A 57460-nucleotide genomic window follows, 5' to 3' on the forward strand; every position below is an offset into this window, starting at 1 on the left:
TGGTGTTCCCCAAAGAAGGTCTGGGCTGGGAAATTGAGGCCGCGGCTATCATGAAAGGCACCAAGAACCTGGAAGCCGCGCAGAAACTGGCTGACTTTTCTGCCAGCGAAGCCGCCAACCATCTGTACAAGACCAACTTCGCGGTTCTGGCCATTCCTTCCATCGCGACCGCCAACCCCCATCTGCCTGCAGACCTGAACCAGCGTCTGATCGACAACAACTTCGTATGGGCTGCTGAAAACCGCGAGCGCATCATCGACGAATGGACCAAGCGTTACGACGGTAAATCGGAAGCCAAGAAGTAATGAGCACACAACACTACGACGTGATCGTGGTGGGGGGCGGCATCCTGGGCATGGCACATGCCTGGGCGGCTGCCCGCCGCAAGCTACGGGTGGCTGTGCTTGAGCGCAGTCATCAGGCCCAAGGCGCCACCATACGTAATTTCGGTCAGGTCCTGGTCACCGGCCAGGCTCCGGGCATCATGATGGAACTGGCTCGCCAAAGCCGCGGACTGTGGCTGGAACTGGCCGCGCAAGCGGGCTTTCATGTGCGCAGCAATGGTTCGCTGGTACTGGCGCGCAATCATCTGGAACTGGAACTGCTGGAAGACTTCGCTCAAGGCCGTGCCAAGGATGCGGGTGTGGCATGCCAGATGTTGAGCGGCAAGGAACTGGCCGCCTTGTTTGAAGGCCGCTTGGGGCATCACCACGGTGCGCTGCAAGGTCTGGACGATTTGCAGATTTACTCGCGCGACGCCCTGCCCGCCATTACCAGCAGCCTGCAGGCCATGGGCGTCGATGTGTATACCCAGGCACATGTGCATTATGCCCAAGCGGGTCAGGTACACAGCAGCGTGGGCGACTTCACGGCCAACAGCATTTTTGTGTGCCCAGGCCATGACTACAGCAGCCTGCATCGCGAACTGCTGGAGACCGTCAAACCCTCGGTGACCCGTCTGCAAATGCTGAAAGTGCGTGCACAAGACGCGGGCTGGGCCTTGGACCGACCCTTGCTGACAGGTTTGTCCTGCCTGCACTATGGTGCCTTCAGCGACCTGCCTCTGGCAGCCACACTGCGCGAGCAGGTACAGCAACGCCACGGCGTGCTCTTGGAGCAAGGCATTCATTTGCTGATGAGCCCAACCCCTCAGGGCGACCTGATCATTGGGGATTCGCACGACTACGGCCAGCAAGCCAGTCCCTTCAACCAGGAAGAAACAGACCAGTACCTGCTGGCTCTGGCTGAAACGGTGCTGGGATGCCCGGTTCAGGTGCTTCAACGCTGGCAGGGGGTGTACGGTGCAAAAGGACCGGCTCCGTTTTCCGTCTTGCAGGCCGATGGCAGCACACTAGTGACGGTCATGCACACCGGCTTGGGCATGACCACAGGTCTGGCAATCGGCGAACGCAATATCGCCGCTCGCTACGATTGATGGCTGGGCGTGGAGGGTTCGACCAGCGGATCAGCCTTTACCCACGCCACAAGAGTGCCAAAACGCGCAGCCCACGCTGCGCGTTTTTCTTTTCTTCAGGCATGCATCTGGAGATCAACATCAACGACCTCAAAATAAAGCAAACTGCGATACGTTCTTAGCAGGAATTTCCCACTGGCAACCCAACATAGTGGAATAAAATACGCCACACGATAGGCCAGAGCTACCGCTCATGAGCTTTAGCACTCCACACAGCCAGGCTGGCGCCCCACCCCCCGTCACCATCGGTGATGACGGCTTGGCTTGCTCAGGACAGGAAGAGATCCATGAAAGACAGTGACAGCGGGCTGCGTTTTATAGACTGCGATGAAGAGCAGCATGCAGCCGCTATTTTGGCGATCCTGAACGACGCTATCGTGAACTCCACCGCGCTTTACGACTATGTGCCGCGCCCACCCGACGCCATGGTGAGCTGGTTTGCCACCAAACGCGCCAACGGCTTTCCCGTGGTGGGCGTCATGGACGATGCGGGCACGCTGATGGGCTTTGCTACCTGGGGCAGCTTCCGCGCCTTTCCCGCCTACAAATACACCATGGAACACAGCGTGTATGTACACCCGGCGCATCGCGGCAAAGGCCTGGGCAAAATTCTGATGCAAGAGCTGATCCGCCGTGCCCGTCTGGCCAATGTGCATACGCTGGTGGGCTGTATTGATGCCAGCAATGCGGGCAGTATCCACCTGCATAAGCGTCTGGGCTTTACCCATTCGGGCACGTTCAAGGAAGTGGGCTTCAAATTTGGGCGCTGGCTCGATGCCGCCTTTTACCTGCTGACGCTGGATACGCCGACCGAGCCGGTGGATGGCTGACGCGCAAAAAAACCATCGCGGCCTACTGCCTGCGATGGTTTCTTTCAGGCCATTGCCCCGGACTCAGGCGCTGGCTTTCTGCTTTTCGTAACACACGGCAAAGGCAATCAAACCCAGCACAATACTGAAAATGCCAACGCCCACTGCCACGGCAGCCAGCAGCCCCAGGCCTACTGCCACAAACACGCCAGGAAAGGCGTAGCTTCGCAACCAGGAAGGTTGCTTGGGAACAAGAAACAGCCCTAGAAACAAGAACCAGGGCATCACAATCGTCCAGAACAGACTGTCCATTAGCACGTCACGCATCATTATTCCATTGAAGTAGAAGGGGCTTGGGCAAGTGGTCAAGCTACTCGCCATTCCGGGTGGATTGTAAACGTCCCTAGGCTGGCGTCCCAGCATGGGCGACTGTTATAAGAGAGAATTATTGTTTTATAGCTAAAGGACCCGCCATGAGCATGCTTAGCTTGACTAGCGCAGACCAGCACCGTTTCGAGGCCTATGCCGCCGGCGATGAACAGGCCGAACGCGGCTTGATCGTGCTGCAGGAGATTTTTGGTGTGAATCAACATATCCGTGACACCTGCGAGCGCTTTGCCGAGCAAGGCTACCGCGTACTGTCACCCGCCCTGTTCGACCGACAAGAGAAGAATGTACAACTGGGCTACACCGCCGAGGACGTGCAAGCGGGTCTGGCGCTGCGCAATCGCATTGCGCTCGACAAAACCCTGCTGGATATTCAGGCCTGCATCGATGCCTTGGGCTCCCGCAAGGTGGGTATTGTGGGCTATTGCTGGGGAGGGTCCTTGAGCTGGCTGGCCGCCTGCCGCTTGCAGGGTCTGCAAGCCGCCAGTTGCTGGTATGGTTCACAGATTGCCCAGAACGCCCAGGAACAGCCCAAGATTCCGGTGCAAATGCACTTTGGCGCTCTGGATCATTCCATCCCTGCCAGCGCCATTCAGACCATTAAAGACGCGCAAAAGGACGTGGCCATTTACGTGTACGAGCCTGCCGGACATGGTTTTGGCTGCGATCATCGCCCCGATTTTCACCCAGCGTCCTACCAACTGGCTCAAGAGCGTACACTCGCTTTCTTTGCCGACCATCTCCGTTAAGCCCCCATGCTTGAATCCAGCGACGACCTGCTTGCTCTGTTGAACACCACCATGCCTTACGGGAAATACAAAGGTCGCTTGCTGGCCGACCTGCCGGGGCATTACCTGAACTGGTTTGCCCGGGAAGGCTTTCCTTCCGGGCGGCTGGGGCAGCTACTGGCCCTGATGCACGAGCTGGACCACAACGGCCTGAAATCCTTGCTGGACCCCTTGCGCCCGCGCAGCCGCTAAGCGGCACAAATCCCTTACTGGGTGGCGGGCTGCGACGGTATGTCGCCGTACCGCTTGCTACTATCAAGGCTTCCTCTACACCCCATTGTGAAGGACCTCATGACTATCGATCTCTCCGCCTTCCCCATCACCCGCAAATGGCCGGCACAGCACCCCGAGCGCTTGCAACTGTATTCCTTGCCCACCCCCAATGGCGTCAAGGTTTCCATCATGCTGGAAGAAATTGGCCTGCCTTACGAGCCACATCTGGTCAGCTTTGAGCGCAACGATCAGCTCAGCCCGGAATTCATTTCACTTAGCAGCAATAACAAGATTCCGGCGATTCTGGACCCCAATGGCCCTGGCAATAAACCGCTGGCCTTGTTCGAGTCCGGTGCCATCCTGATCTATCTGGCAGAAAAAACCGGCCAGTTGCTCTCTGCGGACCCGGCCCAACGCTATGAAACCCTGCAATGGTTGATGTTCCAGATGGGCGGCGTCGGCCCCATGTTTGGTCAGCTCGGCTTCTTTCACAAATTTGCCGGCAAGGACTATGAAGACAAGCGCCCCCGTGACCGCTATGTCAACGAGTCCAAGCGGCTGCTGGGCGTGATCGACACGCATCTGGACGGTAAGGACTGGATGGTGGGCAACCGCTACTCCATCGCCGATATTGCCCTGTTCCCCTGGATTGCCAACCTGATCGGTTTTTACGGCGCAGGCGAGTTGGTGGAGTACGAGCAATTCAAGAACGTGGCCCGTGTCCTGCAGCAATTCCAGGCCCGCCCGGCAGTGCAACGAGGCCTGAACATTCCTGCCCGTGATTGATGGATCAGCAGGCATGATCGCTGGCTATCAGTGGCGCCGCACACCACCTTGCAATAGCCCTGCTATCGAACTGGTCTTTTTTGTTTCATTTATTGGCAATCCGTACAATTGCCTTCCTAAACATTCTGCGCAAGCGGTACTATTCCGTTTGCCAGGCTTGTTCGTCAATCAAAAAACCAGTCTGCTCATGGAGCAGATACAGGCAAATCCACCAGCCTGATGAGCAAGCCTTCAAAGCCCTGGATTCTTTCCAGGGCTTTTTTTTGTGTGTACGATTTGGCGCCCCCACAGCGACTGTTTTAGCTGCACGCCATTTTCCAGGTGCAAGGCCTGCACCGTCACAGTCAACCTGAGCCTACACCGCAGGCAAAGGGATGAACTGCTCATCGTCCAGTGGCGGCAGGCGGATGCGGCCATTGAGCCAGTCGTCCTTGGCCTGCTCGATGCGGTCTTTGCGCGAGGACACGAAGTTCCACCAGATATGGCGTGGTCCCAAAGGCTCGCCGCCCAGCAGCATCAAGTGGCTGCTCTGCTCGGCAAGGATACGGGGGCTGTCACCTTTGGCAAAGACCAGCATCTGGCCAGCTGGATAACGCTGACTACCTATTTCCAACCCACCCGCACAGATATAAATGGCGCGCTCGTCGTGGCCGGTTGGCAAAGGGACAGACTGGCCGGCCTGCACGCGCAACTCCATGTAGAACAAAGGCGAGGCCACACTGGCGGGACTGCACAAACCCAACGCCGAGCCGGCAATCAGGCGACCTTCCAGGCCCGTATCCTTAATCAGAGGTAGCTGCTCGGCCTCATAATGCACAAAGTCCGGATTCTGTTCTTCCTTGTGTTCCGGCAAGGCCACCCAGGCCTGGATACCATCCATGCGACCCCCTTGCGCGCGCATGGGTTCAAAGCGCTCGGAATGGCTGATGCCTGAACCCGCGGTCATCCAATTGAGCGCACCCGGTGTAATGTCCTGCTCCACGCCCAGACTGTCGCGGTGCGTCATGGCCCCTTCAAACAAATAGGTCACGGTAGACAGGCCGATATGCGGGTGTGGGAGCACATCATTCTCCGTCCCTACCGGTGCCGTCAACGCCTGCGGTCCCATGCGATCAAAGAAGATAAAGGGCCCCACCATACGCCGTTGGCGAAAGGGCAAAACGCGCCCCACTTCAAATGCACCAATACTGTGCTGGCGTTGTGGAATCAGCAGCTCGACCATAGACACCTCTATTGGGAAGTCGCAAAAATGCAATCCCGATTACTATACTCTGGTCCCTGATTGGTTCGCTTACTCCCGCATGCCCACGCTCTCACTCTTTGATCCCGATCCCGGCAACGTCCTGACTCTGGATACCGGCCTGATCGCCCTGCCGGGCCTGGCCCTGCCCTATGCCGCCGCTTTGGCGCGGGCGGTTCAAGAACTGCTGCACAGTGCCCCCTGGCGACATATGCAGGTTCCATCAGGACATCGCATGTCAGCCGCACAAAGTAGCTGTGGAAACTTGGGATGGATATCGGACGAGCACGGCTATCGCTACAGTCCCACCGACCCGCAAAGCGGTTTGGGCTGGCCCGCCATGCCTCCGGTCTTCAAGGACTTGCTGACGCACATTGCCCAGGAGTCAGGCCAGGGCCCTTTGCAGCCAGATACCTGCCTGATCAACTACTACGACGAGCACGCGCATATGTCCTTGCATCAGGACAGAAACGAGCGCGACTTGCAGCACCCGATTGTCTCGGTGTCCTTGGGGCGTGAGGCCTTGTTCTTATGGGGTGGCGCAACACGCAGCGCCCCGGTGCGTACCCTGCGGCTGCGTGACGGTGATGTGCTGATCTGGTGGGGGCCTTCCAGATTGAATTTTCATGGCATACGCAGGCTGGAAGGCCCGGCCCATCCCCTGTGGGGCTCAGGCCGGGTCAATCTGACTTTTCGCAAGGCGGGCTAAGGCCCCGCTCGTCAAGCCAGTTCAGGCGGTGCAAAGCGACGGTTTTCCAGAACAGGCAAAATACGGCGGGCGTAAGCCAGACGCTCCCGATCAAGATCCACCAGCAACAAGGTTGGCGTCTCCGCCGCCTGCGCCACGATCACACCCAATGGGTCTACCACCAGACTTTGACCAATATTGCGTTCACCACATTCACCGACAGCCACCATATAGGCTGTATTTTCCAAAGCACGAGCTGTCGTCAGCACTCGCCAGTGATGCTCTTTCAAGGGCCCTTTGAGCCACGCCGCAGGTGCCAGCAACACCTGCGCCCCCTCGATGCACAAGCGTCGGGCCAGCTCGGGAAAGCGCAGATCATAACAAGTCATCAAACCCACCTTGAAACCGGCCACCTCGATCAAAGCGGGGATCTCGGTACCCGGCTGCACATAGCGCGACTCTTGCACCGAAAACGCATCATACAAATGCAGCTTGTTGTAATGCGCCACGACCAGGCCATCACGCAAGACCACCAGCGTATTCCAGACCTTGCCCTCACTGGCAGGGGTATGAATACAAAACACCACCGTAAGGTCAGTATCACGGGTCGCGGTCCGCAGTCGGCTGACAAACTCACCGTCCAGTGTTTGGGCCGATTTCAGCACCAGCTCCGGGTCGGCCACATTTCTCGCCAGAACCCCTTCCGGCAACACCAGCAACTGCGCCTCAGAGCGCAATGCCTGTTCGATCAGCCCCAGACAGGTAGTCAGGTTCTCCTGGGAATCTTTGGATACGGCCATCTGGCCCAATGCAACTTTCATGATCACCTCCTTGGCTGTGCGGCCTGATCGATTCTAACGCAGCCGTCGCCTCTGAGCAGGCCGGACCGGGGCCCGAACGCCCATCACCCTATCCGCTACCCCGCTCCAGCCGCGCTTTTTACCGATGGCTGGCCCCAGGTCCACAAGGAGAGCGCCATGCTGCGCGAACCTCCACAGCAGACAAGCCTCCCCATGAGCGCCTTGACGTGCTCATAGGCCTCCCAGCGCAGGGGGGCCATGCCCACCTTTCAAACAAAAGCGAGCATGCGTGCCAGCGAATTAATTGCTCTCTCATGCAGCATGGTTAAAAAAACACATCTCAATGAGATATAAAATTTATTCATGCCTTAAATAAGATAAAAGAAATAACAAAGAAAAAATTCGACCTTATACCGAAAAACAGGCTGACCAGCTTAAACAGAGAATCAACTCAGCCAGCGACACGCTTTAATTCGTTAAATCCTTTACTCCTTTTACCAGCTTTTAATATGACCGGACATATTGTTTTTTATTTTCTACTGAGCAACATAAAAAGAACGAAAAAAAAAGAGTCTGGCGTAAGCATCCGCAGACTCTGTCATCTATACTGGGGCAGCGCCCCTTTCTAGGGCCAAAACGTGAGAACGCTGTTGCAGGCCGCTTTGCGCTTGAATAATCAATGAACTAATAATTGAAATTGAAAATAAATAGCATAAAAAAAACCCCCGATTTCTTGCAAAATCAGGGGAAAGCTACCACAGGAAAATGATTGGATACAAAAAACCCAATACCGTGATTCTATATAAAAAAAATAAAAAAATCAGCCTACGTTGTTTAAGGCAGACGCTATAGATCCTTAAATTAATTTGTGCTAGGACGTAGAGATAATTAAAAATTAGAAAAACGTATCTACTTCCGACCTTGGTAGACAGCTATTGAGCCGCGGAAAATCTTGAGTCCGTACCCGGGAGTACGCGACAATACCCGGTCAGGGACCTACCCTCCCTCCCTCTTGTTTTTCAGGCCTTATCTTGTCCTCCTCACATCCTTCCTTATCTGCACAACACGTTTTACGGGCCATCCTGGCTTTAGCCGTCGGTGGCTTTTCCATCGGGACTGGCGAATTCGTCATCATGGGGCTGTTGCCTGATGTGGCCCGGGATCTGGGCATCAACATCCCGACCGCCGGCCATTTAATCAGTGCTTATGCCCTGGGCGTGGTGATCGGCGCTCCGGTACTGGCCGTACTGGGCGCGCGCTGGCCTTGGCGCCGCCTGTTGATTGCCTTGATGGCCGCTTACGCAGTGGGCAACTTCCTGACGGCAATTGCCCCCTCTTATGGCACGGTATGGGTCACCCGCTTCCTGGCCGGCTTCCCCCATGGCACCTACTTTGGTGTCGCCGCCCTGGTCGCTGCCCGCCTGGTCGCCCCCCACCGCCGGGCTCAGGCTGTCGCCTACGTAATGTTGGGCCTGACGGTGGCCACCTTGCTGGGCGTACCCATCGCTACGGCGCTGGGTCAATGGCTGAGCTGGCAGGCAGCATTCATTTTCGTCAGCGTGATTGCCGTGCTGACCATGGCGCTGATCCTGCGTTTTGTCCCGTTTGTCCCTGCCAATACCCTGGCCAGTCCTTTACGGGAACTGGGCGCCTTAAAACGCAAGCAGGTCTGGTTGACACTGGGCATAGGGGCCGTTGGTTTTGGCGGTATGTTCTCGGTGTTCAGTTACGTCAAATCCACATTAATGGACTTGGCCGGCTTGTCTCTGAGTGCCATCCCCATGGTGCTGGCCCTGTTCGGTCTGGGCATGGTGCTGGGGAATCTGCTGGGTGCCCGCTATGCCGATCGCCATCTGGATCGTAGTATCCAACTGGTGCTGATCTGGGCCAGCGGCGTCCTGCTTTTATTTATGTTGACCGCCCATCACCCTGTTCTGGGCTCACTGAACATCCTGCTGATCGGCACGATGGTCGCCTTGGGGCCTGCCTTGCAAATTCGCCTGATGGATGTAGCCGGGGACGCCCAGACCTTGGCAGCGGCCCTGAACCACTCTGCTTTCAATCTCGCCAACGCACTGGGAGCCTGGTTGGGCGGTCTGACCATTGCAGCTGGCTGGGGCTGGACCTCCACCGCCTGGGTAGGCGCACTGCTGGCGCTAGGTGGTTTGGCCTTGCATACCCTTTCGCTGCGCATCAAGGACTGAGTAGATGGCCCCCTGGACCGCACGCATCTGCCAAGGGGCTGTTTTTTCATCTCTCCCTAACACTGAGCTGCGTGACGCCCCTGACAGCATCAGAACGTGCGGGGCACTGCTGGACGAGCAGCCAGCCAACCCGCATAGGCCATACCGAAGCTGACCAGAATGCACAAACCCAAAGCCCAACCCCAGCCGTTAAACATGTCATGCAAGCCCCCCATGGCAGGAGGTCCAAAGGCGGCCAGCAAATAGCCCATGCACTGCGCCATGCCCGACAAGGAGGCGGCCTGCGAGGTAGAGGTGGAACGCACCCCGATCAAGGACAAGGCAATCAAGAAGACACTACCGCTACCAAAGCCAAACAAGACTGCCCACAGCGATGACCAGGACGGCAGGACAAGAAATCCCACAAAGGTCAGCGTCTGAAGCACGGCCCCTGCCAAAGCCACCACACGTTGATCATGCAAACGACTGAGTAGCGGCATCAAGAGCAAAGCCGGCACGGCGGAGGCCAGTTGCATCAAACCATGGATCTGGCCGGCATGATCGGGTTCAAAACCATAACTCACCAACATCACGGGCAACCAGCTGGCCACCATGTAGTAGGCCAAGGAATTCAAGCCCATATACAGCGTGATATACCAGGCTAGCGGCAAACGCCATACCGGAGCGCCGGACGCCGACAGCGCGGGGGCATCTTGTGCGGCACGTCGGTCTGCACCCAGTTGCGTTGCCCACACTGCCACGCAGGCCAAGGCCATGATTCCCACCACAATCAGGGACGACCAACGCCAGCTTTGGCCCGTCCACTCGGCCATGGGCACCGCCAGAGCGGAATTGAACGCCGCTACCAAGCCCATGAACAAGACATACAAAGACGTGACAAGGCTGATGCGCATGGGGAAATGGCGTTTGACCAGCGACGGCAACAGCACATTGCCCAACGCAATGCCGACCGCCAGCAGACCAATACCCGCAAACAGCTCGCCTACCCCACCCAGAATGCGCAACACCACACCGGCGGCGATCAGCACCGAAGCGATAAACAAAGAACGAGACAGGCCCACCACCCGAGCCATGCCCGCTGCCAGCAATGAAATCACGGCAAAGATGAACAAAGGCATGGCAGTGAGCAGGCCGGCCTGCGTGGACGACAAAGACAAATCTGTCTGAATCAGGTCCAGCAAGGGCGCTATACCCGTAATCGGAGCCCGCAGATTGCCCGCAATCAGCAACACCCCCACTAATACCAGCATGGGGTGGGCAAACCAGGAAAAGCGAGAATGGGACATGAAAAACGACCAGTAGGTAAAAACCCTAGTCTATCGTTTTACCGCTTCGACGCAAACAGGATATTATGACAATTTATACCTCTAAACAGACAAACCATGAGTTTTAGCGCTGACCCGCAGGGAGGGCCTGTTTTCAGCATCAAGATGGCGATGGGCAGCACGACCGAAAATCCCCTGCATACCCATCCCAATGGCCAACTGATCATGACGCAATATGGCTCGGTGACCCTGCAGACCGACCAGGGCTACTGGATGGTGCCGCCCCTGTGCGCGGTCTGGGTGCCGGTGGGCATCCGGCACCGCGCCCGTGTTGACGATCAGGCCCTGATCCATTTTCTGTATATTGAGCCCGGCCTGGATCAACTGCCCGAGCACTGCTGCACCCTGCAGTTAAGTCCCCTGGTGCGGGAACTGATTATTCACCTGAGCGAGCTCAAGGCTGACTACGAGCTGGGCAGCCAGACCCATAGACTGGCTCTGGTGCTGCTGGAGACCTTGAACCAGATGCCCACCCGCCAGCTGCACGTTCCCGTGCCGGAAGACAGGGTGTTGCAAACAATTGCCCAGCACATGCTCAAGCAGCCTGATTCACGCCCCACCATGGCCGACTGGGCTCAAGAACTGGCTATGAGCGAGCGCACCCTGGCCCGACATATGCTAAAACACACAGGGATGAGCTTTGGGCGCTGGCGTCAACAATTCATGATCATGCTGGCCTTGCAAAAACTGGGTTCAGGCATGTCTGTCAAAAGCACTGCCAGGGAGTTGGGTTACACCTCGATCAGTGCCTTTATCAGTGTTTTCAAATCCATTGTGGGCGAGACCCCCAGCCGTTACGTAGGCCAGAGCCCATCCTCTTAAGCCCCCTTACCCTCAACACACATCCATGACCTCCACACCTCTGTCCCGCAACGGATATCTGCATCGCTTATTAAGTTGGTTTCAGATCTCTCACCTGTCGGCGGGACTGATCGCCGTGCTGGTGGGCTACACCAGTTCCGCGGCCATTGTTTTTCAGGCGGCACAGGCGGCCGGGGCCAGTACAGCCGAACTGGGCTCCTGGATGTGGTCCTTGGGTATTGGTTTGGGCCTGCTGTCGGCAGGCCTGTCTTTGCGCTACAAAATTCCCATTCTGACGGCCTGGTCCACGCCCGGCGCGGCCTTATTGGCCACCGGACTGGTGGGGCTGCCCATGTCCCAGGCCGTGGGAATTTTTCTGTTTTCCTCCTTGCTAACCGCCATTTGCGGCCTTAGCGGCAGCTTTCAAAAGCTGATGCACTACATGCCACGCAGCATTGCCGGCGCCATGCTGGGCGGAATCCTGCTGCGCTTTGGTCTGGATTTGTTTGGCGCCATGCAGACCCAATGGCTACTGTGTCTGGGCATGTTCATTGTGTTTTTGACGGTGCGCCAGTGGTCAGCCCGCTATGCGGTCCCTCTGGCTCTGGTGGCCGGTGTCACCATCGCCGCGCTGCAGGGCCTGTTGAAAATGGAGATTTTGAGCTGGACGCCCGCTACGCCCGTACTGGTCTGGCCGGAGTTTTCCTGGACGGCCCTGATCGGGGTGGGCATACCGTTTTTCATCGTAACCATGAGCTCGCAAAACATTCCGGGCGTGGCCGTCTTGAAGGCCCATAACTATGACGCCCCCAACTCCACCGTCATCAGCTGGACGGGGATTGTGGGGCTGATCTTCGGCCCCTTTGGCGGCTACGCCTACAATCTGGCCGCCATCAGTGCGGCCCTGTGCATGACGCCGGAAGTCGATGCCGACCCAGGCCAGCGCTACCGCGCCAGTGTCTGGGCCGGTATTTTTTATATTGCCGCCGGTATTTTCGGCGCCACCGTGGTCAGCCTGTTTGCCGCTTTCCCCACGGAACTGATCGCGGCCATTGCCGGGCTGGCTTTGCTGGGCACCATAGGCAATAGCATTCACATGGCGCTGGAAGCCCCGGATACCCGTGATGCGGCCCTGGTCACCTTTTTGACCACCGCCTCGGGCATGAGCCTGCTCAATATCGGCAGCGCCTTTTGGGGTCTGATTTTCGGCATGGCTATCTATTTGATTCAGAAACGAAAAGTGTCCTGAGTGGGCTTTTCCCTCAGCCTCTGTTCAAGACGGCAAACAAGCCTCACATTTGCTTGCCTTACCGTCTTTGCCATTTGGCACACTACAGACGTGACTCTTTTTTATGGAGGTGCGTTATGCCTGCTTTATCTCAAGCTCAACAGAAAGCCGCCGGAGCAGCCTTGTCGGCTAAGCGCGGGGAAACGCCTGTGTCCAGCTTGAAAGGAGCGTCTTTGGAGATGTACAACACCATGAGCGAAAAAGAGCTGGAAGAGCTGGCCAGTACCGACACAGCTCGTCGCAACCTGCCCGAACACAAAGCGTAATCAGACTGCCTGTACGCGGATGCCGCTTTGCGCAAAGGCTTGATGCAAACGCTGCGCAAACTCGGCAGCTCCTGCCTGATCGCCATGCAAACACAAGGTATCCGCTGACAATGACACGGTCTTGCCGGACAGGCTGGTCACTGTCCCTTGCTCGATCATCTGCATCACTTGACGTACCGACTGCTCCGCATCGGTAATCATGGCGCCAGGCTGTTGCCGCGGAGTCAGGCTGCCATCATCCTGATAGCTGCGATCGGCGAACACTTCCTGTGCCACCTGCAGGCCGGCATCGCGCCCGGCCTGCACCTGGACACTGCCCGCCAGGGCGTACAGGATCAGGCTACGATCAATATCGGCCACCGCCTGAGCGATGGCGCGGGCCAGTTGAACGTCCTTGGCGGCCATATTGTAAAGCGCGCCATGCGCCTTGACATGATGTAAGTGGGCTCCCTGGGTGCGGGCCACCGCGGCCAGCGCTCCCACCTGCACCACGACCAGGTCATAGACCTGCTCAGCCGTCACTGCCATCACCCGGCGGCCAAAACCCGCCAGATCCGGCAAACCAGGATGGGCGCCCAGCTTGACACCGTGCTTCAGGGCCAGGGCGACCGTCTTGCGCATGGTGCCCGGGTCCCCAGCATGAAAGCCGCAGGCGATATTGATGGAACTGACCCAGGGAATGACCTGCTCATCCTGGCCCATGACCCACGCCCCAAAGCTCTCGCCCATGTCGCAATTCAAATCTATGTTCAAGCTCATGCTGTTCCCTCGGATAAGCCGTCCAGCCGACCGGCAGCCTGGGCAATGCAACGCCGAAACCACAGCAGCTCGGCCGCATTGTGGGTGCGCGGATGCCACAGCTGATAGAAACGCATCAGCGGAAAATGGATCGGACAGGGCAAGACCGTAATCGGCAAAATGCGAGCATAGTACTCGGCAAATTGACGATTGGTGGTAAACACCATATCGGTACGACTCAAAATACCGGGCACCAAGCCGAAATACGGTACCACCATCTGTACCTGCCGACTGATCCCCTGCTCGGCCAGACAGCCGTCAATAAAGCCACGCTTGTCCGTGACATGGGCCGAGGGAGCCAGGTGCGGCATTTCCAGATAATGCTGCAAGGAAAGGCCACGCTGGGCCAGTGGATGATGGCGGCCCAGCATGCAGACCACCTCATCATCAAACAGACGCGCCAGATGCAGCTTTTCCGGGGGCTCCAGCCAATTGCCGATCACCACATCCAGCTCGCCCTCCTCCAGGGCCTGCACGTAATCCAGATCCGGGTTGATGGTATGGACCACCAGACGGGCCTGCGGAGCCTGGCGACGTACCCGCTCCGCGATATCCGGGATAAAAGCCCCGTCCAGATAGTCTGGCGCCCCCAGATTGAAAACCCGGGTAGACTGGCTGGGATCCATAGGCTCTGCGGCGGCAGAAATTCGCTCGATTGCTTGGAGGGCTTCCGTGGCATGTGCCAGCAAAAAGGGGCCGCGCTCGGTAGGCACCATCCCCTTTTTACCGCGCAATAAAATCGGGTCGCCCGTGATTTCACGCAAGCGCCGCAAGGCATTGCTGACGGCCGGCTGGGACATGCCCAAGCGGATGGCCGTACGCGAGACGCTGTGCTCTTTGAGCAGCGACTGCAATACCCGCAGCAAATGCAGGTCTAGTTGTTCTCGTAATTTTGGCATGATCAAAATAATACAAGCGCTGGCCCGCGCCGTTGATCCGTATAGACACTCATACGCCTATATAGTGAACATCATTCCAGGCAAATGTTCGCGTCCTAAGCAAATGCTATCTTCGATCCGTAAAAAACCAGTCGAGTGAGATCATGGAGACAAGACCAATTCGTTTTATTTATCGCGGCCAGGTACAGGAAGTGGCTCACGCCCCCACCACGCGAACCGTTTTACAGTACATCCGTGAGGATCAGCACTGCACCGGCACCAAAGAAGGCTGTGCCGAGGGTGACTGCGGCGCTTGCACGGTCATGATTGGCGAACTGGACCAGAACAATCAATTGCAATTGCGTGCTGTCAACGCCTGTATCCAGTTGCTGCCGACCCTGGACGGCAAAGTACTCTATACCGTTGAGGATCTGCGCCAGCAAGACGGCACGCTGCACCCCGTGCAACAGGCCATGGTGGACTGGCATGGCGCCCAATGCGGCTTTTGCACGCCCGGTTTCATCATGTCGCTGTGGGGCCTGTACATGGGCCACTCGCCTGAGGATGGTCCCGTCTCCCGGGCGCAAATCGACGATGTGCTTTCGGGCAATCTGTGCCGCTGCACGGGCTACCGTCCCATTATTGATGCCGCCAAGGCCATGCACAGTTACCCCGCTGTCAGTCTGGACCGCGCAGCCCTTGAAGACACCCTGCGTACCATCCGCCACAAGGACATGCTGGCCTACGAGTACCAAGGCCAGACCTTCCACGCCCCCCGCACACTGGATCAACTGGCCCAGTTGCGCGAACAGTATCCTCACGCCCGTATTCTGGCCGGCAGTACTGATATTGGACTGTGGGTGACCAAGCAATTCCGCGACTTGCCACATCTGATCTACATCGGCCAGGTGGCCGAGCTGCGTGAACTGAAACCCATCGAGGACGATCTTTACATTGGTGCGGGCGTGCTGCTGAACGACGCGTTTGACGCCCTGATCGAGGACCACCCTGAGTTGACAGAGCTGCGCCAACGCTTTGCCTCCTTTCCGATTCGCAACGCCGGCACGCTGGGAGGCAATGTGGCCAACGGTTCGCCCATTGGCGACTCCATGCCAGCCTTGATTGCGCTGCGTGCTCGCGTCGTGCTGCGCAAAGGCGCCGTCGAACGCGTCATGCCTTTGGAGGACCTGTATCTGGCCTACCAGAAGACCGCCATGGAACCGGGCGAATTCGTGCAAGGCCTGCTGGTCCCCCGTCACAAGGCCCAGTGGCAATTTCGCACCTACAAGCTGTCCAAGCGTTTTGACCAGGACATTTCCGCTGTCTGCGCTGCCTTTGCGATAGAGCTGGACGGCAAGACCGTCAAACAGGTCCGTATTGCCTTTGGCGGCATGGCCGCGACACCCAAGCGGGCCAGTCAGGCCGAGCAAGTATTGCAAGGCCAGGCGTGGAGCGAGCAAAACGTACAAGCGGCCATGCAGGCGCTGCAACAAGACTATCAGGCCCTGAGCGACATGCGTGCCAGCAGCGAGTATCGCCAGCAGAGTGCCGCCAATTTGCTGTACCGCTTCTTTCTGGAAACCCACCCTGAACACGCTTTGAGTCCCGCCCAGCTAAACGTCTTTCACCGAGCTCAAGCCAGCCTGGAGACTTTGTGATGAAAATTGACTCTATCGACCACCTGAATACTGCAAGCGCCCAGCGGGTGGGCGTGTCCTTCCTGCACGAATCGGCCGAGCTGCATGTCAGCGGCACCGCGGACTACACGGACGATCTGCCCGAGCTGCAAGGTACCGCGCATATTGCTCTGGGGCTGTCCGAACGGGCCCATGCCCGTTTGCTGAACGTGGACCTGGACGCCGTGCGCCGCGCGCCGGGAGTCATTGCGGTTCTGACGGTTGCCGACATCCCGGCCGCCAATAATTGTGGCCCGATTCTGCATGACGATCCCATTTTGGCTGATGGCGTGGTGCATTACTTCGGGCAGCCGGTTTTCGCCGTTATTGCCAAGTCTCATGATCAGGCACGTCGTGCAGCCCGTCTGGGCCAGATCACCTATGAGGATCTGCCAGCCATTCTGACACCTCAGGAAGCCAAAGCGGCTCAGGCCGGCGTGCTTCCCGTCATGAACCTGAAGCAAGGCGATGCCAAAAAGGCTCTGGAAGCTGCACCCCATCGCCTGCAGGGCAGCTTTCAATGCAATGGGCAGGAACAGTTTTATCTGGAAGGCCAGATTTCCTACGCCGTACCCAAGGAATACGGTGCCGTGCATATCTGGTGCTCCACCCAGCACCCATCGGAAATGCAGCAACTGGTTGCCCACTGTCTGGGTATTGGCGCTCACAAGGTCCATGTGGAGTGTCGACGCATGGGCGGCGGTTTCGGTGGCAAGGAGTCCCAGTCTGCGCTATACGCCTGCGTGGCCAGTGTGGCCGCCGTCAAGCTGCAACGTCCCATCAAGCTGCGCCTGGACCGCGACGACGACTTCATGATTACCGGCAAGCGTCACGGATTCTATTACGAGTACGACATTGGTTACGATGAGGACGGTCGCCTGCTGGGTGCACGCCTGGACATGACCGCCAACTCAGGCTTTTCCGCCGACCTGTCCGGCCCGGTAGCCACCCGCGCAATTTGTCACTTTGACAACGCCTATTACTTGTCCGATGTCGAGATGAGCGCACTGTGCGGCCGCACCAATACGCAGTCAAATACCGCTTTTCGCGGTTTTGGCGGCCCGCAGGGTGCCTTGGTAATGGAAGTGGCGCTGGACGCGATCGCCCGCCGTCTGGGCAAAGATCCACTGGATGTGCGCCGCATCAACTTTTACGGCAAGAAAGAGCGCAATGTCACGCCCTACGATCAGACCGTGGTCGACAATGTGATTCACGAGCTGGTGGCCGAGCTGGAAGCAAGCAGTCAGTACCGTGAGCGTCGTAAACAAGTCCGTGCATTCAATGCCAGCAGCCCGATCCTGAAAAAGGGTCTGGCATTGACGCCAGTGAAATTCGGCATTTCCTTTAATGTGCCTGCCTTTAACCAAGCGGGTGCGCTCGTTCACGTCTATCGCGACGGCACCGTACTGGTTAACCACGGTGGCACAGAAATGGGGCAGGGGCTAAACACCAAGGTGGCTCAGGTGGTCGCCCATGAGCTGGGCCTGAATCTGGAGCATATCCGCGTTACGGCAACCGATACGACCAAGGTGGCCAATACCTCGGCCACGGCCGCATCCACGGGTACAGACCTGAACGGTAAAGCCGCCCAAGATGCCGCCCATCAGATTCGCCAGCGTCTGACGACAGTGGCTGCCCAGTTGTTCTCGGTAGAAGAATCCAGCGTGAAGTTCGAGCGTGGTCAAGTCCAGATCGGTGAGCAGACCATGCCCTTCTTCCAACTGGTTGAGCACGCTTACCAAGCCCGTGTCCAGCTGTGGTCCGACGGCTTTTACGCCACCCCTGGCCTGCACTGGGACTCCAAGGTCATGAAGGGCAACCCCTTCTACTATTTCTCCTACGGAGCGGCGGTCGCGGAAGTGCTGATCGACACACTGACGGGGGAGTCTCGCCTTTTGCGGGCTGATGTTCTGCACGATGTGGGCCGATCCATCAACCCCGCCCTGGATATCGGGCAGGTTGAAGGTGCTTTTATCCAAGGCATGGGCTGGCTGACGACTGAAGAGCTGGTATGGAATGCCCAAGGCAAGCTCACCACGCATGCCCCGTCGACGTACAAAATCCCGGCCATCAGCGACTGTCCCACCGACTTTCGCGTCAAGCTGTTCGACGGTTGCAATGCCATGGACTCGATTCATCGCTCCAAAGCCGTGGGTGAACCGCCTTTGCTGCTGCCATTTTGTGTCTTCAATGCCATTCGCGACGCCGTGGCCAGCGTGGGCAATAACCAAATCGAACCTGAGCTGAACGCACCCGCAACGGCGGAAGCCGTGTTGCGGGCAGTTACGGCGATTCGCGCTGCGAAATGAGTAACTGGCCCTCTCTTGCCCTCGCCCGTCTAAAAGCGGGCGAGCGGCTGGTGCTGTGTTCGGTGGCGCTGGCCAAAGGCTCCACGCCGCGCACGACAGGGACCGTCATGCTGTTCAGCCAGACGGAACAATGGCTGACCATTGGTGGCGGGCATCTGGAATGGGTGGCCGCCGAGCAGGCTCGTGTCTTGCTCGGCCAGCCGGGCGGACCGACCTGGAGCATGAGTCGCCTGCCGCTGGGCCCCAGTCTGGGCCAATGCTGTGGCGGTGTCGTTACCTTGTTGTACGAAACCTTGGACACGGCAGATCTGGACTGGCTGGAGGCGCTGGACGGAACCCTACGCGCCGGGCAGGCCGTCAGTCGCCGCTCTCGGTTACGGCCAGATGGCAGCAAGCTGGTGGATATCCAGTGCCCGTCTCTCGTCGACGAGTCCCGACTGGATTACGACGGCTCGCAAGGCGTCTGGCTGGAAGACCTGCCCCCCGCTCCCCTGACCATTTTGCTGTTTGGAGCAGGGCATGTTGGCGAGGCGCTGGTGCAGATCCTGGGCACCCTGCCCTGCCGGGTTCTGTGGATTGACGAACGCCCCGAACTCTTTCCCGCCCAGGTTCCCGACAACGTCAGCCTGGAAGTGACGGATATCCCCGATGCCCTGATCGAACAGGCTCCTGCCAATAGCTATTTTCTGGTGATGACGCATAATCACGGCCTGGATCTGGCGCTGTGCCAAAAGATCTTGCGCCGCCCCGATACCGCCTATGTGGGCTTGATCGGCTCCATGACCAAACGCCGTCAGTTCGAGCGCCGTCTGCAACAACGCGGCATGCCCGAATCCCGGATTCAGGACCTGGTCTGCCCCATCGGCATGCCCGGCATCAACGGCAAGGCCCCGTCGATTATTGCCGTGGCCGTCGCCGCGGAATTGCTGGCCCACGCCTACGCAATGGGCCGGCTCAGTCGCTGAGGCGACCCCGACTTCAAGGACACTATGACTACCTCTTTACACCCTGCCTGCGCCTACCGCGCCCAACTGCTGTACTTTGTAGCGGAACCCACCACGCTGGAAGACCCTGCCGAGGCAGTACGCTACCATAGCGACGGTCTGTTGCTGGTCAATGAACAAGGCCGGATTCAGGCCTGCGGCGACTGGTCCGAGCTGTCGGACACGTTGCCTGCCGGTACGCAAACGCTTGACCTGAGCGGGAAAATCATCATGCCGGGCATGATCGACACACACCTGCACTTTCCACAAACGGATATCATCGCCTCTCCGGCCAGCGGCCTGCTGCCCTGGCTGGAAACCTACACGTTTCCGACAGAAGGCCGTTTCGGTGACAGCGCACATGCTCGCGAAGTGGCCGGCGTTTTTCTGGATGAGCTGCTGCGCAATGGCACGACGACTGCCCTGGTCTACGGCAGTGTCCACCCCCAGTCGGTGGATGCATTTTTCGAGGAAAGCCACGAGCGCAATCTGCGCATGATTGCGGGCAAAGTGATGATGGACCGCAACTGCCCGGATTATTTGCAAGATACGGCCGAGTCCGGCGCGCGCGATTCGGAAGACCTGATTCAACGCTGGCATGGCAAAGGCCGCCAGCTTTACGCCCTGACCCCCCGTTTTGCGCCCACCTCTAGCCCGGAACAATTAGCAGCCTGTGGCGAGCTGGCCCGTGCTTACCCTGACGTGTTTTTACAAACCCATGTGGCCGAAAATAAAGACGAGATCAAATGGGTGAGTGAGCTCTTTCCCACGAACCGCAGCTACCTGGATGTGTATGACAGCTTTGGCCTGCTACGCCCTCGCGCTATCTACGGTCACAGCATCTGGCTGGATGAACAGGATCGGGCACGCATGCATGATACTGGCAGTGTCGCGGCCCATTGCCCAACCTCGAACCTGTTTCTGGCCTCGGGCCTGTTCGACTTTCAATCCATCCGTCAAAGCAAGGTTCTGCACACGCTAGCCACCGATGTCGGCGGCGGCACCTCGTTCTCCATGCTGCGCACCATGAACGAGGCGCACAAAGTAGCGCGTCTGAACAACTACCACCTGACGGCGACGTCTATGTTTTACATGGCCACCGAAGGCGCCGCCCGCGCCCTGGACATGCAAGGGCAAATCGGGACGCTGGCACCCGGCGCCGAGGCCGACTTTATTGTCCTGGACCCCAAGGCCACCGCCTTGATGGCGCGCCGCAGCGCCTTGCTGAACTCGCTGGAAGAACAGCTATTCGTACTGGCCCTGCTGGGCGATGACCGCTGCATTCAAGCCAGCTACAGCGCCGGTCGTCGGGTACATCAGCGCGATCACTAACGCAGACAGGCACGCATGCCCGGGTTCGGTCATCGACCGCTGACCGAACCCGGGAACGCTGCTTCGCTCTCATCGGCCCGCTGGGGCCTGGCGCAATTTCACGCGGATTTTACGCTGCCAACGATACATTGAGCCCGTCAGCAGAGAACCAGTTCCGGTTCCCTCTTATTCTTGGCGAGATTTCTTTATGTCCGGCACCTCTATCCAGGTACAGCGTAACGCTTTGTTTTACCTCTTAACCCAAGTTCTAGGAGTCACTTTCTTGTTTCTCTGGCTGGCCAGCCTGGCTCAGGACTGGTCACCACTCAACCCGTTACTGGCCGTCAGCCGTCAGCCTGGCCATATGGCCCATGAAATGAAAGAGGCGCAAGGCCTGTTGACCGGCTTGATTGCGGCTGCTGGCCTGTCATTTGCCGCCTGGAAACTGTTGCGTTTGCGTGGACAGGACGCCTTGCCGGGCAAGCGCATCATGCTGTTGGGCACCAGTCTGTTTCTGGCGGTTCCCTTGTTGATGCTACTGCTGCAGCGTACGGCTGATTCCTACGGGCTGCACATCATGTACTTGTGGGTGCCCGAGCTCAAACCCCTGCTGGGTGTGGGGGCGGTCGTTGCGGTGGGAGCCGGCCTGCTGCATTTGTACTTTGCAGGCTGGGCCTTGAACCAGTCCCGCCTGCGCTGGGGCGGTCTGCTGGCGGGACTAGTGTGTGCATTTTTGCTGGGCCTGCTGGAAGCCGACCAGGAGCGTCTTGACCTACCACAGGTATTTGCCTCGCTGGCCATTGTCTGGTTGCTGGGCAGCCTGGCTTTCTATCCCCTGATTGTGAACCCCAAGCGCTGGTCCGCTTCACATAGCCAACGCGCCACCGTCGAACAGGCGTGGGAACACCTGGCCAGCGTTCAGGTGCAGCGCCGTCGCACCTTGGGGGTGTTTGGCGGTCTTATGGTCCTCATTTTGCCGTTCTTTGCGCCCACCTGGCAGGCCGACTCACTGGTGTTCCAGTTCACACGCATGAGCGGGCTGGGCCTGGTCCTGATTGCCGTACTGGGCCGTTGCTGGTGCATGCTGTATCTGGGCGGACACAAAGGTTCCAGCCTGATCAGCCAGGGCCCCTATTCCATCAGTCGCAACCCTTTATACCTGTTTTCACTATGCGCGGTCATGGGTATGGGAGCCCTGTCGGGCAGCCTGCTACTGGGCCCTGTACTGGCCCTGTTCGTCTACGCCGTATTCAATAATGTGATTGACGAAGAGCAGGTCCTGCTGCAAAAGGTGTTTGGTCAGGCCTATCTGGATTACTGTGAGCGCGTCCCTCGTCTGGCCCCACGCCTGAGTCTGTGGAACAGCCCTGCTGAACTGCAAGTCTCTTTAGGCGGCCTGGCACGAACATTGCGTGATGCGCTACCCTATTTCCTGATCTGGCCCGTTTTCGCGCTGGCCCAATGGCTGCAGATCAATGGCTGGGTACCTGTCTTGCTGCGTCTACCCTGAACAGCCTTAGGTGCAGTAAGCTCACCAAGAACCGGCCTTACTCTGTGGAACAAGCTGTCATGCGTGTCCTGATTGTTGAAAACGATACAACGATTGCCGAAAATCTCTATACCTACCTGGAGTTGAAAGGCTTTGTGGTGGATGCCGCCTACGATGGCAATGGCGCCCTCGCACTGCTGGAGGAACAGGATTTCGATGCCCTGGTGCTGGACCTGGGCTTGCCGGGCCTGGACGGTTTTGGGGTGCTTCAGGCCTTGCGCCAATCCCGGCATAGCCCCATCCCCACTCTGGTTCTGACCGCCCGCAGCCAGTTGGAGAGCAAGTTGACCGCCTTTGACCTGGGCGCAGACGATTACCTGATCAAACCCTTCGCGCTAGCCGAGGTCGAGGCACGCTTGCGGGCCTTGTTGCGACGGGGGCCGCCACAGGTCCAACATGGCTCCCTGCGTTGGGGGAGTCTGGAATACAACCTGGATTCCGCATTGGTCAGCGTGAACGGGCAAGAACTACACCTGAACTTCAAGGCCCGCCAGCTGCTGGAGGCCTTGTTGCGTGATCCGCAGGCCATTTTGACGCGTCGCGCACTGGAAAAAACACTCTGGCCACAGGGTGCCCCTTCGCCTGAAGCATTGCGCAGCCAAATCCATCTTCTGCGACGGGCCCTGTCGGAAGCCGGTGCAGGCACCATCGAAACCTTGCCGGGCATGGGCTGGCGTTTGCAACAGGAGAGTTAAACCATGGCCCAAGCACTGCGCCGTAGCCGTTTCATGAGCACCCTGACTCAGCGCGTATCGTGGGCCCTGACCCTGATTGCTGCTCTGCTCGTCGTCATTATGGGAGGCTTGGCTTATATCGCGTTTGCCCGCATGGAAGACGGGATGGTCAACGCCATGTTGGTCTCTTACGCGCGCAACCCCTCTTTGCTGCCCGACAGTGGCTATGGCCGCAGCGAGGCACTGGGAGCCGAACTGGATACCTACTGGTTTGTACCCGAGCAACCCAAGGACAATCTGCCCCAGTTCGCTCGCGTGCCCGAACCGGGGCTCTACGAATTTCATATAGGCAGCGACACCTGGCACGTACTGCGGCAGGACAAGGAGCAAGGCCAGCTTTATCTGGTGTACCGGGCCACCCCGCACGAGGACCGGGTACGGGAGTTCGGCCTGATTCTTTCCCTGATCGGCTCCGCCACGATCCTGTTGGTTTTCCTGCTTGGTCGCCGTGTTGCCCGCCATGCAGTCGCGCCCATGCTGACACTGTCCCGTCATCTGGAAAACTGGGCGCCGGGCCGCTCTGGCCTGCCAGAGCATCAGGATGACGAAGCGGGCCGCCTGATCCGGGCCTTTAACCGTATGCAGGAGCACGTTGAGGAACTGCTTAACCACGAACGAGAGTTTGCCGCCAATCTGGGCCATGAACTGCGGACCGGACTGACCGGCATACGCAGTGATTGCGAGCTCTTGCTGCTGCAACTGCCTGAGGGGCCATCACAGCAACGGTTGAAACGCATGATGGTTCAGGCCGATGCCATTAGCGCCAGTCTGGACGCGGCGGAAAGTCTGGCCTATACGGCCGAACGCCATGTACGCGAGGTCGATATCCGCGAGCTGGCCCAACAAACCTGGCAAGCCGTCGCCTTGCTGGATGCCAACAGCAGCAATGTGCGATGGAGCAACCAGTTGCCCGACACTCTGCTCTACACCCTGGACCCCTACGCCTTGTCCATGTTGTTGCGCATCCTGATGCGCAATGCCATCGATCACGCCGCGCCCTGCAAGCTGCAACTACGCTGGATTTCGCCCAGCGTACTGGCCTTGCAGGATGACGGCCCCGGGATTGCCGAGCAAGATCGGATTCTTATTTTCGAGCGCCATTTCAGCCAAGGTAAACAGTTGCCGACAGGCACCCGAGAAGAAGGCCACCGAGGAATAGGCCTGGCCTTGGCCCGCCAACTGGCGCTGGCACAGGGCTGGAGCTTAAGCGTGCAAAGCGGACCTGATGGCAAAGGCTGTGTCTTCAAGCTGGACCTGGACCCGGCCTGATCTCCCGAAACAGCCAGACTCTCCCTGCTCTCTGTTGCCCCCATGGCAAGGAGCAATAAAACCATTTAGTCCGTCAAAAAAGACGCCCTCCCAGCCCCGATCGAAGGCCGCGTCCAAGCCTTGAAAACGCACCTCGTCAGGCTGGGCGGAGCACTAGGAGCACTAGGAGCACTAGGAGCACTAGGAGCACTAGGAGCACTAGGAGCACTAGGAGCACTAGGAGCACTAGGAGCACTAGGAGCACTAGGAGCACTAGGAGCACTAGGAGCACAAAAAAACCCGGTCTTCGCAGACCGGGTTTTTTTTAAGCTCTATACAGACTTGCTCACAACTTACTGGCTTTCCAGGAAGCTCTTCAGTTTGTCTGCACGACTAGGATGACGCAGCTTGCGCAAGGCCTTGGCCTCTATTTGACGAATACGCTCGCGCGTAACGTCAAACTGCTTGCCCACCTCTTCCAGCGTCTGGTCGGTGCTCATCTCAATACCGAAACGCATGCGCAGCACCTTGGCTTCGCGGGGCGTCAAGGAATCCAGGACGTCTTTGACCACATCGCGCATCGAACCGTGCAAGGCGGAATCCGACGGCGAAACGGTGTTGTTGTCCTCAATGAAGTCGCCCAAATGAGAATCGTCGTCGTCACCGATCGGCGTTTCCATGGAAATAGGCTCTTTGGCGATCTTCAAAATCTTGCGAACCTTGTCTTCAGGCATGTCCATCTTCTGGGCCAAGGTTGCCGGATCAGGCTCAACGCCGGTTTCCTGCAGGATCTGACGATTGATACGGTTCATCTTGTTGATCGTCTCGATCATGTGAACCGGAATACGAATCGTACGGGCCTGGTCGGCAATCGAACGCGTAATGGCCTGACGAATCCACCACGTTGCATACGTGGAGAATTTGTAGCCACGACGGTACTCGAACTTGTCCACTGCCTTCATCAAACCGATATTGCCTTCCTGAATCAGATCCAGGAACTGCAGGCCACGGTTGGTGTACTTCTTGGCAATGGAGATCACCAGACGCAGGTTGGCCTCGGTCATTTCGCGCTTGGCTTTGCGTGCCTTGGCTTCGCCCGTGGTCATGCGCTTGTTGACCTCTTTCAGATCCTTCAGCGGCAACACAACACTGGTTTGCAGGTCGATCAGCTTTTGCTGGATTTCCTGAATCGCAGGGATGTGACGTTCCAGAATGGCGCTGTAGGGATGGCCGGCAGCCACTTCCTGCACCACCCAGTCCAGATTGGTTTCGTTGCCGGGGAACGCCTTGATGAAGTGGGCGCGTGGCATGTCCGCCCGATCCACACAGATGGTCAGGATTTCACGCTCATGCTGACGCACGATCGCAACCTGTTCACGCATGGTATCGGCCAGCTTCTCCACCATTTTGGCAGTAAAGCGAATGCCCATGAATTCGTTCAGAATGGTTTCCTGAGCCTGCACATAGCCCGGGCTCTTGTAGCCTTCGGTCTCAAAAGAGACGCGCATCTTGTCAAACCACTCGCCGATGATGTCGAACTTCTTGAGCGACTTGTTGCGCAGATATTCAATCTGCTTGCTGCTCATGCCGCCGGCTGGACCTTCGTCCTCGTCGTCGGCAGTGACACCGGAGCCGGCGTACTCTTCGCCATCATCATCCACCAGACCGTCAACCACTTCGTCGATCTGCATGACGCCTTCACGTACACGCTGAACGTAGGCCAGAATTTCGTTAACGGTGGTAGGACAAGCGGCAATAGCCATCACCATGTGCTTCAGGCCGTCTTCGATACGCTTGGCGATTTCAATCTCGCCCTCGCGCGTCAGCAGCTCCACCGACCCCATCTCGCGCATGTACATGCGCACCGGGTCTGTGGTGCGACCGAAGTCGGAATCCACGGTGGTTAGTGCAGCTTCGGCTTCGTCCTCGACATCATCGTCGCTGGATGCCATGGGCGCGTTATCGCTCATGAGCAAGGTATCCGCGTCGGGAGCCTGGTCGTAAACCGAAATACCCATGTCACTGAAGGTGCCGATAATGCCGTCAATGGCTTCGACATCCACCAGATCGTCGGGCAGGTGGTCATTGATCTCGCTGTAAGTCAGGTAACCCCGGTCCTTGCCCAGCTTGATCAGTGCCTTGAGGCGATTGCGACGCGCTTCCTGTTCTTCCGGGCTCAACTGGCCGCGCACACCGAACACGTCTTTTTCGGCCTTGGCGCGCTTGGCTCCACGCTTGGCAACCGGTTTGAGATCAGGAATGACCTCTTCTTCGCCCATTTCGTCGTCATCGACAAAATCGATGCCGTCGTTATTTGCGTTTTTTGCAGGACGTCCACGGCGACCGCCGGTAGCGGCCTTGACCGCTGTTTTCTTGGCAACCGCTTTTTTGGCTACCGTCTTTTTAGCAGCCGCCTTTTTAGCTGCCTTTTTGGCAGGCGCTGCGCCTGGCTCTCCACTTTCGTGAAGCTCATCGAGCTCTACCGAGCTTGATGCCCCTGATTTTGCTGTCGCGGCCAAAGTTTTCTTAGCAGACCGAGAGACCGTCGTCGAGGTTTTACCAGTCGTTTGAGTCATATTTTCTTCCATAGACGCCATTTACCCCTGTGGCACTAAATATGTAGCCACCGAGTCGTACAGGCAAGAGCCTGATAATGAGCGTGTTCACAACCGGCTTGCTCCTGGACGTGCTGCGCTAGCGAACCCTAAATAAATGTAATCCCTGGCTCCGGGCTCAAGGCATAAGGTGGTTCACAATCCGCTACCCGCCACATTTGCTCGCGTACCAGTTTTAACCCCCTGGCCGGCCACAAACACAACACATAACCCAATATTTTACTTCACTTGCCGAGTATAAGCAGCATTCAACAAAGCAATACGGCGTGTCAATTCTTGATAACGCTGACGCTGTTCAGGCTCTTTCAGGCCTGTGGCCACCAAAGCCGATTGCTCTGCCTTGATCGCATCGAGTTCAATGCGATAGAGCGCATCACGCCATTCGCCTTGCGGGTCGGGCAATTCCTCTTCGCCCAACAGCTCGGTGGCCAGCGCTTCCAGCACGGGTGCCAGATCAGACTCGGGGTCCACCGCCTCCAGCAACGCACCTGCATGACGCGCCGAGCTGATATTGCTTAACGCAATCAACTCCTGCACAAGACGCAAATGGGGGCTTTGAGCCAAAATTTCAAGCTGTTGATCACCCAGTTCACCCACCAGAGTAGGATGTCCGATCAGCAAGCGCAGCAATCGCTTGGCCATCGGAGTCACCGCACGGCTACCGCCCAGCGGAGCGCGATCCGGGCGTGGGCGAGCATTTCTGTCCTTGCCTCGCGCTGGAGCAGGACGCTGCTGATAATCCGGCTGGGGTTGCCAGTCGGCATCATCGTGCCAGCCATCCATGGGCAGGCTGTCAGCAAACGAACCGTCAAAACCATCCTCAAACGGTTCCATCCCGTCCGGTGCGGACTGCGCAGGTACAGGCGGCCGGGCCACCAGACCGTCCTGGGCTGCCGGTGCATCAAGCGCCGGTCGGCGCACCGGCTCTACCGTACTGAGACGCTGCGCCAGCTCGTCCGGGGTCAGCATCACCATGCGGGCGAACTCATGCTGAATCTGCACCTTCAAGGTGCTGTCAGCCAGCTCCAGCAACAAAGGCAAGGCTTCGTGGACGCAAGCAGCGCGGCCTTCTGCCTCGTCCATGCGATGATGGGCCGCCAGCTCATCCAGGAAAAAGCGCGATAAAGCGGCGGCTTGCTGGGCTTGTTCGCGAAACGCCTCCGCGCCAAATTCACGAACAAAGGAATCGGGGTCGTGATTATCCGCCAGAAACATGAATCGGATCGAGACATCATCACGAACCAGAGGCAGACAGGTAGTTAAGGCACGCCAGGCGGCCTTGCGACCCGCACGGTCGCCGTCAAAGCAAAACACCAGTCTGTCACTGGCGCGCATCAGCTTGGTGATGTGATGTTCCGTGGTTGCCGTACCCAAGGTCGCGACGGCATTGTGCAGGCCGTGCTGCGACAAGGCAACCACGTCCATATACCCTTCCACAATCAGAACAAAGCCTTCTTTGCGTATGCCCTGGCGCCCTTCCCACAGGCCATACAGTTCGTGGCCTTTGGAGAACAGCGTGGTTTCCGGAGAATTAAGGTATTTAGGTTCGCCTTTTTCAATCAGACGGCCACCAAAGCCAATGATATGGCCCTTGGTGCTGCGAATCGGAAACATGATGCGCGAACGAAAGCGGTCATAGCGACGACCATCCTCGGACTCGATCACCAGACCGGACTCAACCAGTTGCTTGTCTTCGTACTGTGGAAACACAGCCGACAGCCCACGTCGCTCGGTACCGGTCCAGCCCAGGCCGAAACGGGCAGCCGTCTCCCCATCCAGGCCACGACGCTTCAGATAATCGATGGCAATGGGTGACTGTTTCAGTTGACGGAGGTAATGCCCCTGTGCCGTTTCAAGAATATGATGCTGGCGCGATAGTTCGTCTTTTCGACGGGCATCGGCCGCTCGTTGGCGCGGGGTACGATCTGCTTCGGGCACGGTCATCCCGACGGAGGCAGCCAAGCTGCGTACCGCTTCAGGGAATGAAGCCCCTGTGTGTTCCATCAGGAACGAGATTGCCGATCCGTGAGCGCCGCAACCAAAGCAATGATAAAACTGCTTGGTCGGACTGACTGTAAATGAAGGGGATTTTTCGTTGTGAAAAGGGCATAGGCCAAGCAAGTTGGCCCCGCCTTTACGCAACTGCACGTACCGCCCGACGACATCTACGACATCGACACGGGCGAGCAGTTCCTGAACAAAAGATTCAGGGATCAATACAAGCGTGGGGGCAGTTGCTGGCTGCGGATGCGTTTGTAATGACGCTTCACGGCGGCAGCGTGCTTGCGCTTGCGCTCGGCCGTTGGCTTTTCGTAGAATTCGCGCGAACGCAGTTCGGTCAACAGACCGGTTTTTTCAATAGTGCGTTTGAAGCGGCGCAGAGCAACTTCAAAGGGTTCGTTTTCTTTCAGGCGAACAATGGACATGTAATCCCTGACCTTTGTAAAAAGAGTTAGCGTAACAGATAGCCCATTATGGTAGCACGATTGCAGGCATACGCCAAGCAAGGCGCAAATGGGCTATCCACCAAGTATCTGAATGCCGGCGATCAAGCCTGGCCAGTACCCTTGCGAATCCAGGCGTCCAGCTGATGAGGGCGAATGCTATCGTAGTCCTCAAAAGGCTGATGAATCCAGGGATTTGTGGGCAACTTGGACACGTAATAGTCCGGGTCGACCTGGGCGTGGCCTTTCCACCACAAAACGGCGGTTTTCAACTCGGTGATCGCCGGAAATTGTGCACGCAAGTGATCGCGCACACGCATAAAAGTCTTGCCTGTATCGACCATATCATCGACCAGCAGCACATTGCCATCCAAGGTGCCACGAGTAATGGTGATGTATTGCGCAATATCCAGTTCGCCCTGCTCAGTGCCCGCCGCTTCACGATAGCTGCTGGTTGCCAGGATACCCAAAGGTACATCATAGATACGCGAAATAACGTCCCCCACCCTCATACCACCGCGGGCCAGGCAGACAATTTTGTCGAATTTCCAACCTGATTCGTGAATGATCAGGGCCAATTGCTCAATCAGACGATTGTATTGTTCCCAGGAGACCCATTCATCAGTATCGCTATTTGGGGGCAGACTCATATGTATTCCAGATTAAATGCACTTACTGCGCGTTGATACCTGCAAAACAAGAGTCTGGTAGGCCGCGCAGCGTCCAGAACGACAAAGCGGCCTTTTAGGCCGCTTTGTACGCACCGTACAACGGTGCAAGGCATTATAACGCGATAAATTGCTTATTTGGTAAACGGATCGCGCAATACGATGGTTTCGTTGCGATCTGGCCCCGTGGAAACCATATCGATCGGCACATCGCACAGCTCGGCAATGCGTTCCAGATAGCGACGTGCATTGATAGGCAGCTTGTCGTAATCGGTCACGCCTACGGTGGACTCGGTCCAGCCGGGCATTTCTTCCAGAACCGGCTCGGCTTCGGCCACTGCATGTGCGCCGTAGGGCAAGACGTCCAGGAACTCGCCTTTGTAGCGGTAACCCACACCAATCTTGATCTGCTCCACGCCGTCCAGCACGTCCAGCTTGGTGATGCACAGACCGGAAATACCGTTGATCATTACCGAGCGTTTCATGGCGGCGGCATCAAACCAGCCGCAACGACGTGGACGACCGGTAACCGAACCAAACTCCTTGCCAACCGTTGCCAGACGCATGCCAGTGTCATCCAGCAATTCCGTCGGGAATGGGCCCGAACCCACGCGCGTGGTGTAGGACTTGGCAATACCCAGTACATAGCTCAGTTCCTGGGGGCCGACGCCCGAACCGGCAGAAGCCGCACCGGACAGGCAGTTGCTGCTGGTAACGAAGGGGTAAGTACCGTGGTCAATATCCAACAGTGCGCCTTGAGCGCCTTCAAACAACAGCTTCTGCCCGGCCTTCTTGGCCTGATACAGATTGTTGGAGACGTCCGCCACCATCGGAGCGAGCTGCTCGGCATGCTTCATGGCCTGATCACGCACCAGCTCAGCCGATACCGCTTCCGCGCCCAGATACTGAGTCAGCACAAAGTTGTGGTAATCCAGCGCTTCGGACAGTTTTTCGTCAAAAATCTTAGGATCATACAAATCCTGCACACGCAGAGCGCGACGGGCCACCTTGTCTTCATAGGCTGGGCCAATACCACGACCGGTTGTACCGATCTTGCCGTCACCCTTACGCTTTTCGCGCGCCTGATCCACAGCAATGTGATAGGGCAAAATCAGCGGGCAGGCAGGCGAGATCTGCAGGCGCGAACGCACATCCAGACCGGCTGCTTCCAGCTCGGCGATCTCGGTCAACAGGGCTTCGGGCGAGAGCACCACGCCATTGCCAATGTAGCAAGTGACGTGCCCGTGCATGATGCCCGAAGGAATCAAGCGCAAAATCGTCTTTTTGCCATTAATCCACAATGTATGGCCAGCGTTATGCCCACCCTGGAAACGAACCACGCCATGCGCGGACTCGGCCAGCCAGTCGACGATCTTGCCTTTGCCTTCGTCACCCCACTGGGTGCCAATCACCACAAGGTTTTTGCTCATGTCTAGTATCAGAATAAAGGAGGCCGGCACGGTGCCGGACCGATAACAATCACCAACGCCACAAGCCGTCTGGCTTACAGCGCCCTAACCTGCCACTGACCGTCCGACGAGAACAACTCGCGGTCGATCACGAATTCATCCAGACTCAGTTGCTGACCGGGCAGCATCTGAATCACAATTTCACCGCGTTGACGCAACTGCTTTACCGCCGCAATCAGGGCGGCATCGCTCCCCCAGGGAGCGCGTACGGCACGGGCCGCCTGGGCCGGCGCCAGCCCGGCCGAGAGTTTGCGTAAATCCAGGCTGAAGCCGGTTGCGGGACGGGCACGACCATACATGCGCCCAATACCGTCAAAGCGTCCGCCCTTAACCAAAGCGTCATGCCAACCTTCGGCATAGACCGAGAAAATCAAACCCGAATGGTAGGCATACCCACTGCCAATATCGGCCAGGTCCACCGTAATCTCGTGGTCGGGCAAAGCATCAATAAAGCTGCGCAGGCTACCCAAGGCTTCCCGCACCTCGGGCTCATCGGGCAAGACACTGCGAGCGCGCTCCAGCACGCTGCCATCGCCATACAAGGAGGTCAAGGCCAGCAGATAGCGGGTCGTTTCAGGCAGACAGCCCGAATCCCGACCCAGGGCCCGCAAGCCAGAAACATCTTTGGCATTGAGCAGTTCACACACTTCCGCCACGCGGCTTTTCAAAATAGGATCGCGCTCGATCAGAAAGCGCCCCAGATCGGGGTAATTCAAGTCCAGGCGAGGATGATGAACCCCTGCCCGGCCCACACTTTCCAAGGCCAACTGCACCACTTCCAGGTCAGACTCAATACCGGCATGGCCAAAAATTTCCGCGCCAATCTGCAGCAACTCACGATCCGACAGCAAGCCCGCCGGACGCGCATGCAAGACCGAGCCGCAGTAGCAAAGCCGGGTCACGCCCTCGCGGTTGAGCAGGTGGGCATCGATGCGGGCCACCTGAGGCGTCATGTCGGCACGCACCCCCATGGTACGACCCGAGATTTGGTCGACGACTTTGCTGGTACGCAGATTCAGATCTGTGCCAGATACCGCTTGCAGGGATTCCAGATACTCCACCAAGGGCGGAGCGACCAGTTCGAACCCGTAAGTACGATACAAGTCTAGCAAATCGCGGCGCAGTTCCTCGATGCGACGCGCCTCTGCAGGCAAGATATCAGCCAGGCTCTCTGGCAACAACCAATTGGACATACTCGTGCCTCGGACTACTTATAAACGAAAGTTCCAGCCAAACAAAAAGCGACTTGGGGCCTGTAAGCCGCCTAAGTCGCATGCGAAGTGGTGTTAGTAACTTACACGCTAGTATAAACGATCAGGGCCGCGGGTGGAACACCCCGCGGCCCTGAGTTCTATAGCGCTGATCAGTTTGCAGGTGCTGCGGCTGACCCTTGCTTGCCCCAATACTTGAAGAAATCAGAATCGGGACTGATGACCAATGTATCGCTTTGCTGGCTGAAGGCACTGCGATAGGCTTCCAGACTGCGATAGAAGCGGTAGAACTCGGGGTTCTTGCCATACGTCTCGGAGTAAATGGCAGCTGCTTCACCATCACCTTGACCACGGACGGCCTGGGCCTTGGCGTAGGCATCGGCCAGCAGCTCTTCACGCTGACGGTCTGCCTCGGCACGAATACGCTCACCTTCCGCAGCACCGGTCGCACGCAGACGATTGGCTTCCTGGGTCCGTTCCGCTTCCATACGGCGGTACACAGATTCCGAAATCTCGGGAGCGAAATCAATACGACGCAAACGCACGTCCACCACTTCCACGCCCAAAGGACGTGCGCGGGCCTCAACCGACGTCAACACTTCGCGCATGATGGCATCACGCTCGGTGGAGACCACCTCTTTCACGGTGCGCACGTTCACCGCAGCGTTCAGCGCATCACGAATCTGCGCCTGCAAGCGCTCGACCGCACCACGATCGGTTGCGCCAAAGGTCACGTAAAACAGACGCGGATCGGAAATACGCCATTTAACGTAAGAGTCGATCAGCAGGTTCTTCTTTTCAGAAGTCTGAATACGCTCGGGATCCTTGGTTTCAATGGTCTGCAGACGCTTGTCCAGGAACACCACGTTTTCAAACGGCGGTGGCAACTTGAAATACAGGCCGGGGCTTGTAATGGTGGTGCGCACTTCACCCAAGGCAAAAACCAGGGCCGCATCGCGCTCACGCACGATAAAGACCGAAGACAGCAGCAGACCGACAATTACCGCCAAGGCCACCAGAGCAGGAAATAAACGTTGCATCAAGCTCTCCTAGCGTGCGTATGGGGAATAAGGACTGACCAAAGAGCCCAGCGAGGTATCCAGACTGGCTGGATTGGCGGGTGCTGGCGCCTTGGAAGCCGCGGCCGGGGCGGCCGGGCGGGAGGTCTGTCCTTGCGAAGCAGCCGACGCAACGGGAGCGGAAGGCTCCATATCAGTACGACTGCCCACCTGACGCACAATCTTGTCCAAAGGCAGATAAATCATGTTGTTATCGCTACGGGTATCAACCAATACCTTGCTGGTACGCTCCAGAATTTCCTGGATCGTGGACAGGTACAGACGATCGCGGGTCACACCCGGCGCCTTCACGTATTCAGCCTCAACACTGCCGAAACGAGCGGTATCACCCTTGGCATCGCCGATCACCCGAGCCTTGTAGCCCTCGGATTCCTGCATCATGCGTGCCACTTGACCAGCCGCTTCCGGCAGGACCTTGTTGGCATAAGCCTGACCTTCATTGATCTGACGCTCGCGGTCCTGACCAGCCTTGACGGCATCGTCAAAAGCGGCCTGAACCTGCTCGGGCGGCTGTACGTTCTGAATGGCAACCGTGCTGATCTGAATGCCGGTGCGGTAGCGATCCAGAATGGACTGGGCCAACTGCTGCACATCCGAGGCAATCTGCGTACGGCCGGAATACAGCACCGAGTCCATGGGCTGCTTGCCCACGACTTCACGCATGGCGGTTTCTGCCGCCTGACGCACCGACTCATCCGGGTTGTTGGTATTGAACAGATAATCGGGCGCGCCGTTGGGCAGCAGTCGATACTGAACCACGTACTGCATGTCGACGATGTTCTCGTCGGTCGTGAGCATCAGTGACTCAGGCAGGACTTTATTGCGGGAGCTGCCACGGTAGCCCACCTCAAAGGTGCGCAACTGGGAAATATTAACGATCTGGTAATCTTCGATCGGCGCGGGCCAGCGCCACTGCAAACCGGGATTCAAGGTTTTCGTATACGCGCCAAAACGCGTCACTACGGCCACCTGCCCTTCCTGCACGATGGTAAAGCCACTGGCCAACCACAAGCCAACTGCCACCACACCGCCGATGACGAACAGCTTGGGGGAACCCTTGGGAAGGGACGGGCCAGTGCCACTACCGGGCGGCGTGCCGCCGGGAGGGGAGCGACGTCCCTTTTTGCCAAATAAAGATCCCAGGCGACTGTTGAAGTCACGCCACACCTCGTCGAGGTCAGGCGGGCCATCTTGTTTCTCGGGGCGGCGAGGTAGCTCGGAACCGTTTTTGCCACTGTCTCGTCCCCAACCGGGATCATTGAGATTGAATATTTTATTGTTCAGACGCATTGTTTTCCGCGAAATGACCTGATTCGACGATTGCCGTACGCAACCCATCCAATCCGATGCGCTCTAAAGCGCTAACAAAGACTCGGGCAATAGTACCATGTTCGTCCCGCTCTACCCGTGGCTCGTAGCCGGCCTGGTCAATTTTGTTGTAGACCAGAATGCGCGGTATTTCATGGGCCCCGATGTCTTCCAGAACCTTATGAACTTCAGCGATTTGTTCATCGCGTTGCGGGTTGGCCGCATCAACCACATGCAGCAGCAAATCCGCATGGACAGTCTCTTCCAGCGTGGCCCGGAAGGCCGCAATCAAGGTCGGTGGCAGATCACGGATGAAACCTACCGTATCCGAAATCACAACCTGCCCGGCCCCTTCAATCCAGATACGACGTGTGGTGGTATCAAGCGTGGCAAACAATTGATCCGCCGCGTACGCATCCGCCCGGGTCAAGGCATTGAACAGTGTGGATTTGCCTGTATTGGTATAGCCCACCAGCGACACTGACAAGGTGCCGCTACGGGTGCGGGCACGACGCTGCGTGCTGCGTTGACGCTGCACCTTGGCCAGACGCTCGCGCAAGGTACGAACCTTGTCGCCAATCATGCGACGGTCCATTTCCAGCTGCGATTCGCCCGGACCCCGCATCCCGATCCCGCCTTTCTGACGCTCCAGGTGAGTCCACATGCGCGTCAGCCGAGAAGTCAGATGCTGCAACTGGGCCAGCTCGACCTGCAATTTCCCTTCGTGACTTTGCGCCCGCAAGGCAAAAATATCCAGAATCAAGGCGACCCGGTCGACCACGCGCAACTCCAGCTTGCGCTCCAGGTTGCGCTGCTGGGCCGGACTGAGGGCATGATCGAACAAGACGACTTCGGCTCCCGTGGCCTTGGCCAGCGCGACGGCCTCTTCCAGCTTGCCGGTTCCGATGTAATAGGCCGGATCCGGACGGGAACGACGTACCACCAGCAGCTCAGCGATCTGGGCACCGGCACCTTCTGCCAACATCAAAAACTCTTCAGCATGGGCTTTGTAATCCAGCTCGCCCATGTCCACACTAATGACCAGTGCCTTCAACGCTTGCTCCAGAAACAAAGACCCGCTCGCGGGCTCCGCGAGACGGGTCTTTCAGAGTACAACGAACTGGGCGAGGACTTATTCAGCCTGCTCATCCGCAGCCAAAGTGACGGGGCGTGCAGGAACGACAGTAGAGATCGCGTGCTTATACACCATTTGAGTGACTGTATTGCGCAGCAGTACGACATACTGATCGAAGGACTCGATCTGACCTTGCAGCTTGATGCCGTTGACCAGGTAGATCGACACAGGGATATGCTCCTTGCGCAGCGCGTTCAAAAACGGGTCTTGTAGAATTTGCCCTTTATTGCTCATTGGTGAGGCTCCGGTTATGTTGTTTTTCCAGAAATGGAAGCGAATCCCACTACTTTACCGGGTTTTCCCTGAATCCGCACGTTCCAGACTGGAGTTTTTTATCTATAGGTGTATATCAGGCGCTCTGCCCGAGAATCTGCCGCAAACTGTTGCACAGTCGGGCACATTGTTCGGGCGATCCTACCGTAATACGTAAATACTGCTCAATGCGTGGCTGACGGAAATAGCGAACCAGAATTCCATGCTCACGCAAGGCCTGCTGAATACCAGCAGCTGAATGCTTAGGGTGCGTAGCCATCAAAAAGTTCGCTTTGGAGGGCAAAACCTCAAAACCGAGCTGCTGCAGGTCGGCGCGCAACTGTTCACGGGCATCAATGACTGCCTGACACTGGCGTTCAAAATACGCCGTATCCTTCAGGGAAGCCACGGCACCCACTTGAGCGATGGTGTCCATGGGGTAGGAGTTGAAACTGTCTTTCACACGCTCCAGGGCTTGAATGATGTCCGCGCTGGCCAAGGCGTAACCCACGCGCAGACCGGCCAGCGCCCGCGACTTGGACATGGTCTGGATGACCACCAGATTGTCGTATTTTTCCAGCAGACCAACCGAGGACGTACCGCCAAAGTCCACATAAGCCTCATCCACCACTACCGTCGTGTCAGGGTTAGCGGAAAGAATCGCTTCAATGTCTTCCAGCGACAAAGGAATCCCGGTCGGCGCATTCGGATTGGCAAAAATAATGCCGGCGGGCGGCAGGCTGCGCTTGCGCACATAATCCTGCACATTCAGCGTGAAATCCTCGCGCAGCGGCACGATGTCAGCCGGCACGCCAAAGTACGAACAATACGTGGTGTAAAAGCTGTAGGTGATATCCGGCAACAGGACCGGACGCACGCCGCGCAGGAACAAGGCGCTGAACACATGGGCCAGCACTTCGTCCGAGCCGTTGCCCAGGAAAACGTTATTGGCGTTGACGCCGTGATTGTGAGCCACCGCGTCACGCAGCTCCTGGGCGCTGTAGGACGGGTAAAGACGCAAATTATCGGTCGCCGCCTGACGAATCGCTTCCAGCGCTTTGGGCGACGGACCGTAAGGATGCTCGTTTGTGTTCAGCTTCAAGAGGTTATCCAGCTTGACCTGCTCACCCGGAACATAGGGAGAAAGTCCAGCGACATGATCACTCCACAAACGGCTCATTACGCATCCTTCAAATAAGGGTTCTTAGATGATTTGAATTCGATTCGCAAAGGGGTGCCTTCCAGCTTGAAGGCCTCGCGAAAACGGCTTTCCAGATAGCGGCGATAACTGTCCGAAATTGCGTCCAGGGCGTTGCCGTGAATCACCACGATCGGAGGGTTCATGCCCCCTTGGTGAGCATACCGCAACTTGGGACGGAAAATGCCTTTACGCGGCGGCTGTTGCTGTTCCACCGCTTCTTGCATCACACGGGTGAGCTTGGGTGTAGACAATTTCGAGAAAGCGGCGGCATGGGCCTCATTAACCGATTTGAGCAAGGGATTGATCCCCTGCCCTTTCAACGCCGACAAGGTGTGCATCTTGGCAAAGTTCAAAAAGCGCAGCTTGCGATCGAACTCGCGCTTGATCCACTCGCGCTGATACTCGTCCAGCCCGTCCCACTTGTTGATGCCCACCACCAGCGCACGCCCGGTTTCCACAACGAAGCCGGCAATACTGGCGTCCTGGTCGGAAATTTCCGTATGTGCGTCAATCATCAGCAAGACTACGTTGCAGGCCTCAATTGCCTGCAAGGTCTTGATCACCGAGAACTTTTCCACCGCCTCGAACACCTTGCCGCGCTTGCGCAGTCCGGCCGTGTCGATCAGGGTGTACTCCACCCCGTTGCGTTCGAACTCGATTTCGATGGCATCGCGAGTCGTTCCGGGCTGGTCAAAGGCAATCACACGCTCTTCACCGACCAGGGTATTGATCAGGGTGGATTTGCCCACATTGGGTCGGCCCACAATCGCCAGCTTGATACGATGCTGGAATTGCTCGTCGTCCTGCCCATCCTGATCAGGCTCAGGACTGGGTACCTGCTCCAGGGCCAGATTGATCAGCTCTTCCACCCCGTCGCCGTGAGAGGCCGAAATCAGGTAAGGCTGGCCCAGGCCCAGCTCGTGAAACTCGACACCGCCAGCCTCATAGCGCATGCCCTCGGCCTTATTGACAGCCAGCAGCACTTTCTGACCCAGCTTGCGCAGTAACTGCGCAATTTCCAGGTCCAGCGCATTGACGCCCTCGCGGGCATCGACCAGGAAGACAACGACGTCGGCTTCGGCAATGGCTTGCTGGGTCTGGCGAGCCATCTCCAGCAGCATGCCGGTTTTAGCCACCGGCTCGAAACCGCCCGTATCGACCACGATATAGGGACGGCTGCCAACCCGGCCTTCGCCGTAATGACGGTCGCGAGTCAGGCCAGGGAAGTTGGCCACCAGCGCCGCGCGCGAACGCGTCAGGCGATTGAACAAAGTGGACTTGCCAACGTTGGCTCGACCGACCAAAGCCACAACGGGCTTAAAAGAAACGCTTTTCAATTGATTCCAACCAAGACCAAATTACCATTGCCCGTCTGGACCAGAACCCCACGCGGGGTTCCGACCAAAGGCGACACAATGGCACCACCGCCGACACTGACCCGGCCCAGCAAGGTGCCGTCCAGTCGCGATAGAAAGTGAACATAGCCTTCCTTGTCACCGGCGGCAAGCGCCTGGGGCAAGACGGCCAAAGGAGCCAGACCACGGTTTCGCAATGCCTTTTGCGTCCAGATGGTTTGCCCGTCTGTCAGGGCAAACGCGTCAATCTGATCGCGGCTATTGGCGGCATACAACATCTGATTGTCCGCTGCGATACCGGTACCGGCCGAAAATTCCCTGTCCCACACCAGGCGACCGCCCTGGGACACGTCAAAGCACGCCACCCGCCCCTGATAGGTTGCGCCACACAGCAAAGGATCGACCACTTGCGGAGCGCCCACAACGTCGTTAATGCGTTCCAGGTCGGTGGCGCCGCGGGACACGGAAATGCTGCCCTCCCAGACCAGACGACCTTGAGCCGCGTCAATCGCCATCAAGCGACCATTGGGCATGCCGGCCAACAACAGGCCATCAATAATGCGCATTTGCATGCTGGTCTTCAACGACAGTGCCGGCCCTGGACGCTGCAGACTCCAGCGCAGATCGCCTGTGCTGGCATCAAAGGCTTGCAAACGATAATCGCTGGTACGCACCACCACCACGCCGGCCCCGACGGCAGGCGGCACATTCACAGCACTGCTGCTACGGCTGCGCCACAATTCCTTGCCCGAGTCGTCAAATGCAATGACATTACCGTCTACCGAGGCAACTGCCGTCACCACTCCATCCGAGCCAGCACCAGCGGTCAACTTCTTGCCCGCATTGGCCGACCATTGCACACGCCCCGTGTCCAGATCCACTTTACTGACCTGACCGGAGACGGTCGCCGCGTAAACCGAGGAGCCGGCCACCTGTGGCGCAAAGCCCGAATCCGCACCGCTGCCAATCGAGGTGCTCCAGCTGATCTTGGCCGCCACACCCGGGGTGTACTCTGTCAGGGGAGCCGGCTCAAAGCGCGGGTCCTTGCTGGAGAACATGGAGCAGCCAGCCAATGCGGTCAGACTGAGTGCCAAGGCACTGAGACGCAAGGCACGCATGGCAGAAGACGAGGATTTACGAATAGTAGGAAGAGACATGAATTAAGCTCCTGCCAGGGCATCAAGTTTGATCTGTACCAACTGCGAAATGGGGTCTTGCTTGAGCAGCTCGACAGCCTGTTTCCAAGCCTCGCGTGCTGCTTCATTCTGTCCCTGAGCGGCCAAAATATCGCCTTTTCGATCCGCAAACAGACCGGCAAAGCTGACAGGAGGATTGTTCAGCTGAGCCAGGGCCTCGTCATACTCTTTCTGCTCCAGCAAGATACCGGCCAAACGCAGACGGGCCAAAGGCGTCAGAGCGGGGTCGTGGTTGGTCTTGACCATCCACTCCAGCTGCTCACGAGCTGGTGTCAGATTGCCTCGCTGCTGCAAAGCATGGGCAGCCAGCAACACACCTCGAGAGGTGTAGCCGGACTTGGGGAAATCGTTACGCAAGGTCGTGCTAGCGGCCAGAATGCGCGTCTCGGCCTCTTCACCGGTCTGGGTCGTGGCGCTTTCCAGGGCCTCGAAATAGCCCATGGCCTGCCCGGCCTGATGGCCTTGATACCACTGCCAGCCACGCCAGCCTGCTACGGCAGCCAACGCGGCAAACGCCAGCACAATGCACAAGGTGCCCCAGCGGTCCCACCATGCCCGCATGGCATCCAGTTTTTCCTGTTCTTCAAGATCGTAGGCCATGCTCAAATCCTTGCTGACAAAACACTGGCGAGTTCAGAGAAATCAACAGACTGTTGCTGCTGGGCGCCATCCGCAGCACGCAACCATTTCACACTGGCCTGTTCTTTTTGAAGTTCGTCCTCACCCAATATCACGGCGGCCTGTGCACCACTGGCATCGGCCCGCTTGAACTGGGACTTAAAGCCGCTGGAGCCGGCGTGAACAATCACCTGCAGGCCGGCATCACGCAGCTGCTCGGCCAAAAGCGAGGCCTTGCGCTGGGCAGCCTCACCTTGGTGAACCATGTAAACCTGGCACTCAGGGGCCTGCTCCTGCTCACCCTCTTGGGAGCACAAATCCAATAAACGCTCCATGCCAATCGCGAAACCGACGGCGGGCGCAGGCTTGCCGCCCATCAGCTCGATCAGACCGTCGTAGCGTCCCCCGCCGCACACCGTGCCTTGCGCACCCAAGCGATCGGTTACCCACTCGAACACCGTCAGATTGTAGTAATCCAGACCCCGCACCAGACGCGGGTTCAAGGTGTAGCCAATACCGGCATCATCCAGGCGGTCACACACACCCTTGAAGTGGGCGCGGGACTCCTCGCCCAGAAAGTCGAACAGACGCGGAGCCGCATTAGCCATATCCTGCATGGCCGGATTTTTGGTGTCCAAGACCCGCAAGGGATTGGTGTACATGCGCCGCTGGGCTTCCTCGTCCAGCACGTCCTTGTGAGCTTCCAGGTGTTCGATCAGGGCGGCGCGGTGAGCGGCACGCTCTTCAGCCTGCCCCAGGGAGTTGAGCTCCAGACGAATGTCGGTAAGCCCCAGCTTCTTCCACAAACGGGCCAGCATGACGATCAATTCGGCATCCACGTCTGGACCAGGCAAACCAAGCGCTTCCACGTCGATCTGGTGGAACTGACGATAGCGACCACGCTGCGGGCGCTCATGGCGAAACACGGGGCCCATGGCGTAAACGCGATGGGGCCGGTCATACAGAAGGTTGTGCTCAATCGAGGCACGCACCATGCCAGCCGTAAACTCGGGACGCATGGTGAGCTTGTCGCCATTGAGCGAGTCGGTAAAGGAATACATTTCCTTTTCGACAATATCGGTCACTTCGCCAATGCCACGGGCAAACAACTGGGTATGTTCCAGCACGGGAGTACGCATATTGCGATAGCCGTAACTGGCCAGCCATTCCCGCACCAGAGCCTCCAGGGCCTCCCACTGTGCGCTTTCACCCGGTAGGGTGTCTTTCATGCCCGTCAGGGCGCGGAGCTTTTGAAACTGCTGCGTCATAATTCTAATGGTTTGCTCGCCATAGACTGACAAGCGTGTTGATCAAACCGTTGGCGCCCTGCCGTAGCGTCGCTCAACGTAATTCTGGACAATGGTCTGAAATTCTTGAGCGATAGTATCACCCTTCAGGGTCACCACCCGCTCACCATCCACATAGACCGGCGCCGAGGGCACTTCCCCGGTTCCCGGCAAACTGATGCCTATGTCCGCGTGCCGGCTCTCGCCCGGACCATTGACCACACAGCCCATGACCGCGACGTTCATGGTTTCCACGCCGGGGTACTGATCCTTCCAGACAGGCATCTGGTCACGCAAATAACGTTGAATATCGTTGGCCAGTTCCTGGAACACCGTACTGCTGGTGCGACCACAACCCGGGCAGGCCACGACCATAGGCGTGAAGGCGCGCAAGCCCATGGTCTGCAGAATTTCCTGAGCCACCACCACCTCACGGGCACGATCACCGCCCGGCTCAGGCGTCAGGGAAATACGAATGGTGTCACCAATGCCTTGCTGCAACAGCACGGCCAGGGCCGCGGTCGAAGCCACAATTCCCTTGCTGCCCATCCCGGCTTCAGTCAAGCCCAAATGCAGCGCGTAATCGCAGCGTGCCGACAAATCCTGGTAGACCGTAATCAGGTCCTGTACATGGCTGACCTTGCAAGACAGTACGATCCGGTTACCCGACAAGCCCAGCTCCTCAGCACGCTGGGCGTTGCTGATGGCAGAGATGACCAGGGCATCACGCATGACCGCCTGGGCGGTCCAGGGCTGAGCGCGCTGATTGTTCTCATCCATCATGCGGGCCATCAGCTCATGATCCAGGCTGCCCCAGTTCACGCCAATGCGCACGGCCTTGTCATACCGGCAGGCAATATCAATCATCTTGGCGAAATTATCATCCCGGCGCTTGCCGCCGCCCATATTGCCCGGATTGATTCGGTACTTGGACAGGGCCTGGGCACACTCGGGATAATCCGCCAGCAATTTGTGACCGTTGTAGTGAAAGTCGCCGACCAGGGGGACATTCACCCCCATGCGATCCAACTGCTCACGAATGGCGGGCACCTCACGGGCTGCCTCGGGGGTATTGACGGTGATACGCACCATCTCGGAGCCCGCTCGGGCCAACTCCTTCACCTGAATCGCCGTCGCAATCGCATCGACCGTATCGGTGTTGGTCATGGACTGGACCACAACCGGTGCCGAGCCCCCCAGTTTAACGACATGATTACCCCAGCGCACATCCACGGTACGCGTCACCCGTTTGGGCTGGGCGCCAACCGGCAGAGGCTGGCAAGCAGAGGAAATTTCGGGACCCTGCGTCATTTCTTCAAGTCCTTGAGCCAATCAAATACCAGCCATTCCTGGGGAACCCAGCCCCGGTCAATGGCATAAAAGCCCGCTACCAACAACAACACAACAATAATCAGAATCCAGACCCAGCCAAAACCGCCGCGCGAATCGGCATACAGACTCAAGTCGGCTTTGCCCAGTCCTGAACCGGAGGGACTGCGCGGCACGGGCTTGGGTGCCGCCGTGTCACTGACCTGAGCTTCCAGCATGACCAACACCGCCGACACGTCAGCCTGCAGAAAACGCGCATAGTTGCGCACCATCCCCCGCAACGGCTGGCCACCGGGGAGCTGATCCCACTCCTGGGCCTCCAGAGCCTCAAGCTGACGCACGGAAAACTTCAAACGGGTGGAAGCTTCGTTAAGCGTACAGGATCGCGCCAGACGCAACTCCCGCAGTGTAGGGCCTACCCCTGAGCCCGCATCCGGAGCCGATTGATGGGAGGAGTCCAGAGTCTCGCTCATGCACGTTCCTGTTTGATTTGAATGACCGCCCGATCAGGCAATCGCTGTTCGATGCGGGTGCGATCTCGTATATCGCCCGCCAACTGCCCACACGCGGCGGCGATATCATCGCCGCGGGTCTTGCGCACAGTCGTTACCACCCCACCATCCATCAGCCTCTGGGCAAACTGCTTGACGCGCGCTGCCGAAGAACGTTTCAGACCGGACTGCGGAAAAGGGTTGAATGGGATCAAGTTAAATTTACAGCGCACAATACGCGCAATATCCAACAATTCCTGCGCATGCTGATCCGTATCATTGATACCGTCCAGCATGATGTATTCAAACGTGATGAAGTCACGCGGGGCATGCTCCAGATACCGGTTACAGGCATCGAGCAGCTCAGCCAGCGGATACTTCTTGTTCAACGGCACCAGCCGATCGCGCAGCGCGTCATTGGGCGCATGCAGGGACACCGCCAGGGCAACCGGGCAATCCTGAGCCAGACGGTCCATCATCGGCACTACGCCGGATGTGGAAACCGTGACGCGGCGGCGAGACAGACCGTAGGCGTTATCATCGAGCATCAGGCGCAAGGCACCGAGCACCTGATCGTAATTGAGCAAAGGCTCCCCCATGCCCATCATGACCACATTGCTGATCACCCGGGTACTGGTTTGCGCGGCATCGCCAATACGAGCGGTTTCCGGCGCACTAAGCAAGGCCCGACGGGCATACCACAACTGACCAATGATCTCCGCAGTGGTCAGATTGCGATTAAAGCCCTGATATCCGGTCGAACAGAACGGGCAGGCAACGGTACAACCTGCCTGACTGGAAATACAAAGCGTGCCTCGATCGTCCTCGGGAATGAAAACCGCCTCAACCGCGTTGTTGCTACCGACATCAAACAGCCACTTGCGGGTGCCGTCGGCAGAAATATGTTCGTGCGACATGCTGGGCGCGGTGACAAGGCAATGAGCCGTCAATTGCTCGCGGAACTCGCGCGCCAGGTCGGTCATCTGCCCAAAGTCGTCCTGTTGCCGCTGGTGTATCCAGCGCTGCAATTGGCGCGCTCGGAAAGGCTTGCCACCCCATTGGGCGACCAGTTCAACAAGTTGCTCCGGGCCCAGGCCCAGAAGATTGATAGGTTCGAGCGATGACATAAAAAAATAATACCTTCACGCCGTCTGGCATTTATCTTGTTGCACAAGCGCAAACAAGTCTCTTTTCTGAGAGGTGCCCGGCGCACCACCGTTGCGGCGGGCCGGGCAATTCCTGATCAGAGTGCCGCCAGTACTGCGCGGTTCAGCCTATTAACGGCTGTAAACGTTGCACTCTGGGAAGAAGAAAGCGATTTCAACCGCAGCGGTTTCCGGCGCGTCGGAACCATGCACGGCATTGGCGTCAATGCTTTCAGCGAAATCAGCGCGGATGGTGCCGGGCTCAGCTTTCTTGGGGTCGGTGGCACCCATCAGCTCACGGTTCTTGGCAATGGCGCCTTCGCCTTCCAGAACCTGCACGAACACAGGACCGGAAACCATGAAGTCAACCAGATCCTTGAAGAAAGGACGCTCGGCGTGGACGCCGTAAAAACGCTCGGCTTCGCCACGGGACAAGTGAACCAGGCGACCAGCGATCACTTTCAGGCCAGCGCCTTCAAAGCGGGAAATAATCTGACCGATCACGTTTTTAGCAACAGCGTCGGGCTTGATAATGGACAGAGTGCGTTCAATAGCCATGTGAAAATCCAAATAAGAACAATATAGTGTAGTCTTTGCTGCGTAAAGCAAAATGCAGATCCGACGGTTCGCGCTAAATTTTTTAATGAAAACAAGCACTTTCATCAGATTTACGGCAACCCGGCATTTTACCACGCCAAAGACGCACGGCCACATCTTAAAATAGTGCATCTTACATTCGTTTTTTACCCAGGATTAGTTCCGCCTTCTGCGGCACCTACCGTGCCATACGAGGGGGACAGACCGCATCACCATGACCAACTCATCCGCAACGACCTCCGACGAGCAGCTATCCAAGAGCTTTGAACCCCAGGAAATCGAAACGCGCTGGTACGCGCGCTGGGAACAAGCCGACCTTTTCAAGGGTGGCCAACACGTCCAGCCCTTGGGCGATCATCAGTCAGAACCTTTTGTGATTCAGTCCCCGCCGCCGAACGTCACCGGGACGCTGCACATGGGTCACGCTTTTAACCAGACCATCATGGATGGCCTGACGCGCTACCACCGCATGAAAGGCGACGATACGGTCTACATTCCTGGTACCGATCACGCCGGGATTGCCACCCAGATCATTGTGGAGCGCCAGCTTGATGCCCAAAACATCAGCCGCCACGACCTGGGCCGCGAGAAATTCCTGGAAAAAGTCTGGGAATGGAAGGAAAAGTCCGGCAATACCATTACTGGCCAGTTTCGTCGCCTGGGTGCTTCCTGCGACTGGAGCCGCGAATACTTCACCATGGATGACAAACTGTCCCGTGGCGTGCTGGAGACCTTCGTGCGCTTGTACGAACAGGGGCTGATTTACCGGGGCAAGCGCCTGGTGAACTGGGACCCCGTGCTGGGTACCGCCGTATCCGACCTGGAAGTGGTGAGCGAGGAAGAGGACGGCCACCTGTGGGAAATCCGTTATCCGCTGACTACCCCCCAGGGGGAATTGACCCATCTGACGGTGGCCACCACCCGCCCTGAAACGATGCTGGGCGACGTCGCCCTGATGGTGCACCCTGAGGACGAGCGCTATATCGGCCTGATCGGCCAAACCGTTACCCTGCCTCTGGTTGGCCGCTCCATCCCGATCATTGCGGACGACTACGTGGACCCAGCCTTTGGTACCGGCGTGGTGAAGGTAACTCCTGCCCACGACTTCAATGACTACGCCGTTGGCCAGCGCCACGGCCTGGAAATGATCAGCATCCTGACTCTGGATGCCCACATTGCGGATACTGCCCCCGAAGCCTATCAAGGCCTGGAGCGCTTTGCCGCGCGCAAGCAAATCGTGGCCGATCTGGAAGCCCAGGGACTGCTGCAGGCCGTCAAGCCTCACAAACTGATGGTGCCGCGGGGCGACCGCACCAATACGGTCATCGAACCCATGCTGACCGACCAGTGGTTTGTAGCCATGAGCAAGCCCGCTCCGGAAGACTCGCTGCACCCCGGCAAAAGCATCACCCAGGTTGCCCTGGACGTGGTGGCCGATGGCCGTGTGCGCTTCTACCCTGACAACTGGTCCAACACCTACAACCAGTGGCTGAACAATATTCAGGACTGGTGCATTTCCCGTCAGCTGTGGTGGGGTCACCAGATTCCCGCCTGGTACGCCGAAGACGGCAGCCTGTTTGTCGCCCGCTCCGAAGAGGACGCTCTGGAACAAGCCCGCGCCGCTGGCGTGACAGGCCCCTTGCGCCGCGACGAAGATGTACTGGACACCTGGTTCTCCTCCGCCCTGGTGCCCTTTACCGACCTGGGCTGGCCCGAAGAAACGCCTGACCTGGCGCGCTACCTACCCTCCAGCGTGCTGGTAACCGGTTTCGACATTATTTTCTTCTGGGTGGCCCGCATGGTCATGATGAGCATGCACCTGACCGGCCGCGTTCCTTTCAAGACCGTCTACGTGCATGGGCTGGTCTGCGACATGGAAGGCAAGAAAATGAGCAAATCCAAGGGCAATACCATTGACCCGGTGGATTTGATCGACGGCATAGATCTGGAAAGCCTCCTGCACAAGCGCACCTTTGGCCTGATGAACCCCAAGCAGGCGCAAAGCATTAGCAAGCGCACCAAGAAAGACTATCCCGATGGCATCCCCGCCTTCGGTACGGACGCGTTGCGCTTTACCATGGCCGCCTATGCCACGCTGGGCCGCAACATCAACTTCGACATGAAGCGCTGCGAAGGTTACCGCAACTTCTGCAACAAGCTGTGGAATGCCACCCGCTTTGTGCTGATGAACACCGAAGGCCATGAGCTCCACACGGATGCTCCAGCCGAATTGAGCTTTGCCGATCGCTGGATCATCAGCTTGCTGCAAGGTCTCGAGCAGGACGCTGAACGCGGATTTGCCGACTACCGTTTCGACAACATCGCCAACGCCATCTACCACTTTGTGTGGGACGAGTACTGTGACTGGTACCTGGAGCTGGCCAAGACTCAGATTCAAAATGGCACACCCGAACAGCAGCTGGGCACCCGTCGCACCCTGATCCGCGTGCTGGAAGTGGTGCTACGCGTTGCGCATCCCATCATCCCTTTCATCACGGAAGAGCTGTGGCAGAAAGTCTCGGTGGTGGCTGGCAAGCGCGCTGCCGATGAAACCACCAGCATTTCGGTTCAGCCTTACCCGATTGCCAACCCTGCCGCCATTGATGAACAGGCACAGGCACAGGTCGCAGAGCTGAAAGCCCAGGTCGACGCCATTCGCGCCCTGCGAGGCGAAATGAACATCTCGCCCGCCCAGCGTGTACCGCTGATTGCACAAGGTGACGCCGCCACCCTGAAAGCCAACAGCCCTTACCTGGCTGCCTTGGGCAAACTGGAAAGCGTGGAAATTGTGGACCAGTTGCCCACAGACGCAGGCGCACCCGTACAAGTGATTGGCACCACTCAGCTCATGCTGCATGTAGAGATCGACGCGGAAGCGGAGCGTATCCGTCTTTCCAAGGAAATCGAGCGCCTCCAAGGGGAGATCAACAAGGCCGAAGCCAAACTGGGCAACGCCAGCTTTGTGGAGCGCGCCCCTGCCGCTGTGGTCGAACAGGAGCGCCAGCGCGTGGCTCAGTTCGGTGAAACGCTGGCCAAGGTGAAGCAGCAGTTTGATCGTCTGGGCTGATACCGCGACGTAAACCCAGGCAACAGGCAACGGCCCTGCACTCGTGCAGGGCCTTTTTATTGCCATCAAGGGCTTAGCCTACAGATCACTTACGAGGGCAGCGCGCCGATTCAGCACCACGAGCGGAGCGTTCTTGCCTCTTAAAAAGCCGGCAGCCTCTCTTGCCTGCGCTACACCGCCATCACAACACGTCCGTCACCGAGCATAGCGATCCACCCTGACACAAGGGGCCAAGCCCGTGGCAAGGAGCCGCTCTCGCAAATCACAGATGACACAAAGCCTGCTCCGAGGGGCAGAGCGTCAAAAAAGTCGTTGGGCATAGCGACGTGGGCGAGCCTGCCGGCAAGCCCAGCCCCGCTTGTTCGACCTGCTGATAGCTCAGCAAGCGCAAGCTGGTTCAATCAGGCTGTTGTGCCGCCAAAGAAGCCAAAAACCGTTCATCCGCCTTGCTAAGTTCGCCACGCTGGCGAGCCAGCTCAATCAGCTCAGGACGGCGCGTCACGGTCAAACGCAGGGATTGCTCTCGTCGCCAAGCCTGGATACGACCATGGTGACCAGACATCAACACCTCAGGCACCGCTTGGCCGCGGTAAACCTCGGGGCGTGTGTAATGTGGACTATCCAGCAAACCGCTGTTGCCCGCATGAAAGGAATCCTGGCGCGCCGAATCAGCGTCGTTCAGCACTCCCGGCAAGAGGCGGACCACGCTATCGATGATTGCCAGGGAAGCAATCTCGCCGCCTGACAACACAAAGTCCCCCAAAGACAGCTCCTGGGTAACCCGTGCATCAATAAAACGTTGATCGATACCCTCATAGCGACCACAAACCAGAACCGCGCCGGGACTTTGAGCCAGTTCCTGCGCCACAGCCTGATCAAAGCGTCGCCCTGTAGGACTCAGCAAGATAACTTCCGGACTATCGCCACGATCCGCCAAAGCCTGATCCAGCGCATCATTCAAGGGATCAGCCAGCATGACCATGCCCGGGCCGCCGCCATAAGGGCGATCGTCCACGGTACGATGCACGTCCGTGGTGTAGTCACGCGGATTCCAGGTCCGCATCTGCCAGATGCCCTGCTTGTGTGCGCGGCCGGTGACACCAGCCTCGCTGACCACATCAAACATGTCCGGGAACAGGGTCAGGGCATCAAATCGCATGAGGGCTCGGCAAGAGAAAAAGTGGCTGGAGCATGACGATACAGAGCCCAGCGGGCCTTAGTATCGCAATCGCTAGGCAGGGAAGGATCAAATCGCCCAGTGACTATGCAGTTCGCGAGCAGGCAAATCGACCGTATGCACAATGGCTTGCACAAAGGGCACCAGCTCTTCCAGTGGTCGGCCCTGCTCGTCTTTCTCAGGCGCAAAGACGCCGTAGGCGTCCCAGCAGCCCCGATGCACGACCAAAATCGAATGAGCGCCATTATCCAGCACTTCTGCCACCTGGCCCAGAAGGTGCGCTTGGCCCTCCTGCTCGCCAAAAAAGCGGCAGCCGATCAGATCAACCCAATAAAACTCATCGTCGTCCGCCGGGGGAAAAGCGGCACGGGATACCCAAACCGTATGCCCTTTAAGGGCTTGGGCCACCTCTCGATTATCCAGACCTTCAAACTGCGCCACGATGGTTGCCCCATGCTGCTTGGCTGTTTGGATCTGTCTTGGCGATGCAGACGCAAAAACGCCCGCCTGAGATCCAGGCCGGGGCGTTTTTAACCACCATGTTTTTGCATTTAGCAGTGCTTTGGTCTGCATGGAATGCGGCTGGATCTTAACCCAGCCACGCACGCCATAAGCGGAAACAATGCGTCCCAACTCAACAAGGTCAGCAGGAATCGCGTCTTGCTTCACACTAAACACTACCAAAAAACAGGTGAATCAACTTAGGCAGCCGAAGCAACCTTAGCCGAGTATTCTTTCAACAGGCGAGCCACAGCGGGCGAAACCTGTGCACCGTTGTCGGTGAAGTGCTTAACGCGGTCCATTTGCAGACGCAGGTTTTCCTGACCTTCGCCAGCAACGGGGTTGTAAAAACCCAGACGTTCGATGAAGCGACCATCACGGCGTTGGCTCGCCTCGGCGGCTACTACGTTGTAAAAAGGACGCTTTTTGGAGCCACCACGGGCCAAGCGAATTACCACCATTGATAATCCCTTTATTGTGTAAGGTAAACAAAAAATTCTAGCACTATTCTGGCAAGCATGCCAAAAGTAACACGCTAAGATAGCAGATTCAGTGCTAGATACGCAACAGACAAAACAGTATTCTACCGCCGTCAGCTTAACGACGGCGTAAAAAATGCAGAGTTTTTTCGGCTTGCTGGTCTTGAGCCAACAATTCGTTGCCAGTTTGGCGACAAAAAGCCTGAAAATCCTGAATGGCGTGCTGGTCGGTGGTGATAACTTGCAACACTTGCCCGGACTCCAGTTGCGCCAAAGCTTTCTTGGCACGCAGGATGGGCAAGGGGCATTTCAGCCCGCTTGCATCCACCTGCAGATCGCTGTTGGGCAAAGCGCCAGTCTCGCACATCGCCATTACGCACCCAACTTGCTTTGGACCCAGGCCTGCACCGAGGCATTGGCCTGTGGCAAGACGCTGGCATCGGTACCGCCGCCCATGGCCATATCAGGACGACCACCACCCTTCCCGCCCAACTGCGAGGCTACAAAGCCCACCAGGTCACCCGCCTTGACCTTGGAGGTCAGGTCAGGCGTTACGCCTGCCACCAGGCTGACCTTTCCGTCCGCCACGATAGACAGCAGGATCACGGCAGACTGCAGCTTGTTCTTCAACTGATCGGCCATTTCGCGCAAGGCTCTGGCTTCCACGCCTTGCAGCGTGGCCACCAGCAAGCGGCTGCTGTCATTCAAGGGTACGGCCTGAGCCAACAGATCCTGACCAGCCGAAGCCGCCAGCTTGGATTGCATTTGCTCGCGCTCGCGCTCCAAATCCTTGATCTGACCTTGCAAGGCGTTGATACGGGTTAGCAGACCTTCTGGCTGAGTACGCAGGCTGGCGGAAGCCTCGCTCAGCAAGCGCTCCCGCGCTTGCACCCAATGCAGGCTGTTGGTGCCGGTAATGGCCTCGACACGGCGCACGCCAGCGGCGACACCACCTTCCGAGACAATCTTGAACAAACCGATGTCGCCCGTGCGTTGAACGTGAGTGCCACCGCACAGTTCACGCGAGAAACCGATATCCAGCACGCGCACTTCGTCGCCGTACTTTTCACCAAACAAAGCCATGGCACCGCCACTGACGGCGTCGTCAAAGGACATCAGTTGGGCTTGCACGGCCTGGTTCGCCAGAACCTGCTCGTTCACAATCGCTTCGACTTGCGCGATTTGCTCGGCCGTCATGGCGGCATCGTGCGCAAAGTCAAAACGGGTTTTTTCAGCATCTACCAGGGAACCACGTTGCTGAACGTGACCGCCCAGCACCTGACGCAAAGCCTTGTGCATCAAATGCGTGGCCGAGTGGTTACGAATCACACGCTCGCGGCGCTCGGTATCCACCTGGGCTTGAACGGTCTGGCCCACTGTCAGGGTGCCTGCGTTCAACACGCCTTGGTGCCCGAAAACCTGATTGGAAATCTTTTGGGTATCTTGCACCTCAAAGAACAAACCCGCGGCATCGCTCAGGATACCTGCGTCACCTACCTGACCACCGGACTCGGCGTAGAAAGGGGTGGCATCCAGAACCACTACCGCTTGCTGGCCCGGGGTCACGGACTGCACGGAGGTGCCATCCACATACAAGGCAGTGACCGTACCACTGCCTTCCAGGGTGGTGTAACCATCAAAACGAGTTTGCACGCCGGAGTAGCTCAGGCCTTCGGCTGTTTTGAACTTGCCCGAAGCGCGTGCCATCTGGCGCTGGTTTTCCATGGCGACTTCAAAACCGTCCAGATCGACCTCAATGCCACGCTCGCGGCAGATGTCGGCGGTCAAGTCCACGGGGAAACCGTAGGTATCGTACAAGGTGAACAGCGTCTGGCCGTCCAGCTTGGCATTCTCTGGCAGGTTGGCCAAAGCGCCTTCCAGAATGCGCATGCCGTTTTCCAGCGTTTCGCTGAAACGCTCTTCTTCCTGGCGCAGCACTTGTTCGATACGCTCGCGCTGGCTAATCAGCTCGGGGTAGGCTTCGCCCATGGTCAGACCCAGGTCCTGTACCAAACGGTAGAAGAACAAGCCCTTCTGACCCAGCTTGTGACCGTGACGCAGTGCGCGTCGAATAATACGGCGCAACACATAGCCGCGACCTTCATTGCTGGGAATGACCCCGTCAATAATCAGAAAGCTGCAGGCACGGATATGATCGGCAATCACCTTGAGCGAGTTGTTGCTCAGGTCACTGGTCTTGGTTTCGCGTGCGGCGGCCTGAATCAGGGATTGGAACAGGTCGATTTCGTAGTTGGAGTGCACATGCTGCAACACCGCCGAAATACGCTCCAGACCCATGCCCGTATCCACACAAGGCTTGGGCAGCGGCGTCATGGTGCCGTCAGCGGAACGTTCGAACTGCATGAACACCAGGTTCCACACCTCGATGTAGCGGTCGCCGTCCTCCTCGGGCGAACCGGGAGGGCCGCCCCAAACATCAGGACCGTGGTCGTAGAAGATTTCAGAGCACGGCCCACAGGGACCGGTATCGGCCATCTGCCAGAAGTTGTCCGAGTTGTAGCGCACGCCACCCTTATCGCCAATGCGGATGATGCGCTCTTTGGGCACCCCAATTTCCGAGGCCCAGATATCGTAGGCCTCATCGTCTTCCTGATAGACGGTGACCCAGAGTTTTTCGGCAGGCAGTTTGTAAACCGTCGTCAGCAGTTCCCAGGCATAGCGAATGGCGTCTTGCTTGAAGTAGTCGCCAAAGCTGAAGTTGCCCAACATTTCAAAAAAGGTGTGGTGACGAGCGGTGTAGCCCACGTTTTCCAGGTCGTTATGCTTGCCACCGGCACGAACACAACGCTGAGAGCTGGTCGCACGGTTGTAGGGGCGGGTTTCCTTGCCCGTGAACACATCTTTGAACTGCACCATCCCTGCGTTTGTGAACAGCAAGGTAGGATCATTGCCTGGCACCAGCGAAGCCGAGGAAACGATGTGGTGTCCCTTGGATTCAAAAAAAGAAAGAAACTTCTGACGAATTTCTGAGGTTTTCATTACATGCAACGCGATGGAAAATTTAACTGCCTATTATAAGACGATCAGCCTTGCAGCCCATGCGCGCGCTGCGCTGGCACAACACCTGCCGCCCCGGCAAAGCAGTGAGAAGCCAGGACGCCACACTCCCTGTACGAGCGGCTGCGTAAGCGACAAATAGTACTGTTTTCAGCGGGTAGAAACAACAATTCCGACCCTTGCGAGTCGGAATGTCCATGCACCCTGCTCAAATTCAGGATGCCATCTTGATGGGCCAGGAGACACAAACCCTGGCCCTGCCCCGGTCAAGCCTTGGACGGATAGGGATGGTGCTCGGCCCAATGACGGGCAATATCCACACGGCGGCAAACCCAGACACGCTCGTGCGACTGCACATAATCCAGGAAGCGCTGCAAGGCGCGAAAGCGCCCAGGGCGGCCGATCAGACGGCAGTGCAAACCGATGGACAGCATCTTGGGAGCGTCTTCACCTTCTTCGTAGAGCACGTCAAATGCGTCTTTCAGGTAGGAGAAGAAATGGTCGCCCGTATTGAACCCCTGAGGGGCAGCAAAACGCATGTCATTGCTGTCCAGCGTATAGGGCACAATCAACTGGGGCTTGACCGTATTGTCGCTGAGCTGAACTTCGGTCCAGAACGGCAGGTCATCACCGTAATAATCGGAGCTGTACAAGAACTGACCCTCTTCGGCCACCAGACGCAAGGTGTTGGGGCTGTCCCGACCGGTATACCAGCCCTCGGGATGATGGCCCAGCAAGTCCGTCAGCACTTTTACGCACTGGCGCATATGCTCGCGCTCGACTTCTTCAGACACGTTCTGGTAGTGAATCCAGCGGTAGCCATGACAAGCAATTTCATGCCCCAGGCGCACAAATTCCTGTGCCAGCTCGGGGTGACGCTCCAGCGCCATGCCCACACCAAAGATGGTCATGGGCAGGCCGCGCTTTTCAAACTCTTTCAGAATCCGCCAGACACCCGCCCGCGAGCCGTATTCATAAATGGATTCCATGGACAAGTGACGGTCCGGGTAGGCTGCTGCGCCGATGATCTCGGACAGAAACTGCTCAGAGCCCGGGTCACCGTGCAGGACGCAGTTCTCCCCCCCTTCTTCATAGTTCAAGACAAACTGCACCGCGATGCGCGCCCGATCAGGCCATTGTGCATGGGGCACGTTTTTGCCGTAACCGACCAGGTCACGAGGGTACTTACTCAAGGACATACCGTCTCCGTTTAGCGTTTTACGCTGAGGGCCAGCCAAGGATCGGCAACACTGCCATCACCCGCTTCGCTCATGCGATGTTCACAATCACTTAAGTGATGATGCATAGCCAGATGCGCGCCTTGGGCATCTCCCTGGCTAAGCTTGTCCAAAATCTCTTTATGCTCATGAAACGAGCAGGCCTGTTCGCCCGGCGTGTCGTGATAGGCGATGATGAGCGTGGTGCGCGCACACAAGGTGTGCATCAGCTCGGTCAGTTCATCGTTGCCGGCGCAGCGCGCCAGCATCACGTGAAAGGCATTGGACAGGCGCAACCAGCTGATGCGATCGCCGTGCTCGAACGCGTGCTGCTCTCGTTCCACCATGTCGTACAGACCGGCCAAACGCTCGGACACATCGGGATAAGCGAGCAGTTTTTTCAGGATCAGCGACTCCAGGTCGCGCCGCAGCTCGAAGACGTCGCGCGTTTGCTTGGCCGTGGGCTTCCAGACAAACGCACCGCGATTGGGCTCGATGACCACAATCTTGTCGTGCTCCAAGGCAGCCAGGGCGGCACGCACGGTCGCCCGCGAACACTCGAAGATCGTGCATAGCGTGGCTTCGGTCAGTTTGGTGCCAGGCAAAAGACGACGATCGACAACCGCATCGAAGATCTGGCTATATACACGCCCGACCTCGGTATCTGCCAGGCCACCCTCGAGCAGCGAGGAGGCGCTTGGCGCTTGGGATTCATTCGTCGTCCCCTCTTGCCGCCGTATCTGAAGCATAGAATTTCTCGTTATTGACTATTGACAATTATTCGGTACCCCGACAAAATCGTCAACATAAATTGTCGACAATCTGATTCCTCAAACAGAGCGACAGTTTCGGGGCCTCAACCCAGCGCACTGATCCTTGCACCGTTGGCCCCCGGCCGGTTCTCAAAACTGGGCTCGCTGGACCTTTTTTGATCACCATAAACCGGAGACATTTATGGGAAAGCTATCTACCCATGTCCTTGACACGACTCAAGGTCGCCCAGCCAGCGGCGTGCGCGTCGATCTGTATGCCATTGAAAACGATCAACGCACTCTGATCAAAACCACTCACACCAACAGCGACGGTCGCTGTGATGAGCCCTTGCTGCAAGGCCAGGCCATGCACACGGGCGTATTTGAACTGGTGTTTCATGCCGGTGACTACTTTGCCGCCAGTGGTGTGGCATTGCCTGAACCCCGCTTTGTGGATCAGGTCGGCATTCGGTTCGGTATCGCCGATGCCAACGCCAACTACCACGTTCCCCTGGTCGTGACCCCCTGGTCCTGGTCTACCTATCGCGGCAGCTGATCGCGTATCCAAGTCGACTTTTCGCTTCTATACGAAACCACTCTGATACGAGATCTTTATGTACGCTTACCTACTTGAGTACGGCAACCTGCTGCTGCGCTGGTTGCACGTGATTGCGGCTGTCGCCTGGATCGGCGAGTCCATCTACTTTGTGATGCTGGACAACGGCCTGAAACCGCCTAAAGGCGAAGAAAGCAAGAAACGCGGTGTGTTTGGCGAGATGTGGGCAGTCCACGGCGGCGGCTTCTATCACAACCAGAAATACCTGACCAACCCGGCCGAACTGCCCGATGACCTGCACTGGTCTTTCTGGAAGTCCTACACCACCTGGTTGTCCGGCTTCTTCCTGTTCGCCCTGCTTTACCTGACCAAACCCGAGTTCTATCTGGTCAACCCCAACAGTCCCTGGGAATGGGCGGCCCAAATGTCGGGCACGCAGGCTAATGTGATGGCCATTGCTTTCCTGGTGCTGGGCTGGGTGGTCTATAACGGTCTGTGCCGACTGATCAGTCCCAACATGAACCGCGACGGCCTGCTGAGCGTGGCTGTGGCCATCATGATGGTCGTGGTGGCTTACCTGAGCGCCCACATCTTCTCGGGTCGTGCTGCCTTCTTGCTGACTGGCGCCGTGATGGCCACCAGCATGTCGGCCAACGTGTTCTTCTGGATCATTCCCGGCCAACGCCGCATGGTCAAGGCACTGAAAGCCGGTCAGGCGCCCAACCCTCTAGATGGCAAG

53 protein-coding genes (2 of these 53 running past the window's edge) are annotated in these 57460 nt (G+C 57.7%); 21 read left to right on the forward strand and 32 right to left on the reverse strand.

The window, feature by feature from the left end:
- From RSQ48_RS10295 to RSQ48_RS10305, 3 genes are all read left to right on the forward strand, one after another.
- Positions 1-305, forward strand: the 3' portion of a protein-coding gene (locus RSQ48_RS10295) for a putative 2-aminoethylphosphonate ABC transporter substrate-binding protein (RefSeq protein WP_003799399.1). 715 nt of this gene lie to the left of the window's left edge; only the last 305 of its 1020 coding nucleotides appear in the window; its start codon lies off the left edge, out of view; it ends in the stop codon at positions 303-305.
- Positions 305-1435, forward strand: coding sequence for a TIGR03364 family FAD-dependent oxidoreductase (locus RSQ48_RS10300; RefSeq protein WP_415301758.1), 1131 nt, complete (start codon positions 305-307; stop codon positions 1433-1435). The genes RSQ48_RS10295 and RSQ48_RS10300 overlap by 1 nt, the downstream gene beginning before the upstream one ends.
- A 326-nt stretch (positions 1436-1761) precedes the next feature.
- A complete protein-coding gene (locus RSQ48_RS10305; RefSeq protein WP_003799396.1) occupies positions 1762-2304 on the forward strand; it encodes a GNAT family N-acetyltransferase in 543 nt (180 codons plus the stop codon).
- Between the two features lie 63 nt (positions 2305-2367).
- Here RSQ48_RS10305 and RSQ48_RS10310 read toward each other — a convergent pair whose 3' ends face one another.
- Entirely contained in the window at positions 2368-2610 is a 243-nt protein-coding gene (locus RSQ48_RS10310; protein ID WP_235587731.1) for a hypothetical protein, read from the reverse strand.
- 146 nt (positions 2611-2756) lie between these two features.
- Between RSQ48_RS10310 and RSQ48_RS10315 the strand changes: the two genes are divergently transcribed.
- From RSQ48_RS10315 to RSQ48_RS10325, 3 genes are all read left to right on the forward strand, one after another.
- Positions 2757-3419, forward strand: coding sequence for a dienelactone hydrolase family protein (locus RSQ48_RS10315; protein WP_415301759.1), 663 nt, complete (start codon positions 2757-2759; stop codon positions 3417-3419).
- A 6-nt stretch (positions 3420-3425) separates the two neighbouring features.
- Positions 3426-3650: a DUF3820 family protein gene (locus RSQ48_RS10320; RefSeq protein WP_003799391.1), complete on the forward strand. Its 225-nt coding sequence runs from the start codon at positions 3426-3428 to the stop codon at positions 3648-3650.
- A 99-nt stretch (positions 3651-3749) separates the two neighbouring features.
- The gene (locus RSQ48_RS10325) at positions 3750-4457 is read left to right on the forward strand and encodes a glutathione binding-like protein (RefSeq protein ID WP_003799385.1); all 708 of its coding nucleotides are present in this window, start codon (positions 3750-3752) and stop codon (positions 4455-4457) included.
- Between the two features lie 355 nt (positions 4458-4812).
- Here RSQ48_RS10325 and RSQ48_RS10330 read toward each other — a convergent pair whose 3' ends face one another.
- The gene (locus tag RSQ48_RS10330) at positions 4813-5679 is read right to left on the reverse strand and encodes a pirin family protein (RefSeq protein WP_003799383.1); all 867 of its coding nucleotides are present in this window, start codon (positions 5677-5679) and stop codon (positions 4813-4815) included.
- A gap of 79 nt (positions 5680-5758) precedes the next feature.
- Between RSQ48_RS10330 and RSQ48_RS10335 the strand changes: the two genes are divergently transcribed.
- Entirely contained in the window at positions 5759-6406 is a 648-nt protein-coding gene (locus tag RSQ48_RS10335; RefSeq protein ID WP_003799381.1) for an alpha-ketoglutarate-dependent dioxygenase AlkB, read from the forward strand.
- Between the two features lie 11 nt (positions 6407-6417).
- On the opposite strand, the gene RSQ48_RS10340 is transcribed toward RSQ48_RS10335, so the two are convergent.
- On the reverse strand, positions 6418-7206 hold the full coding sequence (locus tag RSQ48_RS10340; RefSeq protein WP_415301760.1) for a deaminated glutathione amidase: 789 nt from the start codon (positions 7204-7206) through the stop codon (positions 6418-6420).
- A gap of 1010 nt (positions 7207-8216) precedes the next feature.
- Between RSQ48_RS10340 and RSQ48_RS10345 the strand changes: the two genes are divergently transcribed.
- A complete protein-coding gene (locus RSQ48_RS10345; RefSeq protein WP_051010388.1) occupies positions 8217-9389 on the forward strand; it encodes an MFS transporter in 1173 nt (390 codons plus the stop codon).
- Between the two features lie 89 nt (positions 9390-9478).
- Here RSQ48_RS10345 and RSQ48_RS10350 read toward each other — a convergent pair whose 3' ends face one another.
- Positions 9479-10675, reverse strand: a complete 1197-nt coding sequence (locus RSQ48_RS10350; protein WP_415301761.1) for an MFS transporter — start codon at positions 10673-10675, stop codon at positions 9479-9481.
- 96 nt (positions 10676-10771) lie between these two features.
- Here RSQ48_RS10350 and RSQ48_RS10355 point away from each other — a divergent pair, with 96 nt between their 5' ends.
- From RSQ48_RS10355 to RSQ48_RS10365, 3 genes are all read left to right on the forward strand, one after another.
- Positions 10772-11536 (forward strand): AraC family transcriptional regulator, encoded by a 765-nt coding sequence (locus RSQ48_RS10355; RefSeq protein WP_003799372.1) that lies wholly within the window; start codon positions 10772-10774, stop codon positions 11534-11536.
- A gap of 25 nt (positions 11537-11561) precedes the next feature.
- A complete protein-coding gene (locus RSQ48_RS10360; RefSeq protein ID WP_003799370.1) occupies positions 11562-12764 on the forward strand; it encodes a benzoate/H(+) symporter BenE family transporter in 1203 nt (400 codons plus the stop codon).
- A gap of 116 nt (positions 12765-12880) precedes the next feature.
- Positions 12881-13069, forward strand: a complete 189-nt coding sequence (locus RSQ48_RS10365; protein ID WP_003799369.1) for a DUF3008 family protein — start codon at positions 12881-12883, stop codon at positions 13067-13069.
- Here the strand turns inward: RSQ48_RS10365 and RSQ48_RS10370 are convergent, their stop codons facing one another.
- Positions 13070-13828, reverse strand: a complete 759-nt coding sequence (locus RSQ48_RS10370) for a LamB/YcsF family protein (RefSeq protein WP_003799367.1) — start codon at positions 13826-13828, stop codon at positions 13070-13072. It abuts the gene before it with no gap.
- The gene (locus RSQ48_RS10375) at positions 13825-14766 is read right to left on the reverse strand and encodes a LysR family transcriptional regulator (protein ID WP_039942897.1); all 942 of its coding nucleotides are present in this window, start codon (positions 14764-14766) and stop codon (positions 13825-13827) included. The genes RSQ48_RS10370 and RSQ48_RS10375 overlap by 4 nt, the downstream gene beginning before the upstream one ends.
- 143 nt (positions 14767-14909) lie before the next feature.
- On the opposite strand from RSQ48_RS10375, the gene xdhA reads away from it, so the two are divergent.
- The 7 genes from xdhA (at position 14910) to RSQ48_RS10410 (ending at position 24576) form a co-directional block, all read left to right on the forward strand.
- On the forward strand, positions 14910-16403 hold the full coding sequence (gene xdhA, locus RSQ48_RS10380; protein ID WP_240208603.1) for a xanthine dehydrogenase small subunit: 1494 nt from the start codon (positions 14910-14912) through the stop codon (positions 16401-16403).
- Entirely contained in the window at positions 16403-18730 is a 2328-nt protein-coding gene (xdhB, locus tag RSQ48_RS10385) for a xanthine dehydrogenase molybdopterin binding subunit (RefSeq protein ID WP_415301762.1), read from the forward strand. Before xdhA ends, xdhB begins: the two co-directional genes overlap by 1 nt.
- Positions 18727-19695, forward strand: coding sequence for a xanthine dehydrogenase accessory protein XdhC (xdhC, locus tag RSQ48_RS10390; RefSeq protein ID WP_059318853.1), 969 nt, complete (start codon positions 18727-18729; stop codon positions 19693-19695). Before xdhB ends, xdhC begins: the two co-directional genes overlap by 4 nt.
- 24 nt (positions 19696-19719) lie before the next feature.
- Positions 19720-21045 (forward strand): guanine deaminase, encoded by a 1326-nt coding sequence (gene guaD / locus RSQ48_RS10395; protein ID WP_415301763.1) that lies wholly within the window; start codon positions 19720-19722, stop codon positions 21043-21045.
- A gap of 187 nt (positions 21046-21232) precedes the next feature.
- Positions 21233-22534 carry a methyltransferase family protein gene (locus RSQ48_RS10400; RefSeq protein WP_415301764.1) on the forward strand — a complete coding sequence of 434 codons (1302 nt, stop codon included), beginning with the start codon at positions 21233-21235 and terminating at the stop codon, positions 22532-22534.
- 59 nt (positions 22535-22593) lie between these two features.
- Positions 22594-23268 (forward strand): response regulator transcription factor, encoded by a 675-nt coding sequence (locus RSQ48_RS10405; protein ID WP_003799351.1) that lies wholly within the window; start codon positions 22594-22596, stop codon positions 23266-23268.
- Positions 23269-23271: 3 nt separating this feature from the next.
- A complete protein-coding gene (locus RSQ48_RS10410) occupies positions 23272-24576 on the forward strand; it encodes a sensor histidine kinase (protein ID WP_131070662.1) in 1305 nt (434 codons plus the stop codon).
- A 332-nt stretch (positions 24577-24908) separates the two neighbouring features.
- Here RSQ48_RS10410 and rpoD read toward each other — a convergent pair whose 3' ends face one another.
- The 19 genes from rpoD to ndk form a co-directional block, all read right to left on the reverse strand.
- Entirely contained in the window at positions 24909-27131 is a 2223-nt protein-coding gene (gene rpoD, locus RSQ48_RS10415) for an RNA polymerase sigma factor RpoD (RefSeq protein ID WP_039942896.1), read from the reverse strand.
- Between the two features lie 258 nt (positions 27132-27389).
- Positions 27390-29387, reverse strand: a complete 1998-nt coding sequence (dnaG, locus tag RSQ48_RS10420) for a DNA primase (RefSeq protein WP_003799346.1) — start codon at positions 29385-29387, stop codon at positions 27390-27392.
- Complete coding sequence (gene rpsU, locus RSQ48_RS10425; protein ID WP_003799344.1) at positions 29384-29596, reverse strand: 30S ribosomal protein S21; 213 nt, start codon at positions 29594-29596, stop codon at positions 29384-29386. Before rpsU ends, dnaG begins: the two co-directional genes overlap by 4 nt.
- Positions 29597-29718: 122 nt before the next feature.
- On the reverse strand, positions 29719-30264 hold the full coding sequence (locus tag RSQ48_RS10430) for a phosphoribosyltransferase (protein WP_003799341.1): 546 nt from the start codon (positions 30262-30264) through the stop codon (positions 29719-29721).
- A gap of 152 nt (positions 30265-30416) precedes the next feature.
- Entirely contained in the window at positions 30417-31712 is a 1296-nt protein-coding gene (locus RSQ48_RS10435) for an adenylosuccinate synthase (protein WP_415301765.1), read from the reverse strand.
- A gap of 74 nt (positions 31713-31786) precedes the next feature.
- On the reverse strand, positions 31787-32944 hold the full coding sequence (locus tag RSQ48_RS10440; RefSeq protein WP_415301766.1) for an ATP phosphoribosyltransferase regulatory subunit: 1158 nt from the start codon (positions 32942-32944) through the stop codon (positions 31787-31789).
- A 170-nt stretch (positions 32945-33114) separates the two neighbouring features.
- Complete coding sequence (gene hflC / locus RSQ48_RS10445) at positions 33115-34002, reverse strand: protease modulator HflC (protein WP_003799336.1); 888 nt, start codon at positions 34000-34002, stop codon at positions 33115-33117.
- 9 nt (positions 34003-34011) lie between these two features.
- On the reverse strand, positions 34012-35331 hold the full coding sequence (gene hflK / locus RSQ48_RS10450; protein WP_415301767.1) for an FtsH protease activity modulator HflK: 1320 nt from the start codon (positions 35329-35331) through the stop codon (positions 34012-34014).
- Positions 35315-36403, reverse strand: coding sequence for a GTPase HflX (gene hflX / locus RSQ48_RS10455; protein ID WP_039942895.1), 1089 nt, complete (start codon positions 36401-36403; stop codon positions 35315-35317). The genes hflK and hflX overlap by 17 nt, the downstream gene beginning before the upstream one ends.
- Positions 36404-36481: 78 nt before the next feature.
- Complete coding sequence (gene hfq, locus RSQ48_RS10460) at positions 36482-36718, reverse strand: RNA chaperone Hfq (protein WP_003799329.1); 237 nt, start codon at positions 36716-36718, stop codon at positions 36482-36484.
- 115 nt (positions 36719-36833) lie between these two features.
- A complete protein-coding gene (gene hisC / locus RSQ48_RS10465; RefSeq protein ID WP_131070664.1) occupies positions 36834-37916 on the reverse strand; it encodes a histidinol-phosphate transaminase in 1083 nt (360 codons plus the stop codon).
- Positions 37916-39274: a ribosome biogenesis GTPase Der gene (der, locus tag RSQ48_RS10470; RefSeq protein ID WP_003799325.1), complete on the reverse strand. Its 1359-nt coding sequence runs from the start codon at positions 39272-39274 to the stop codon at positions 37916-37918. The genes hisC and der overlap by 1 nt, the downstream gene beginning before the upstream one ends.
- Positions 39271-40449: an outer membrane protein assembly factor BamB gene (gene bamB / locus RSQ48_RS10475; RefSeq protein WP_003799320.1), complete on the reverse strand. Its 1179-nt coding sequence runs from the start codon at positions 40447-40449 to the stop codon at positions 39271-39273. The genes der and bamB overlap by 4 nt, the downstream gene beginning before the upstream one ends.
- Positions 40450-40452: 3 nt before the next feature.
- A complete protein-coding gene (locus RSQ48_RS10480) occupies positions 40453-41088 on the reverse strand; it encodes a YfgM family protein (protein WP_059318848.1) in 636 nt (211 codons plus the stop codon).
- Between the two features lie 2 nt (positions 41089-41090).
- Positions 41091-42374: a histidine--tRNA ligase gene (gene hisS / locus RSQ48_RS10485; protein ID WP_003799315.1), complete on the reverse strand. Its 1284-nt coding sequence runs from the start codon at positions 42372-42374 to the stop codon at positions 41091-41093.
- Positions 42375-42416: 42 nt separating this feature from the next.
- Positions 42417-43703: a flavodoxin-dependent (E)-4-hydroxy-3-methylbut-2-enyl-diphosphate synthase gene (gene ispG, locus RSQ48_RS10490; RefSeq protein ID WP_415301768.1), complete on the reverse strand. Its 1287-nt coding sequence runs from the start codon at positions 43701-43703 to the stop codon at positions 42417-42419.
- Positions 43700-44194 carry a helix-turn-helix domain-containing protein gene (locus RSQ48_RS10495; RefSeq protein WP_415301769.1) on the reverse strand — a complete coding sequence of 165 codons (495 nt, stop codon included), beginning with the start codon at positions 44192-44194 and terminating at the stop codon, positions 43700-43702. The genes ispG and RSQ48_RS10495 overlap by 4 nt, the downstream gene beginning before the upstream one ends.
- The gene (rlmN, locus tag RSQ48_RS10500; protein WP_003799309.1) at positions 44191-45339 is read right to left on the reverse strand and encodes a 23S rRNA (adenine(2503)-C(2))-methyltransferase RlmN; all 1149 of its coding nucleotides are present in this window, start codon (positions 45337-45339) and stop codon (positions 44191-44193) included. The genes RSQ48_RS10495 and rlmN overlap by 4 nt, the downstream gene beginning before the upstream one ends.
- Positions 45340-45489: 150 nt before the next feature.
- A complete protein-coding gene (ndk, locus tag RSQ48_RS10505) occupies positions 45490-45915 on the reverse strand; it encodes a nucleoside-diphosphate kinase (RefSeq protein ID WP_003799306.1) in 426 nt (141 codons plus the stop codon).
- Positions 45916-46168: 253 nt separating this feature from the next.
- On the opposite strand from ndk, the gene RSQ48_RS10510 reads away from it, so the two are divergent.
- Positions 46169-49021, forward strand: a complete 2853-nt coding sequence (locus tag RSQ48_RS10510; protein WP_415301770.1) for a valine--tRNA ligase — start codon at positions 46169-46171, stop codon at positions 49019-49021.
- Positions 49022-49418: 397 nt separating this feature from the next.
- Here RSQ48_RS10510 and trmD read toward each other — a convergent pair whose 3' ends face one another.
- From trmD to RSQ48_RS10545, 7 genes are all read right to left on the reverse strand, one after another.
- Positions 49419-50180 (reverse strand): tRNA (guanosine(37)-N1)-methyltransferase TrmD, encoded by a 762-nt coding sequence (trmD, locus tag RSQ48_RS10515; RefSeq protein ID WP_415301771.1) that lies wholly within the window; start codon positions 50178-50180, stop codon positions 49419-49421.
- Positions 50181-50267: 87 nt separating this feature from the next.
- On the reverse strand, positions 50268-50867 hold the full coding sequence (gene rimM, locus RSQ48_RS10520; RefSeq protein WP_301605845.1) for a ribosome maturation factor RimM: 600 nt from the start codon (positions 50865-50867) through the stop codon (positions 50268-50270).
- A 32-nt stretch (positions 50868-50899) separates the two neighbouring features.
- Positions 50900-51160, reverse strand: a complete 261-nt coding sequence (gene rpsP, locus RSQ48_RS10525; RefSeq protein ID WP_003799298.1) for a 30S ribosomal protein S16 — start codon at positions 51158-51160, stop codon at positions 50900-50902.
- Between the two features lie 136 nt (positions 51161-51296).
- The gene (locus tag RSQ48_RS10530) at positions 51297-51551 is read right to left on the reverse strand and encodes a sulfurtransferase TusA family protein (protein ID WP_301605846.1); all 255 of its coding nucleotides are present in this window, start codon (positions 51549-51551) and stop codon (positions 51297-51299) included.
- The gene (gene alaS / locus RSQ48_RS10535; protein ID WP_301605847.1) at positions 51551-54178 is read right to left on the reverse strand and encodes an alanine--tRNA ligase; all 2628 of its coding nucleotides are present in this window, start codon (positions 54176-54178) and stop codon (positions 51551-51553) included. Before alaS ends, RSQ48_RS10530 begins: the two co-directional genes overlap by 1 nt.
- Positions 54179-54462: 284 nt before the next feature.
- Positions 54463-55395 carry an allantoinase PuuE gene (gene puuE / locus RSQ48_RS10540; protein ID WP_003799295.1) on the reverse strand — a complete coding sequence of 311 codons (933 nt, stop codon included), beginning with the start codon at positions 55393-55395 and terminating at the stop codon, positions 54463-54465.
- Positions 55396-55406: 11 nt separating this feature from the next.
- The gene (locus tag RSQ48_RS10545) at positions 55407-56162 is read right to left on the reverse strand and encodes a GntR family transcriptional regulator (RefSeq protein WP_059318847.1); all 756 of its coding nucleotides are present in this window, start codon (positions 56160-56162) and stop codon (positions 55407-55409) included.
- Positions 56163-56367: 205 nt separating this feature from the next.
- Here RSQ48_RS10545 and uraH point away from each other — a divergent pair, with 205 nt between their 5' ends.
- Complete coding sequence (gene uraH / locus RSQ48_RS10550) at positions 56368-56721, forward strand: hydroxyisourate hydrolase (RefSeq protein WP_003799293.1); 354 nt, start codon at positions 56368-56370, stop codon at positions 56719-56721.
- A 58-nt stretch (positions 56722-56779) separates the two neighbouring features.
- A protein-coding gene (locus RSQ48_RS10555) for a urate hydroxylase PuuD (RefSeq protein ID WP_240208593.1) crosses the window boundary here: on the forward strand, positions 56780-57460 show its 5' portion. The gene runs 552 nt beyond the window's last position; 681 of the gene's 1233 nt are visible here — the first part of the coding sequence; its start codon is at positions 56780-56782; the stop codon falls past the right edge of the window.

Origin of the sequence: Alcaligenes sp. SJTW-7 (assembly GCF_047716895.1) — a bacterium.
In the GTDB taxonomy this organism is placed as follows: Bacteria; Pseudomonadota; Gammaproteobacteria; order Burkholderiales; family Burkholderiaceae_B; genus Alcaligenes; species Alcaligenes ammonioxydans.

Excerpts from the sequence above, each read along its gene's own strand:
- RSQ48_RS10300 (WP_415301758.1), top strand. The coding sequence starts at position 305 with ATGAGCACACAACACTACGACGTGATCGTGGTGGGGGGCGGCATCCTG.
- RSQ48_RS10305 (WP_003799396.1), top strand. The coding sequence starts at position 1,762 with ATGAAAGACAGTGACAGCGGGCTGCGTTTTATAGACTGCGATGAAGAG.
- RSQ48_RS10310 (WP_235587731.1), bottom strand. The coding sequence starts at position 2,610 with ATGCGTGACGTGCTAATGGACAGTCTGTTCTGGACGATTGTGATGCCC.
- RSQ48_RS10315 (WP_415301759.1), top strand. The coding sequence starts at position 2,757 with ATGAGCATGCTTAGCTTGACTAGCGCAGACCAGCACCGTTTCGAGGCC.
- RSQ48_RS10320 (WP_003799391.1), top strand. The coding sequence starts at position 3,426 with ATGCTTGAATCCAGCGACGACCTGCTTGCTCTGTTGAACACCACCATG.
- RSQ48_RS10325 (WP_003799385.1), top strand. The coding sequence starts at position 3,750 with ATGACTATCGATCTCTCCGCCTTCCCCATCACCCGCAAATGGCCGGCA.
- RSQ48_RS10330 (WP_003799383.1), bottom strand. The coding sequence starts at position 5,679 with ATGGTCGAGCTGCTGATTCCACAACGCCAGCACAGTATTGGTGCATTT.
- RSQ48_RS10335 (WP_003799381.1), top strand. The coding sequence starts at position 5,759 with ATGCCCACGCTCTCACTCTTTGATCCCGATCCCGGCAACGTCCTGACT.
- RSQ48_RS10340 (WP_415301760.1), bottom strand. The coding sequence starts at position 7,206 with ATGAAAGTTGCATTGGGCCAGATGGCCGTATCCAAAGATTCCCAGGAG.
- RSQ48_RS10350 (WP_415301761.1), bottom strand. The coding sequence starts at position 10,675 with ATGTCCCATTCTCGCTTTTCCTGGTTTGCCCACCCCATGCTGGTATTA.
- RSQ48_RS10355 (WP_003799372.1), top strand. The coding sequence starts at position 10,772 with ATGAGTTTTAGCGCTGACCCGCAGGGAGGGCCTGTTTTCAGCATCAAG.
- RSQ48_RS10360 (WP_003799370.1), top strand. The coding sequence starts at position 11,562 with ATGACCTCCACACCTCTGTCCCGCAACGGATATCTGCATCGCTTATTA.
- RSQ48_RS10365 (WP_003799369.1), top strand. The coding sequence starts at position 12,881 with ATGCCTGCTTTATCTCAAGCTCAACAGAAAGCCGCCGGAGCAGCCTTG.
- RSQ48_RS10370 (WP_003799367.1), bottom strand. The coding sequence starts at position 13,828 with ATGAGCTTGAACATAGATTTGAATTGCGACATGGGCGAGAGCTTTGGG.
- RSQ48_RS10375 (WP_039942897.1), bottom strand. The coding sequence starts at position 14,766 with ATGCCAAAATTACGAGAACAACTAGACCTGCATTTGCTGCGGGTATTG.
- xdhA (WP_240208603.1), top strand. The coding sequence starts at position 14,910 with ATGGAGACAAGACCAATTCGTTTTATTTATCGCGGCCAGGTACAGGAA.
- xdhB (WP_415301762.1), top strand. The coding sequence starts at position 16,403 with ATGAAAATTGACTCTATCGACCACCTGAATACTGCAAGCGCCCAGCGG.
- xdhC (WP_059318853.1), top strand. The coding sequence starts at position 18,727 with ATGAGTAACTGGCCCTCTCTTGCCCTCGCCCGTCTAAAAGCGGGCGAG.
- guaD (WP_415301763.1), top strand. The coding sequence starts at position 19,720 with ATGACTACCTCTTTACACCCTGCCTGCGCCTACCGCGCCCAACTGCTG.
- RSQ48_RS10400 (WP_415301764.1), top strand. The coding sequence starts at position 21,233 with ATGTCCGGCACCTCTATCCAGGTACAGCGTAACGCTTTGTTTTACCTC.
- RSQ48_RS10405 (WP_003799351.1), top strand. The coding sequence starts at position 22,594 with ATGCGTGTCCTGATTGTTGAAAACGATACAACGATTGCCGAAAATCTC.
- RSQ48_RS10410 (WP_131070662.1), top strand. The coding sequence starts at position 23,272 with ATGGCCCAAGCACTGCGCCGTAGCCGTTTCATGAGCACCCTGACTCAG.
- rpoD (WP_039942896.1), bottom strand. The coding sequence starts at position 27,131 with ATGACTCAAACGACTGGTAAAACCTCGACGACGGTCTCTCGGTCTGCT.
- rpsU (WP_003799344.1), bottom strand. The coding sequence starts at position 29,596 with ATGTCCATTGTTCGCCTGAAAGAAAACGAACCCTTTGAAGTTGCTCTG.
- RSQ48_RS10430 (WP_003799341.1), bottom strand. The coding sequence starts at position 30,264 with ATGAGTCTGCCCCCAAATAGCGATACTGATGAATGGGTCTCCTGGGAA.
- RSQ48_RS10435 (WP_415301765.1), bottom strand. The coding sequence starts at position 31,712 with ATGAGCAAAAACCTTGTGGTGATTGGCACCCAGTGGGGTGACGAAGGC.
- RSQ48_RS10440 (WP_415301766.1), bottom strand. The coding sequence starts at position 32,944 with ATGTCCAATTGGTTGTTGCCAGAGAGCCTGGCTGATATCTTGCCTGCA.
- hflC (WP_003799336.1), bottom strand. The coding sequence starts at position 34,002 with ATGCAACGTTTATTTCCTGCTCTGGTGGCCTTGGCGGTAATTGTCGGT.
- hflK (WP_415301767.1), bottom strand. The coding sequence starts at position 35,331 with ATGCGTCTGAACAATAAAATATTCAATCTCAATGATCCCGGTTGGGGA.
- hfq (WP_003799329.1), bottom strand. The coding sequence starts at position 36,718 with ATGAGCAATAAAGGGCAAATTCTACAAGACCCGTTTTTGAACGCGCTG.
- hisC (WP_131070664.1), bottom strand. The coding sequence starts at position 37,916 with ATGAGCCGTTTGTGGAGTGATCATGTCGCTGGACTTTCTCCCTATGTT.
- bamB (WP_003799320.1), bottom strand. The coding sequence starts at position 40,449 with ATGTCTCTTCCTACTATTCGTAAATCCTCGTCTTCTGCCATGCGTGCC.
- RSQ48_RS10480 (WP_059318848.1), bottom strand. The coding sequence starts at position 41,088 with ATGGCCTACGATCTTGAAGAACAGGAAAAACTGGATGCCATGCGGGCA.
- hisS (WP_003799315.1), bottom strand. The coding sequence starts at position 42,374 with ATGACGCAGCAGTTTCAAAAGCTCCGCGCCCTGACGGGCATGAAAGAC.
- ispG (WP_415301768.1), bottom strand. The coding sequence starts at position 43,703 with ATGACGCAGGGTCCCGAAATTTCCTCTGCTTGCCAGCCTCTGCCGGTT.
- RSQ48_RS10495 (WP_415301769.1), bottom strand. The coding sequence starts at position 44,194 with ATGAGCGAGACTCTGGACTCCTCCCATCAATCGGCTCCGGATGCGGGC.
- rlmN (WP_003799309.1), bottom strand. The coding sequence starts at position 45,339 with ATGTCATCGCTCGAACCTATCAATCTTCTGGGCCTGGGCCCGGAGCAA.
- ndk (WP_003799306.1), bottom strand. The coding sequence starts at position 45,915 with ATGGCTATTGAACGCACTCTGTCCATTATCAAGCCCGACGCTGTTGCT.
- RSQ48_RS10510 (WP_415301770.1), top strand. The coding sequence starts at position 46,169 with ATGACCAACTCATCCGCAACGACCTCCGACGAGCAGCTATCCAAGAGC.
- trmD (WP_415301771.1), bottom strand. The coding sequence starts at position 50,180 with ATGCGATTTGATGCCCTGACCCTGTTCCCGGACATGTTTGATGTGGTC.
- rpsP (WP_003799298.1), bottom strand. The coding sequence starts at position 51,160 with ATGGTGGTAATTCGCTTGGCCCGTGGTGGCTCCAAAAAGCGTCCTTTT.
- RSQ48_RS10530 (WP_301605846.1), bottom strand. The coding sequence starts at position 51,551 with ATGGCGATGTGCGAGACTGGCGCTTTGCCCAACAGCGATCTGCAGGTG.
- alaS (WP_301605847.1), bottom strand. The coding sequence starts at position 54,178 with ATGAAAACCTCAGAAATTCGTCAGAAGTTTCTTTCTTTTTTTGAATCC.
- puuE (WP_003799295.1), bottom strand. The coding sequence starts at position 55,395 with ATGTCCTTGAGTAAGTACCCTCGTGACCTGGTCGGTTACGGCAAAAAC.
- RSQ48_RS10545 (WP_059318847.1), bottom strand. The coding sequence starts at position 56,162 with ATGCTTCAGATACGGCGGCAAGAGGGGACGACGAATGAATCCCAAGCG.
- uraH (WP_003799293.1), top strand. The coding sequence starts at position 56,368 with ATGGGAAAGCTATCTACCCATGTCCTTGACACGACTCAAGGTCGCCCA.